Below are 56098 nucleotides of genomic sequence, written 5' to 3'. Positions count from 1 at the left end.
CCGCACCGTGTCCCGGTATTTTCCGTTCCACTCCGTCCACAGGGGCGGGAAGTTGCCCACCTGGTAGCCGCCGGGGCCGACGTCCCACGGTTCGGCGATCAACTTGACCTGGCTGACCACCGGGTCCTGCTGCACCACCTCGAAGAAGGTGGAGAGCCTGTCCACCTCGTAGAACTCGCGGGCCAGCGTGGCGGCCAGGTCGAACCGGAAACCGTCGACGTGCATCTCGGTCACCCAGTACCGCAACGAATCCATGATCAGTTGCAGCGAGTGCGGGCTGCGCACGTTGAGGCTGTTGCCGGTGCCCGTGTAGTCGACGAAGTAGCGGCGGTCCTCCTCGCTGAGCCGGTAGTAGCTCGGCGCGTCCACACCCTTGAAGCTCAGCGTCGGCCCCAGGTGGTTGCCCTCGGCGGTGTGGTTGTAGACCACGTCGAGGATGACCTCGATGCCGGCCGCGTGCAACGCCTTCACCATGCCCCGGAACTCCTGCACCTGCTGGCCGAGCCGGCCCAACGCCGAGTAGCCGTGGTGCGGGGCGAAGAAACCGATGGTGTTGTAACCCCAGTAGTTCTTCAGCCCCAGGTCGTCGAGCCGGTTGTCGTGGATGAACTGGTGCACCGGCATCAGCTCGATCGCCGTCACCCCGAGCCGGGTCAGGTAGTCGATCATCGGCGGGGAGGCGATGCCCGCGTACGTGCCCCGCAGCTCCTCCGGGATGTCCGGGTGGCGCATGGTCAACCCGCGCACGTGCGCCTCGTAGATCACCGAGTGGTGGTAAGGGGTGCGCGGCGGCTTGTCGTTGCCCCAGTCGAAGTACGGGTTGACCACCACCGACTTCGGCATGAACGGCGCCGAGTCGGTCTCGTTCATCCGCTCCGGCTCGTCCATGTCGTAGTCGTAGACCGCCGGGTCCCACTGGACGTCACCGTCGACGGCCTTCGCGTACGGGTCGATCAACAGCTTGTGCGGGTTGCAGCGCAGCCCGTTCGCCGGGTCGTACGGCCCGTACACCCGGTAGCCGTAGCGCTGACCCGGCTCGATGCCCGGCAGGTACGCGTGCCACACGTACGCGTCCACCTCGCGCAGCTCGACGCGGCGCTCCGCGCCGGTGTCCCACTCGTCGAAGAGGCACAGCTCGATCCGCTCGGCCACCTCGGAGAAGATGGCGAAGTTGGTGCCCATCCCGTCGTAGGTGGCCCCCAGGGGGTACCGCTCGCCCGGCCAGACCTGCATGTCGCTCCTTAGACCATGGTTATGTGCGCACCGGCCGAGATCGCCCGCGCGCACGCAGGTAGTGCCCCCGGCTCGGGCGCGCCAATCCATCCTTCCAGCCCCTGACCGGAAACCACCTGTCTGATGCGTGCAACACCACTCAGGTGTCCTCCGTCACGATGGCCCCTTCAGAGATGCGTTCTTGGGCCAGATGGACTTTCCTTGATCGGGGACAAGCGTTCGCGTGTGCCCGCCAGGCCCTCGGCCACCCCTTACACCTCTCGCTCCGCCGCCACTGATGCCGGCGCGCACCACCATGCATGGACGGAGATTGATGTGACGACCCTGCGGGTCGACGAGCAGCTCGCTGCCACCAAGGACCGGGCCCACCGGCCCTCCGTGACCTCCCGGCCCCAGCCCGGCCTTCACTCGCAGTCCGGCCCGTCGGCGCAGCCCGGCGCGGTCGTGCCCGCGCAGTCCGGCCCCGGGGTGCCCCCGCAGACCCGTCGCATCCTCATGCTGTCCTGGGAGTACCCGCCGGTGCTCGTCGGTGGCCTCGGCCGACACGTGCACGCGCTGTCCGTGGCGTTGGCCGCCGCCGGCCACGAGGTCACCGTCGTCACCCGCCACACCGACGGCGCACCCCTCGAGGAGTACGCCGACGGCGTCCGGATCCTGCGCGCCCCCGAAGACCCGGTCACGTTCCCCCTCGCCACCGACTCGCTGCTCGCCTGGACGATGGCGTTCAACCACACCCTCACCCGCACCGCCCTGCGCGCCACCCAGGCCGGCTCCTACGACGTCATCCACGCCCACGACTGGCTCGTCGCGCACACCGCTATGACGTTGCGCGACCACCTGGACATCCCCCTCGTCAGCACCATCCACGCCACCGAGGCGGGTCGGCACCAGGGCTGGCTGCCCGAGGAGATGAACCGGACCATCCACGGCGTCGAGCAGTGGCTCAGCAGCGAGTCCAACCGGGTGATCGTCTGCTCCGGGTACATGCGCGACGAGGTGAACGCCCTGTTCGGCGTACCGGCCGCCCGGGTCGACGTGGTCGCCAACGGCGTCGAGCCGCACCGCTGGCGGGTCCCCGCCCGTGCCGTGGCCGCCGCCCGCGCCCGCTTCGCCGGAAACGGCCCCCTGGTCACCTTCGCCGGCCGCCTCGTCTACGAGAAGGGCGTCCAACACCTCATCGCCGCCCTCCCCCGGCTGCGCGAACGCCACCCCGGGCTGCGCGCCGTGATCGCCGGCGACGGCCCGTACCGCGCCGAACTCGAAGCCGACGTGCACCGCCGCGGCCTCGGCGGCATGGTCACCATGCCGGGCTTCCTCGGCGGCACCGACCTGCCGGCGCTGATGGCCGCATCCGACTGCTTCGCCGTGCCCAGCATCTACGAACCGTTCGGCATGGTCGCCCTGGAAGGCGCAGCGGCCGGCGCTCCCCTCGCCGTCGCCGCCACCGGCGGCCTCGCCGAAATCGTCGAACCCGGCGTCGCCGGAACGACCTTCCGCCCGAACGACCCGGACAGCCTGACCGACGCCGTCGACGCGCTGCTGTCCGACCCCGACCGCGCCCGCGTCATGGCCCGCCGCGCCCGCCGGATGGTCCACGACCAGTACGGCTGGGCCGCCATCGCCCAGCGCACCGCCGCCAGCTACGCCGCCGCCATCCACCACGACGCCGCGTTCACCGCCGAACGCGCCGAGCAGCGGATGTCGCAGGGACGCACCCTCCCGGCGCTCCCCGAAGGCAACCTCCTCGCCGCTGCCGGCCTCCGCTGACGTTCTCGGTCCGGCCCGGCGCCGCTTGATCAACTCGCGTTCCTTGAAGTCGGGGTGTCCTAGCGCCTAGGACACCCCGACTTCCTGCGAACCGAGTCGATCAAGCCGGCCAGGATCTGGCGGGGCGGAGAAAAGGCGACACGCGACAGGCCGCCGACCCGGAGGGGTCGACGGCCTGCTGGTGAAGCGAGGAGCGGGGGTCAGCGGTCGCCGAAGGGGACGTAGTCCCGCTCGGGGGAGCCGACGTAGACCTGCCGCGGACGGCCGATCTTGGTCTCCGGGTCGCTGATCATCTCGCGCCACTGGGCGATCCAGCCGGGGAGCCGGCCGAGCGCGAAGAGCACCGTGAACATCTTCGTCGGGAAACCCATGGCCTTGTAGATCAGGCCGGTGTAGAAGTCCACGTTCGGGTAGAGCCGACGGGAGACGAAGAAGTCGTCGGCGAGGGCGATCTCCTCCAGCTCCATGGCGATGTCCAGCAGCGGGTCGGGCTTGGCCATCCGGCCCAGCACGTCCTGCGCGGCCTTCTTGACGATCGCCGCCCGCGGGTCGTAGTTCTTGTAGACCCGGTGGCCGAAGCCCATCAGCTTGACGCCGTCCTGCTTGTCCTTGACCTTGCGGACGAAGGACCGGACGTCGTCGTCGCCGGCGTGGATCTGCTGGAGCATCTCCAGCACCGCCTGGTTCGCGCCACCGTGCAGGGGGCCGAACAGCGCGTTCACGCCTGCCGAGACCGAGGCGAACAGGTTGGCGTTGCTGGAGCCGACCAGGCGGACCGTCGAGGTGGAGCAGTTCTGCTCGTGGTCGGCGTGCAGGACGAACAGCATGTCCAGCACCTTCGACATCACCGGGTCGACCTCGTACGGCTCCGCCGGCACGCCGAACGTCATCCGCAGCAGGTTGTCCACGTACCCGAGGGAGTTGTCCGGGTACAGCAGCGGCTGACCGATGGACTTCTTGTACGCGTACGAGGCGATGGTGGGGACCTTCGCCATCAGCCGGACCGTGGAGATCTCCACGTGCTCGGAGTCGAACGGGTCCAGGCTGTCCTGGTAGAAGGTGGACAGGGCGCTCACCGCGGACGAGAGCACCGCCATCGGGTGGGCGTCCCGGGGGAAGCCGTCGAAGAAGCGGCGCATCTCCTCGTGCAGCAGCGAGTGTCGCCGAATCCACTCGGTGAACTCGGTCAGCTGCTGCTCGGTCGGCAGCTCACCGTAGATGAGCAGGTAGGAGACCTCCAGGAAGGAGGACTTCTCGGCCAGCTGCTCGATCGGGTATCCCCGGTAACGCAGGATCCCCGCGTCGCCGTCGATGTAGGTGATCGCGGATGAGGCAGCGGCGGTGTTGACGAAACCGGGGTCGTACGTGGTCATCCCGGTTTCCTTCAGCAGCTTGCTCACCCCGATACCGGCGGGGCCCTCGACCGCGGGATGTACCGGCATCGACAGCTGCCCACCGGGGTGATCGAGCTTGACTTCCGTCATGTGGTTCCTCGCTTCGCCGGCAGATCTACGTTGAATTGCCTTCGCTTCTACCGTAATTGCGGCTCGGGGGACACCGCCCGCCGTGGTTCGGCGGTGAGGTATGCGTCACCCGATTCCCGACCGGGCGGCCGGGAAACCCGCCGTCCCGCCAGCCGGGACCAGAGGACCAACCCCGAAACCGGACCGGACCCGACGTGGAACCGCTTCACGACAGAGCAAGGCGTCGCAGCGTACCGTCCGTCGCGATCTGGAAGACGTCGAGCGTGTTGGTCCCGGCGTGGAACAGCTTGTCGTCGGCGAGGAGCGCGGCGAACCGGCGTCCGCCGGGGTCGGCGGGCACCACCGGGACGACGGCTCCGATGCGGCCGTTGACGGCGACGGCGAGGAGGGTGCCGTCCGGGATCCGGTCCGGGACGTCGCCCCAGACGAGCGCGGGGAGGGTGCCGGTGTCCGGGTCCGTGGCGGTGAACGCGGCCAGGTCGGCGACCCGGGCGCTGCCGGCGGCCGGGCCGGCGCGTACCTCGGTGCCGACCAGGGGGTGGGGTGTCGGCGGGGGTGGCGGGGTGGGCACGCCGCCGGGGAAGGTGACGGGTTCGCCGGGGCGGTCGTAGAAGTGCTTCGTGCCGTCGGTGCGGGGGGCCTGTCGGGCGGAGCGCCCGTCGACCCGCCACGGCAACCGGACGCCGGCCTCGTCGGCGACTGTCGGCAGCAGGTCGACGTGTTCCCAGTTGCGGTCGTCCACCCGTCCGGCCTGCTGGCGGGGTTCCTTGACGAACGTCGGCACCCAGGCGACCTCGCCGGCGGCGGCCTTGATCGCGTCCATGCCCCGGCCCTGGGCGCCGGGGCGGAAGCTGACCCCGTGGTCGGCGGTCACCACGACGAGGGCCTGGTCGTAGAGGCCGTTGGCGCGCAGCGTCCGCACCGTCTCGCCGATCAGCCGGTCGGTGTAGCCGAGCTGGGCGAGGTGCCGCTGCCGGGCGAGGTCGACCCACCCGGCGCCGTCGTTGGGCAGGTCCTCGGGGGCGTCGTAGCGTGCGCCGGACGGCAGGTACGCCCACGGTGAGTGCGGCATCAGCAGGTGCAGGAAGTGCAGGGTGGGCCGCGTGGTGGGCTTCAGCCCGGCGAGGAAGCTGGTGAAGCGGGCCGGTTGGTTGTCGTCCAGGCTGTCCCAGCGGAACTTCGGGTCGGCCGGCACCGGTTCGGCGGCGTCCAGGCCGGCCTCGGCGCGGGTCTGCTCGCGGTAGGAGTCTTCCGGGTCGACGGCGCTCTCCGTCGGCCCGGCGATCCGGCCGAGCAGTTTGCCGGTCTCCCGGACGAGCACGCCGAGCCCCTGCTCGGGGGTGATCGGCTGCTCGCAGCGGCTGGGTGGGCAGAGCCGGGTGATGCTCTCCTCGGCGCGGATGTCGTACAGGCCGCCGAAGGCGGTGAAGATGTTGTCCGGGTACTGCGAGTAGTGCGGTGCCACCGACCGTGCCGGGTAGCGGCCGGTGAGCATCGCCGGCAGCGCGTTGGGCGTCCAGCCGCTGACCCCGGTGGAGTTGCGGTACCAGGTGGAACCGCCGGCCAGTTCGGCGAAGTGCGGGTACCGCCCGGCGTCGATCTTTCCGTCCGCCCCGAGCAGGCTGACCAGCGGCAGCTCGTCGAGGATCAGCATGACCACCGGCGGGTGCACGGCCGAGCCCTGCGCGGTGCCGGCCGCACCGCCGTCACCGCGCGGTAGGACCACCGCCGAGGTGGGTGAGGCGAGCAGGAAGAGCCCCACGAAGGCCACCGGGCCGGCGGCGGCCAGTCGCAGCACCAGACGCGACGCCCGCCACCGCCGGTGCGCGACCGCGCCTCCGACCCCGGCCAGCAGGGCCACCAGCAGCAGGGGTACGCCCCGAAGTGCCGTCACGTGTCGGCCCACCTGCACGGCGAGGGCGCCGACCAGCAGCCCGACCAGACAGGTGTGGGTGACGGCGCGGGCGGTCCGACCGGCCAGTCGGCTGAGCGCGGCCAGCAGTGCCACCGCGACTGTGGGTGTCACGGTCACCAGAGCGACGAGCAGCAGGATCTGGGCCGGGTCGGCGCGGTGGAAGAGGAAGAAGTCGGGGCTGCGGCCGAGCACGTCCAGCAGTGGCTGGGTGACCACGAGGCCGACCAGCGCGGCCATCTCGAGCAGCCGACCCAGCTCCCCTCGCCAGCTCCGGTCCCACAGCGGTTCAGCCACCCATCACCGTCCGGTAGAGCGTGCGGGTGCCGGAGGGCAGTTCCAGCCGGTCGGTGATCCGCCCGCGGGCGGCGAGCAACGTCTCGAAGGTGTCGCGTCGGTAGTCCGGGAAGAGACCGGCGGGCTTGTTGGCCAGCAACCGGGTCGCCATCGGGTCCTCGGGGTGGACGAACTCCACCACCACCGCGCCGCCCGGCGCGGTCAGCCCGGCCAGCCAGTCGAGGACCTCCGGCAGCGGCACGTTGCGGCCGATCGCCAGGTGGTGCACCACGGCCAGGGCGAGCACCACGTCGGCGGACGCCCGCTCGGCGAAACCGGCCCGTTCGACGCCCCGCCAGCCGCCACCCGGCGAGGGGTCGGCGAGGTCCAGCACCAGCGGCAGGATGCGGCGTTGCCCCTCGGCGCGCAACTGTCGGTACAGCTCGTCGACGACAGTGGGGTCCTGTTCGACGGCTACCACGTAGTCGGCGTGCCCGGCTGCCAGCCGCGAGTACCGGCCGTCGTTGGCGCCGAGGTCGAGCACCAGGCGGGGGCGGCTGCCGGCGGCCACCGCGACGGCCACGAACTGCTCCTTGGCCACCCGGTCGCGGGCCGAGTAGCCGCAGGTGCGGTGGTAGTCCGACCAGTGGCTCTCGGGCGGGCGGCGGTCGAGTTTGCGGACCAGTTTCTCGATGCCGCGTACGGTGGCGAGCAGCAACTCCCGGGAGAAGCCGGCGGCCCGCAGTTGGTCGCGGACCTCGGTGGTGCTGGCGGCGGCGTTGCGGTGCTGCATCGCTCCGTGCAGGTGCAGGTGGGTCAGCACGCCGGGGCGCAGCCGGCGGGCCCCGTTGAACAGCGGCCGTAGCTCGTCGGCCTCGATGCCGTCGACCCGGGCACGCAGCCACGGTTGGAAGTCGACGCCCAGGTGGGCGGTGAGCATCAGCGGGTAGAGCACCGTCTGGCAGAACTGCCGGTAACCGGCCCACGGTTCGCCGTCGCGGACCGGCTCGAAGGAGCCGATGTCGATGAAGACCGGTTCGGCGCCACGCCACTGGAGGTTGTAGGCCGAGCCGTCCTTGGTGGTGAAACCCTCGCCGAGCGCGGCCTTCAGGATCTCCAGGTGCAGCAGGGCGGCGTCGCGCAGCATGCTGAACGACCACTCGTACGGGTGGGAGACGAACGGGATGCGCTCGTGGCGCAGTACGGCGGTCCACGGCGTCCCGGTCGCTGCGGGCACCAGGGTCGGCGGGGCGTCCTCGGTGGCGCAGACCTTTCGCGCGGCCACCAGCGCCGGGAAGAACGTGCTGTTCGTCAGTGCCCGCCAGTGCTCGGCGGCCTGCGGGTCGAGCCCGCGCAGCACCTCGTCGCCGACGTGGAACACCCGGTTGGCCGGGTCGCGGAAGGAAGCCGGCTCGGGCCGTACCTCGGTGGGTGAGATCGCCATCGTCGGGGCTGGCCCGTTCAGCGCTGGTCGGTGGGTTGCCGGCGGAACCGGTCGACGAGCCGTCGCCAGTAGAGCTTCGCGGCGACCGCGGCGCCAGCCACCCCGCCGACGACCGCCTGCACGATCAGGCTGCCGGACCCCGCGTCCAGGTAGGCCAGATGTTCCACCGATCGCTCCTTGCCTCGCCGCCTCGACACCGGCGTCCCAGGCGTACACCGATGAGGCTTTTAACCCAGAAAGCCGGACTTGTCCATCACCGTACGCCGGTCCGTGTCGCCGTCGCGGGCACATCGGCGTACTCCCAGCCTCGCCACAGAATGTGGCCGGGACCGGCCGATCGCGCCGGTACGCTGCGGACGTGCGCTGGATGATCGTGGACGCGCCGCTGGACTCCTCCGGCACCGGACGCGGCGAGGAGCGGGCCCCGACCGCGCTGCGCCGGGCCGGCCTGCGCGAGGCCCTGGGTGCCGACGACGACGGGCGGATCGACGAGGCGCTGCTGCGCGACCCGGACCGCGACCCGGCGAGCGGGGTGATCGGCGTGGCCGGCCTGATCCGGGCCGGCGGCGCCATCGCGGCGCGGATCGGCGCCCTCATCGCGGACGGCCACCGACCGCTGGTGCTCGGCGGCGACTGCGCGATCCTGCCCGGCATCTGCCGGGCCCTGCCCCCGGCGACCGACCTGTGGTTCGTCGACGCCCATCCGGACTTCCTCGACGGCACGACCTCCCCGACCGGTGAGGCCGCCGACATGGACCTCGCGGTCGTCACCGGGTACGGCCCGGCCGCCGTCGGCCCGGGCGGCGCGATGATCGAGCCCGGCCGCGTCCACCTGCTCGGGCACCGCCCGGCCACCGACGAGAGCAGCCGGGTCGAGGCGGCCCGCATCGCCCCGGCGATCCGGCAGATCAACGCCGCCGAGGTGCTACGGCGGGGCGCGGCGACGATCGGCGCGGGTCTCGCCACCGACGGCGACGGGCCGGCCTGGCTGCACCTCGACCTGGACGTGGTGGACCCACGCGACCTGCCCGCCGTGACCTACCCCGAGCCGGACGGGCCGCGTTGGGCGGACCTGATCGCGCTCGTCACGCCGCTGGCCCGCGCCGACCGGCTCCTCGGCATGAGCGTGACCGACCTGAACACCGACGAGGACCCCGACGGGCGGCACACCCGCCGCGTCGTCGAGGTCCTCACCGAGGTACTCGTCGGCTGACCGGCCGGGTCCCCCGCTCGCGTCGATGCCGGCCTCACCCCAACCTCCGTCGATCTTGCACTTGTGGTGGTCAGAACGTCCCTTTCGCGGGTCATTGTCGATGCGGTAAGTGCACGATCGCCGGGGCGGAGGGCTAGCGGTGGTGCATGCCGAGGCGCAGCAGCACGAACCGCAGCACGGTGGCGGCCAGGTTCGCGGCCACCAGCACGGCCAGCTCCACCGGCCGCGCGGGCACAGCGTGGACCGCGTGCAGCACGGCCAGCGACCCGCTGGTCAGAGCCAGACCGAGGGCGAAGGCCAGCAACCCCTGCGCGTGATGCCGGCCAGCGTGCCGGCGTCCGCTGATGCCGAACGTCAACCGCCGGTTCGCGGCCGTGTTGGCCACCGCGGTCGCCAGCAGCGCCAACAGGTTCGCCGATTGCGCACCCAGGGCGCCCCGGGTGGCCACGAACAGCAGCAGGTACGCGAGCGTGCTCGCCACCCCCACCGCCGCGAACCGGACCAGTTGCCGGGGCAACCCGACCGGCACCTGCCCCGGCAGCGACGTTCCTGGCCGGGCACGCGGCCCGGTCAGCGGCGTCTCACCCGGCCCGGTCAGTGGCTCGGCGCGCGGCGCGGTCAGCGGTGCCCCACCCGGCCCGGTCAGTGGCTCGGCGCTCGGCCCGGTCAGCGGTGCCCGGCCGAGCTGCGCGCGGAGGTCGGCCAGGGGCAGCGTCCCGGTCAGCAGCGCCCGGCCCAGCCGACCCACACCGCGCAGGTCGGCCAGGGCGGTGGCGACGATGTCGACGCGGCTGTCCGGGTCGTCGACCCAGTCCACCGGCACCTCGTGGATGCGCAGCCCCGCCCGCTGGGCCAGCACCAGCAGTTCGGTGTCGAAGAACCAGCCGGTGTCGCGCACCAACGGCAGCAGTTCGGCGGCCACGTCGGCCCGGATCGCCTTGAACCCGCACTGCGCGTCGGAGAACCGCGCCGCCAACGCACCACGCAGCAGCAGGTTGTAGGCCCGGGAGATCACCTCCCGTTTGGTGCCACGGACCACCCGTGAGGTACGCGCCAGCCGGGTGCCGATCGCCAGGTCGGAGTGGCCGGAGATGAGCGGCGCGACAAGTGGCAACAGCGCCGCCAGGTCGGTGGAGAGGTCCACGTCCATGTACGCCAGCACGGGTGCCGACGACGCCGACCAGGCGGCCGACAGTGCCCTCCCCCGCCCCTTGGCGTCCAGGTGCAGCACCTCGACGCCGGGCAGCTCACCGGCCAGGCAGTCGGCCACCTTCAGGGTGTCGTCGACGCTGGCGTTGTCGGCGACGGTGATCTGGAACGGGTACGGGAAGTGCGCGCTCAGGTGGGCGTGCAGTCGCCGTACGCACGGCCCGAGGTCGACCTCCTCGTTGTGGACCGGGATGACCACGTCCAGCACGGCGGCGGTGGGTCGGGCCTGGATGGCGGCCCGTGGCCCGCCCAGCATGGTCACGACGCCCCCGCGCTGAGGTCGTAGAGGGTGACCCCGTCGACGGTCTGCGCCGTGAACGTCTCCGCGACCCAGGCGGCGATCTCCTGGGAGGCCGCGCTGCCGCCGTTGGCCCGGAAGCCACCGCCACCGACGAAGTAGTGGACCTTCCCGTCGGCCACGTAGCGCTGGAACTGCTCCAGCGTCGGTGACGGGTCACTGCCGTTGAACCCGCCGATCGCCATCACCGGGTCGCCGGTGGCGAGCTGGTAGCCGGACGCGTTGTTCGAGCCGATGGTCGCGGCCACCCACGTGTAGTCCGCGCTGTCGCGCTCCAGCAGCTCGCGCACCGCGGCGCTGGGCTCACGGGCGTCGAGCAGCCCGCCCATGCCCCCACCGGCCGAGCGCCCCTGCCCGCCGGTGGCGCCGGGGCCCTGGCCGCCCGGGAAGCCGGGTACGCCGCCACGACCACCGCCCGGGAAGCCGGGCACCTGACCGCCATTGCGGCCACCGTTCTGGCCGCCGCCGTTCTGCCCGCCGCCGGGGAACTGGCCGCCGCCCGGGAAGCCGCCCGGGAACTGGCCGCCGCCGGGGAGTTGGCCGCCGGCCGGCAGTTCCACGCCGCCGGGGAGTCGCCCGCCGGGGAAGCCGCCCCGGCCGAACCCGCCCGCCACGAACGGGCCGGCGCTCGGGATCGACCCGGTGTGGGGGGTCGCGGCGGTCTGTACCGCGTACGCCACCGGGCCGGCGAGGGCCGCCGCCGCGCCCAGGCCCAGCACCACCGGCACCAACCGGCGGGGCAGTCGGGTGACGAGCAGGAGAAGGAGCGCACCGACCAGACCGGCGACGAGCACAGTGGTCCGCAGCCACGGGTACCAGTCCGGGCTGTGCCCGAGCAGCACCCACGCCCACCAGACGGTGACCGCGAGCGTGCCGGCGAGCGTCGCCGTGGCACCCACCGGACGCCACCGTTGCCAGCGCGTGCCGGCAGCGGTGGCGTCAGCGGACGCGGGCACCGGGTCACCCGTCCCGGCGACGGCAGCGACAGCCGGAGCTACGGCCGGTCGCCGCTCCCGCCAGAGCAGCGTCACACCGATGCCGACGAGCGCGCCGATCGCCGGTGCGAGCGCCACCGTGTAGTAGGCGTGGAAGATCCCGGACATGAAGCTGAAGATCAGGGCGGTGACCAGCAGCCAGCCGCCCCAGAGCAGCAGCCCGGCCCGGGTGCGGTCGGTGCGCGCCGCGCGCCCGGCCAGCAGCAGGCCGGCGACCAGCAGGACCAGCGCGGCCGGCAGCAGCCAGGAGACCTGACCGCCGATGTCGCCACCGAACATCCGCAGCACGCCGCTCTGCCCCGAGAACGGGCCAGCGCCGCCGCCCGGCCGGGCGCCACCACCGCCGACGCTGCCGACCTCCTCGCCGGTGATCCGGCCGAGGCCGTTGTAGCCGAGGGTCAGCTCCAGGATGCTGTTGCCCTGCGAGCCGCCGATGTACGGGCGGGCACTCGCCGGCACCAACTCGACGAGCGCCACCCACCAGCCGGCGGACACCACCACCGCCAGCCCCGCCAGCAGCACCTGCCGGACGCGCCGCCAGAGCCCGGTCGGCGCGGCCAGCAGGTAGACGCCGGCGAAGACCGGCACCACGAGGAACGCCTGCAACATCTTGGTGAGGAAGCCGACGCCGACGAGCACACCGACGAGCACGATCCACCGGGTGCTCGCCGTCTCCAGCGCGCGAACCGTGGCGTACGCCCCGGCGACCAGCAGCAGGACCAGCAGCGCGTCCGGGTTGTTGAACCGGAACATCAGCGTCGCCACCGGGGTGACCGCGAGGACCGCGCCGGCGATCAGAGCGGCGGCCGGCCCGTACCAGCGCTTCACCGTCGCGTGGAGCACGGCTACCGAGGCGACCCCGCAGAGCGCCTGCGGCACGAGCATCGCCCAACTGTTCAGCCCGAAGACCCGTACGGACAGGGCCATCAGCCACAGCGACGCGGGTGTCTTGTCGACGGTGATGGAGTTGGCGGCGTCCGACGAGCCGTAGAGGAACGCCTTCCAGCTCACCGAGCCGGCCTGCACTGCCGCCGCGTAGAACGAGTTCGCCCAGCCCGACGCGCCCAGCCCCCACAGGTAGAGCAGGCCGGTGGCGAGCAGCAGGATTGCCAGCGCGGGCCGGGCCCAGGCCGGCGAGCGGCGCGTCGGCGGCGAGTGCTCATCCGGGCGGGCGGCCGTCGGCGGTTCGGGTGCGGGGGACGCCGTCGGCAGGGTCTCTGTTCTGTCCATGCGGCCAGCCTCGGCGGCCGGGCTGGCGTGACCCCGTGCGTCGCCTATGCGTCAGCTGTGGGATTCGGCAGCCGGACGGTGAACATTGTCCGACCTGGACGACTCTGCACCTCGACAGTGCCGTGGTGGGCCTCCACCACCGCCGCGACGATGGCCAGGCCGAGGCCGGTGCTGCCGTGCGCGCGGGACCGGGAGCTGTCGCCCCGGGCGAACCGTTCGAACATCTCCGGTTGCAGCTCCGCCGGCACCCCGGGCCCGTCGTCGGCGACGGTGACCAGGGCTCCGGCGGCGTCGACGGCAAGCGTGGTGGTCACAGTGCTGCCGGGTGGGGTGTGCACCCGGGCGTTGGTGAGCAGGTTCGCCACCACCTGGTGCAGCCGGGCGGCGTCGCCGGGCACCCGGATCGCCACCTCGGGCAGTTCGAGCTGCCAACGGTGCTCGGGGCCGGCGACGTGCGCGTCGCTGACCGCGTCCACCAGCAGGGCGGTCAGGTCCACCGGTTCGACGGCGAGCGGTCGGCCGGTGTCGAGGCGGGCCAGCAGCAGCAGGTCGTCGACGAGGCTCGTCATCCGGGTGCTCTCCGACTCCACCCGGCGCAGCGCGTGCGCCACGTCGGCGGGAACCTCGTCCCGGCCGCGCCGGGCCACCTCGGCGTAGCCCCGAATCGCCGCGAGAGGCGTCCGCAGCTCGTGGCTGGCGTCGGCGACGAACTGGCGTACCCGCGTCTCGCTGGCCTGCCGGGCGGAGAGCGCGGCGGCGACGTGGCCCAGCATGCGGTTCAGCGCCGCCCCGACCTGACCGACCTCGGTGCGGCTGTCGGTGTCGGCGGCCGGGACCCGGACGGCGAGCGCCACCTCCCCACGGTCCAGGGGAAGTTCGGTGACCCGGGTGGCGGTGGCCGCCACCCGGTGGAGCGGCCGCAGGGTCGCCCGCACGATGAGCGCGCCCGCCACACCGGCGAGCAGCAGCCCGACCGCGGCCACCCCGGCCTGCGCGGCGACAAGTGCCCAGATGGTCTCCTGGACGCCCGCGAGGGGGATCGCGACGACGCGTACCCGGCCGTCCCAGTACTGCCGGGCCACGGCCCGGAAGTCACCGCGATCACCGAGGCCGACGGTGCGCGGTCTGGCGTCGACCGGCAGGTCCGCCAGCGCGGCGACCTCCCCCACCGGCACCGACTGCTCGTCGGGGAACGGGTCGGCGCTGGAGACGCTCCTGGTCAGGGTCCGGGCGCTCGTCACGCGACCGTCGGTGATCTCGGCGACCACCACGCCGGACGGCAACCCCGGCGGGATCGCCGGTCCATCGCCGGGAAAGGCCGGACGTCCCGGACGGTCGCCCCGCATGGCCGTCGCGGGGGCCAGCTGGGCGTCCAGTCGGTCGATCAGAAAGTGCCGCAGCGCCACAGTGGTCAGGCCCCCGATCGCGACGCTAACCAACGCGAGCAGCGCGAGCAGCGCGAACACCAGTCGGGTACGCAGGGAGCGCCCCGCCAGCCACCTGCGGGCGGCGCGCAGCGGGCGGCGGCTACTCGGCGGGCTTGAGGACATAGCCCGCGCCGCGCAACGTGTGGATCATCGGCACCCGCCCGGCGTCGATCTTCTTGCGCAGGTACGAGATGTACAGCTCCACCACGTTGGCCTGGCCGCCGAAGTCGTAGTTCCACACCCGGTCGAGGATCTGCGCCTTGCTGAGCACCCGGCGCGGGTTGCGCATCAGGTACCGCAACAACTCGAACTCGGTAGCGGTGAGGGTGACCAACTGACCGGCCCGGCGGACCTCGTGGCTGTCCTCGTCGAGGCTGAGGTCACCGACTGTCAGAACCGCCTCCTCCTGCGCGGCGATCGCCAGCCCGGAACGGCGCAGCAGCGCCCGCAACCGGGCGATCACCTCCTCCAGGCTGAACGGTTTGGTCACGTAGTCGTCGCCGCCGACCGTCAACCCGGCGATGCGTTCCTCGACGGCGTCGCGGGCGGTCAGGAAGAGCACCGGCACGGTCGGGGCGTGCTCGCGCAGCCGACGCAGCACCTGGAAACCGTCCAGGTCGGGCAGCATCACGTCGAGCACCACGGCGTCCGGCTGGAACTGTCGGGCGGTGCTCAACGCCGCCATGCCGTTACCGGCGGTGCGGACCTGCCAACCCTCGTAGCGCAACGCCATCGACAGCAGGTCGGTGAGCGTGGGTTCGTCGTCCACCACGAGCACCCGGACGGGTTCCCCGTCGGGGCGCCGCAGCTCGATCCGGCTCGGCGCGGCCTGCCCGTTCATGACCATGCGCCCCATCGTGGTCGTCACGCCTGTGCCGCGCCCCTGCGGGAGCTGTGCGCCAGCTGTGCGGCCGGGCCGACGCGATGCCGGCGACCCCACCGGTCAGCCCCGCCTCATGGTCACTCGGACACCCCGTACGCGTCGGTGCGCACGAAACGCATGCTCCAACCGCCGGCCTCGTCGGGCCTGTCGCGTTCGTACAGGTGGTCGGGGCCGGGCTGCACCGGGCCCGTGCCGTCCGGGTGCCGCATGATCCAACGCTGGGGTGGGGCGCCGTCCGACCCGGCCGGCAGCAACCGGACCAGGCCGTCCGCGGGCCCGCCGACGAAGCGTACGGTGACCTCGCTCATCGCGTCCCCTCGGTGACCGCGCCGGCACAATCGGTGACACCGGCTCTGGCTCGCAAGCTACCGCACCCGCCGCCCTGTCGCAGCGAGGTACGCGGGGCCGTCCGACCCCGAAACAGGCTCCGGTTTGCCCAGTTCGGCGCCCGGGTACCGGCAACCGAACAACCGCCGTCGGGCGGGGCGAGGGCGAGGAGCGGTCGATGCGGATGCTGGACGGGCGGTACCGGCTCGAACAGCGCATCGGTGTGGGCGGGATGTCCGAGGTGTGGCGGGCCTACGACCAGGTGCTGGACCGGCCGGTCGCGGTGAAGCTCATCTCCCCCGGTCCCGACGATCGGAACGGCACCGTGGACCGGATCCGGGCGGAGGCCCGGTCGGCGGCCCGCCTGGAGCACCCCAACGTGGCCAGCGTGCACGACTTCGGCATCTCCTCGACGTGGCCGGGCCGAACGGTTCCCTACATCGTGATGGAGTTGGCCGAGGGCGAGACGCTCGCCGCGCACCTGCGCGCCGGGCCACTGGACTGGCAGATCGCAGTGCGGGTCTGCGCCGAGGTCGCCGCCGCGCTGGCCGCCGCTCACGCCGAAGGCATCGTGCACCGCGACGTCAAGCCCGCGAACGTCATCCTCACCCCGGCCGGGGTGAAGGTCCTCGACTTCGGCATCGCCATCGCCGCCGGCGAATCCGACCCGATGCCGACCGGGATGGTGCTCGGCACCCCGGCGTACCTGGCACCCGAACAGCTGAACGAGGCACCCGCCACCCCCGCCGCCGACATGTACGCCCTCGGCGTGCTGCTCTACTACAGCCTCACGGCCCGCCTGCCCTACCGCGCGACGACGTCCAGCGAACTTCTCCTGGCCCGCCGCCGTCAGCCACCGGAGCCGCTTCCCGACCTCCCCGGGCTCCCGCCCGAGGTCGCCGAGCTGTGCCACTCCTGCCTCGCCGACGACCCCGACGAGCGCCCCACCAGCCTGGTCGCCGCATTGCTGCTGGCCGAGGCAGTGGACGCCCGGGTGTACGTGCCGATGACGATCCCGGCAACCCGCCGAACGGCCCCGACGTCACCCTGGACCGAACGGGCCGCCGCCGAAGCCACCGAGGCGGTGGCGGTCGCCCCCCAACCGAACCTGCCCACCGCGCGCTGACCGCACGGGCCCACGGCCGGGTTTGCCCTCGGCGGTTTCGTCGCGCGGTCCGGCGTTTGGTCCTCGGCGGTGCGGGTTCGCCGAGCCGTCCGGCGTTTCGGCGGGCGGCGGCGGGGTAGCCGGCCTGGTGAGCGACGGGAGAAACGCGATGCCGGATCAGAGTTCCTGGCTGCGTGAGGCCACAGCGACAGCCGAGGGCGGTCACGTACGCACCGACGACGGCGGGCTCTCCACCGCGCTGGCCTCACCGCTGGCGCCGCACTGCACCGGGCTGACCCCGGAACAGTTGCTGGCCGCGGCCTTCGCCTCCTGCCTGCACCATGCGGCGGTGGAGGTGGCCGGAGAGATCACCGACGAGGCCCACACCGTGCAGGTGCGGGCGGAGGCGAAGCTGGGGCGCGACAACGACGGCCGATACCGGGCCGACGTGCACGCGGAGATTTCCTCAGCCGGCCTGAGCCGAGAGCAGCTGGCCGATCTGGTCGAGTACGCCGACCGGCTCTGGCCATTCTCCAGCAGCGACGCCAGCCGTCACCGCCTGACCGTAACCCCAGCCGAAAACGGCCGCCACTAAAGGCATCCACGCGCGCGACAGAAAGTGCAAGATCGCGGGGGTAGGGAGGGGTCTCGCGGGGCCGGGGGGCCGTTTGGGGGATGACGGCATGGGCTGTTCGGACGAGGGTCTTGAAGAGGGCTGACTTTGGGGCCGGCCGACTGGTGGCCGACCTGAATAACCCGGCAAGTCGGGAATAACCGTCTGGCGTGGTCTGCGAGGTTGAGGAACTTCGCTCGGTCTTTGCCCACTGAAGTCGGCCTGATCAGGGCAAATTGTGGCGCATGCCACCGTACGGGCTCCTGACATCGGGCATTTGGCTCTTTAGCCTCGGCAGGTGCATCCCGACGACCCCTCCGCCCAGAAGCTGACCGACGCGCGCCCGACCACCCCCTCGGACGACGCCGCATCAACCGAACGGACGATCGGCCGTCACCGCGCTCTCCAACCGCCGCGGCGTGGCCTGCTGGGCTCGACCCCGGTGCGGGTGGCGCTGGCCACCGGCGTCACCTGTTGCCTCAGCCTGGTGGCGGTCGCCGCCGCGCGAGGTAACGACGACGCCCCGCGTCCTGTCGAGCCGCTCGCGGAGGCGGTGGCCGACCGCGCCGCCATCGCCGACGAGCGGGCCTCCCGGTCGCTGGACCGCGACGCAGCCCCCGCCCGGATCCTGCCCAGCCCGACGCTGGAGCCCACCCCCACCCCCACTCCCACTGTCGTCCGCAAGGCGCCCAAGAAGCCGGTCAAGCCCCGCCGCCCCCGGCCGGTGGCCGGCCTCGACCAGGCCCAGATGGACAACGCGAAGATCATCGTGGACGTCGGCCTGGAGATGAAGATGCCGCGCCGCGCCCTGGTGGTGGCGCTGGCCACCGCCATGCAGGAGAGCAACCTCTACAACCTGGCCAGTGACGTCCTGCCGGAGTCGGCGGAGTACCCGAACCAGGGCAGCGGCTCCGACCACGACTCGGTCGGGCTGTTCCAGCAGCGGCCGAGCAGCGGTTGGGGCACTGTCGCCCAGTTGATGCGCCCGTCGTACGCCGCGCAGGCCTTCTACACGGCGCTCAACGAGATCCCCGGCTGGCAGGACATGAGCGTCACCGCCGCGGCCCAGTCCGTTCAGATCTCCGCGTACCCCGACGCGTACGCCCAGCACGAGGACCGGGCGACCACCGTGGCGGGTGCGCTCACCGCCTGAGTCGGACGACCGGTCCGGCCCGCGCTGGTCAGTGGCCGCGGGGCGAAGGCTCCGTGACCGGGGCCAGGCCGCCTGCTCCGAGTCGGCTGCCCGCCACGCCCGCAGCGGCGGTCGGGGTGTCGACGGGCACCTGACCGACGGGCACCTGGTCGACAGTCACCTGGCCGAGGATGTCGTCCAGCCGCGTTTCCCGCCGCCGACGGGCGTCCAACGCCGCCTCAACGTCACGCCGGGCCTGCACGGCCTCCGCGTACGCCCGTTCCCGCACCCGCCGGGCCTCCTCGCGGGCCTCGTCCAGCTCGAGGCGGGCCTGAGCCAGGATCTCGGCGGCCTCGTGCCGCTCCGGGTCACCGGTGGGACGGGTGGTGGTGGCGTCGCCCAGGTCCAGTCGTCGCAGGAGGCCGCTGAGCGAGGCCGCCTCCTGGCGGATCTCGTCCCACTCCCCGGCCGCGCCCTCGGCCCGCGCCGCGAGCCGGGACAACCGGATCCCCAACTCGTCCAGGCAGTGATCCACCTGCCGCTTGTCGTAACCGGTCTCCACGACGGAGAACCTCATCCTGTCGCCCCCCAGGCAGCTGCTGTCACGTCCCCACCTGGATCCTCGGCCGCGACCGCCCGCGCCGAGGGGGTTCGGGGAAAATGGTCAGCAGGCGCGCGGGCGGGGCCGGCGTCAGCCCCGCTTGGGCAGCACGACGACCCGGCCGAAGAACTCGTCGATCCGGCGGACCACGTCGTTGAAGTCGTCCAGGTCGATCGGCTTGGTGACGTACGCGTTGGCCTGCAACGTGTAGCTGCCGACGATGTCGGTGTCGGCGTTGGAGGTGGTCAGCACGACGATCGGGATGGTGCGCAGATCCTCGTCCTGCTTGACCGCTCCGAGCACCTGCCGGCCGTCCATCCGCGGCATGTTCAGATCCAGCAGGATCACGTCCGGGCGGCGGGCCTGCTGGTGTCGGCCCTCGGCGCGGAGAAACTCCATCGCCTCCTCGCCGTCACTGACCACGTCGATGATCTTCTCGACGTCGGAGTCCGCCAGCGCCTCCTCGATCATGAGCACGTCACCCGGGTCGTCGTCGACCACCAGGATGCGTACCGGCTGTGCGCTGTCTGCGCCCATCACTACCTGCCTCGGAGTCGGCGGGGACGGGACCCTGACGGTCACCGCGTTGGCGGGGAAATGCTGGCGGGGAAATCTAGCCCATCAGGTGGCAATGCGGGACGCGGGGTCGACCGGCTCCGGTTCGTAGCGCAACACCTCGGCGAGGCCGGTCACCCGGAGCACCCGCTCGACCCGCCCGTTGGCGCCGGTGAGCCGGAGCCAACCCCCGCCGGCCGCCGCCTGGTTGTCGCCCCGAACGAACACGGCCATCCCGGTGGAGTCGCAGAAGGTGAGGTCGGTCAGATCGAGCAGCACCCGGTTCTCGCCCGTCGCGGTGAGGCGGCCGATGGCGGCGGTCAACTCGGGGGCGGTGCTCAGGTCCAGCTCGCCCGCGAGCCGCAGGCAGGCGCCACCGCCGTCGCGCTCGGCGTAGCTGACGCTGAACGTCACCGTTCTCCCCCTCGCTCCACCCGGGGGGTGGGACGTTTGCAGTCCGGCAAGTATACGCAGGCATGGGTCGGGTGCCGCCACGCGCGGTGATCACCCCGTGAGGGCCACCCGCGGGTCGGTCAGCGGGCCGCGTCGGACGCGACAGCACATCCCCCAGCCTTTGAAGGATGCTGGACCGCACGGGTCTGGGTGAGTTGCTGGCCGTGGCGTACGCCGACGACGACGTACGCGCCACCGGCTGACCGGTAGGCCGCCCCGAGAGCGAACGGGGTGGCCCCCGACCCTGGGACCTGGGGTCGGGGGCCGGAGGAATGTCTAGGGTGCCGTCATCGGCTGGAGCCGGGGTCCGTCCGCACGCAGCTCGCCGGTCGGGGCCGGTTCGATGTCGTCGGGCTCTCCTGAATCGGGCGTCTGGTACAGATAGCGGACGAACTGCCCACCCGCCTCGTTGTCGTCCGCGCCGGGCCACTGGCCGATGCAGTCCATCCCGATCACCTCACGGCCGGTCCCGTCGGCCTCCTCCAGCAGCGCCCACAGACTCACCGGGTAACACCTGGTGAGTTCCGGGGTGAGCTGCCAGCGCGCGTACCAACCAGGTCGGGCGGGGACGATCTCGACAACTTCCTTCATGACGACCTTCCTCCCGCGTACCTCGGAAGAACTCCGGTCCTGACCCGATCGTGCGGGCCGTGCGGGTGAGCACCCCTCACCCCCGCCGGATGAAGCGTGGCGCAGAGCCGTCCGACCCGGCCGGCGGCCCCCGTTTCCTTCTCCGGGGCGGCGGGAAGGCGACTGGCGCAGCACGATCCCCAGCGGAAGGGATGCCACCATGCGCAAGCAGATGGAGGGCGACAACCAGAGGCGCCGGGCGTTGGCCCGGCAGGCCCGCGAACAGAGTCGCCAGCCCAGCGAGATCGGCGCCAGCCTGAGCGCCTCCAAGCAGCTCAGGAGCTTGGATGCGGGCAAGCGAGCTGGCCCACCGGCGGCCGGGCCGCACAAACCGGACACCACGCGCGGCGGGCCGGCACCGCCGCCGGTCGGTAGCGCCGACAATCCGCGACCCCAGCCGTCACCGCCGAGCGGCACGGCCGGCGTGAGCAGGATGGGCTACCACGACCTGGTCGACGACGTCCGGCGTCGTGCCGGGGTCGACTTCAGGACGGCCAAGGTGGGCACCGAGGCGACCGTACTGGTCCTCGCGTTCGCCCTGGAGGCCGCCGAGCGGCAGCGGCTGCTCGCGGCGGTGCCGGCGTCGCTGCACGACGTGCTGCCCGTCGACGGCATCGAGCGGCACCAGGACCTGCCCGGCTTCCTGGCCGAGGTGGGTCGGATCAGCGGCAACACCCCGGAGCAGGCCCGGTACCAGGCGGAGGCGACAATGGCCGCGCTCGCCGAGCAGGACGGCGACCTGGTCGAGTCGTTGCACGTACCCGACGGGTTGCGCGACCTGCTCGACCCGCCGGAGGCTGGCGGCGGCCTCGTGGGCGCCTCCACCACCACACCCACCCTGGACGCCGACGAGATCAGCGCGGTGTTGGACGACCTGCCCTACTGGGCCGGCGACAGCCAGGGCCTCTACCGGGTGATCGCGCTGCCGCCCGACAACCTGGACCGGGTGCTCGCCCGGCTCGACCGGCTGCGCCAGGACAACGGCCGCGGCCCGAGCATCGGGCGTCCGGGTGACACCGCAGCCGTGTTGACGGTGCGGACCAACCAGGCCAACGGAGTGACCGCGCTCGACGTGGACCTCGCCCGCCAGATCGACGACGCGATCGACGAGGTCGGGGCCGGGATGGCCGGCGGCTGACGGCCACCGGGACGTCGGCGGGCCGGCGGAGTGGGGACGACCCCGCTGCGCCGGCCCGTCCGCCGTGCCGAGCCCACGGCCCGGCCGGACCGTGGGCTCGGCTAGCGTGCCGGACATGAGCCGCGCCGCCGACCGGCTGGAACTGGTCGCCGACCCGGTCCGCCGGACCGGGCGGACACTGCTGTCCGCCGGGGTCGAGCAGTCGTACGTGGATGTCGAGGATCCCCGGCACCTGCACTTCGAGTACGTCCGACGGATCGCCTCGGCGGTGACGGTGGCGGCCCCGGCCGGCGCGCCGCTGAGCGTCCTGCACCTGGGCGGCGGCGCGTTGACGGTGCCCCGCTGGCTCGCCGCCACCCGGCCCGGCTCACCGCAGCGGGTCGTCGAGCGGGACCCGGCGGTGGTGGAGTTGGTGACCCGCGAGCTGCCGCCGCTGCCGGCGGAGGTGCGGGTGGAGGTCGCCGACGCCCGGGACGCCCTGACCGCCACCCCGGACGGCAGGTACGACCTCGTCATCGCCGACATCTACCGGGCGGCCCGGATGCCCCGACACGTTCGTACCGTCGAGTTCGTCGCCGAGGTGGCCCGCGTCCTGCGTCCCGACGGGTTGTACGTCCTCAACGTCACCGACCTGCCGCCACTGGTCGGCACCCGGGCGCAGGTGGCCACCCTGCGGGCGGTCTTCGCCGACGTGTGCGTGGTCGGCGACCGGCGGATGTTGCGCGGCCGCAGGTACGGCAACCTGGTGCTGGCGGCGACCTCCCGCCCCGGCGGGTTGCCGGTGGCCCGGCTGGCGGTGGCCGCCCTGCGTGACCCGGTACCCGGCGGGTTGCTGCACGCCGCCGCGCTCGACACCTTCGTCGCCGGCGCCCACCCGATCACGGACGCCGACGGCACCTCGCCCCACTGATCGCCGTTGTGCCCGCAATGCCGGGTTTCCGGGGGTGCGCGCGGGGAAGGCCCGCCGGATGAGCAACGTCGACGATCGGCAGACCGCCCGCCGAACCCTGATCGTGATCGGTCTGGTGCTGGCGACCGCGCTCGCGCTGGGATTCGTGTACGCGACCCGGCGGGTGCTGGTGTGGGCGGTGGTGGCCGCGTTCTTCGCCGTCGCGCTCAAACCCCTCGTCGACCGGCTGCAACGCCGCTTCGTCAGGCGTCGGGCGCTGGCCACACTGCTGGTGTTCCTCGCCGCGTTCGTCCTGCTGACGATCCTGGCCGCGCTCATCCTGGTGCCGTTGTCCGGCGAGGTGGGTCGCTTCGCCGACCGGGCGCCCGAGCTGCTGCGGGAGGCCCGCGCCGGACGGGGCCCGGTGGGGCAGGTTCTGGAGCGCACCGGGGCGCGCCGCTACGTCAGCGAGCACTCCGAGCAGCTCAGCGCCCTCGGCAGCCGACTGCGCCAACCCGCTGTCGGTGTGCTGCGCGGTGTCGTCGAGTCGGTCGCCGGGCTCATCACCGTCGTCGTGCTGGCGTACCTCATGGTGTTGGAGGCCCCGCGGATCACCAGCGGCCTGCTCGCGGCGGCCGGGAACGGTCAGGGCGAGCGACTGCGCCGGGTGGGCCGGGAGGTGTCGCGCACCGTGACCGGGTACCTGACCGGGAACCTGCTGATCAGCGCCATCTGCGGGGCGTTGACCTACCTGGTGCTGACAGTGACCGGGGTGCCCTTCGCGGCGGTGATCGCCCTGCTGGTGGCAGTGGCCGACCTGATACCGCTGGTCGGGGCGACACTCGGCGCGGTGATCGCAGCCGGCGCCGGCTTCCTGCACTCCCCCACCGCCGGGGTGGTGGTCCTGGTCTTCTTCGTGGTCTACCAACAGGTGGAGAACCACCTGCTCCAACCGCTCATCCTGTCCCGCGCGGTCCGGTTGAACCCGTTGACGGTGCTGATCAGCGTGCTGCTCGCGGCGGAGCTGGCCGGTCTGCTCGGCGCGCTGCTGGCCATCCCCGCCGCCGGCATCATCCAGACCCTGCTGCGCGAGTACGGCCCGCGCCGGCTCCGACCCGCCCCGCCCGCCGGCCCGGCCACGCGACAGGCGTGACCGGCCGGCTCCACCGACGAGACCGCCGCGGGTACGACCCCGGCGGCCCCCTCAACGGGACCGGCTCGCCACCTCCGGAGAGGTGCTCTCCAACGGCACCGCGTTGGCCGGCACCAACCCCAACTGGACAGCGGAACGGGTCAACGCGGCGTCCAACGCCCAGTCGGCGCTCACCCGCGTACGGTTCCCCGGCATCGCCATCAGGTGGTACGCCCGGGTGACCGCCTTGGCCGGCAGCCCGGCCAGGTTGACCTGCAACGGGTTCGCCGCCGCGTCCTTGCCGCCCAGGTCGACGACCCAACCCAGGTCGTGGTGCTTGTACGGCTTGGGCTTACCGAAACCGTACGACGCGGCGATGTTGTACGCCGCCCGCTTGCCCTGCCGCTGCGCGTGCTGGGCGGTCATCCCGCACACCTTGCCCGGGTTGACCAGGTCGGGCACCGCGGCGGCGTCCCCGATCGCGAAGACCTCCGGGTAGCCGGGAACGTTGAGGAACTCGTCGGTGACCAGCCGACCCCTGTCGGTCCGCAGGCCCAACTCGTTGACGAACGGGTCGGGGCGTACGCCCACACACCACACCAGGGTGCAGGTCGGCACGTACTCGCCGTCGGTGAGCTTCACCCCGTCGCAGGTCGCCTCGGCCACCGAGGTGCCCATCCGCACGTCCACCCCACGGCGGTTGAGCACCTTGTGCGAGGTGTCCGACATCCGCTTGTCCAACTCCGGCAGCACCCGCGACGCCACGTCGAGCAGCATCCAACGGGGCCGGACGGTGAGCCGGGGCCGCTGGGCGTGCAGCGCGTCGGTGAACAACTGCCCGTGCGCCGCGACCTCGGTGCCGGTGTAACCCGCCCCGACCACCACGAACGTCGAGCGGGCCTGCTGCTCGGCCGGGTCCTCGGCCTGCTCGGCCAACTCGACCTGCCGGATGATGTGATCGTGCAGGTAGACGGCCTCGGGCAGGCCGCGGAAGCCGTGCGCGTACTCGGTCACCCCCGGGATGGGCAGCAGCTTGTTCACGCTGCCCACGGCCAGCACCAGCCGGTCGTACGCCAGCCGGTTCTTCTCCCCCTCGGCCTGGGTGAAGCCGACCCAGCGGTTCTGCAGGTCGACGTGGTCCGCCTCGCCGACCACCACCCGTACGCCCTTGAGCGTCCCGGTGAGCGGCACGGCGATCCGCCGGGGCTCGACCACCCCGGCCGCCACCTCGGGCAGCAACGGCAGGTACAGGAAGTAGTCGGTGGAGTTCAGCACCACGATCTCGGCCCGGTCCCGGGCGATCCGGCTCAACGTCTTCGCCGCGTGGTAACCGGCGAACCCGGCCCCCACGATCACCACACGAGGTTTCGTCATTGCGGGCCGTTTCCCGTAGCGGGCCGCGACAAACGTCCGAGGCCCCGGCCACGCTCAGCTCGGCTGGAACGGATCAAAGGGCTGGCGGCGTGATCGCCCAGCGCTCGTGGTCACGCCAGGCGCCGTCGATGAACAGGTAGTCCGGGGAGAAGCCCTCCAACCGGAAACCGAGCTTGCGGGCCACCCGCCGCGACGGCTCGTTGCCCGGCTGGATGTTCGCCTCCAACCGGTGCAGCCCCACCGACGTGAACGCGTGGTCGATCACCAGGCCGACGCCCGCCGACGCGTGACCCGTTCCGCTGTACGGCAGGAATGCCGCGTACCCGAGGTATCCACCGCGAAGCGCACCGAGCACGATCCCGCTGATGTTCACGTAGCCGGCGATCTCGCCGCTGGCCTGATCGCAGATCAGGTAGCCGGCGCTGTCGCGGCGACGGATCCGACGCAGGTAGAGCGCGTACTCCTCCGGGCTGGCCGGCGCGGCCAGCCACGGGTGGTGCAGGTCCCGACTGCGCCGCACCGCGGCGACGAACTCGTCGGCGTCGGTGGGCCGAGGGCGCCGGATCGCGGCAGGACCACCGGTACGCAGGTATCTCACGTCGGACCACTCTGACCGACCGGGCCCGTCGTTGTCCAACCGGCCGCCACGTGCGCGGAGCGTCTACCGGGCTAGTGGGACGTCCGCAGGCTGAACTCCTGACCATCGGGGTCAGCCAGCACCAACCGGCCTGTCCCATCCGGCGCGGCGTCGACCCGGGTCGCCCCGAGCGAGAGCAGACGGTCGACCTCGACCTGCACATCCACGTCGGCAGCGGGAGCGAGGTCGAGACGCACCCGGTCCCTGCCGCCGTTCGGCATGAACGGTGGGCCACCCCAGCTGATCTTCGTACCGCCGCTCGGCGACTGGATCGCGGTTTCCTCGTCCTGGTCCCAGACCAGCGGCCAGCCCAGCGCCTTGCTCCAGAAGTAGCCGACCGCCTGCGACCCGTCACTGGCCAGCGCACCGACGACGCCGCAGCCGGCGAGGAAGTTGTTGCCCGGCGCAATGACGTCGAACTCGTTGCCCTCGGGGTCGGCGAGCACCACATGATCGATCTCCGGGCCCTGCCCGATGTCGGCGTGCCGCGCGCCCAACTCCACCGCGCGGGCCACCGTCTGCCGCTGGTCCTCCAGCGAACTGCTGGTCAGATCGAAGTGCATCCGGTTCTGGACCACCTTCGGCTGGTCGGACGGCACGAAGCGCAGCCGGAATTCGGTGTCGGCCCCCGGCAGGACCAGGACGCCGTCGCGCGGATCCTCCACCATCTCCCGAGCCAGAAACCCGGACCAGAACCGACCCAGGCGTACGGGCTGGGCAGCGTCGTAGGTGATCGCGAACAAGTGAGCCGTCATCGCGCTGGCCATCTCCGATCCGACCGGATGAGTGTCCGGTCCTTCGGGCGGAAGCCTAGGGACGAGCGCTGCCGTTCGCACCCGAGTATCCGGCGGGCCACCGCCGGGACGTGATCCACTGGCCCGATGAACCGAACCCCCACGCCCCCTTCGGCCGACGTCGACAAGCGACTGTCACGGGAGCTGAACATCTGGCTGTGCACGCTGCGACGCGACGGGTCCCCGCACCTCACGCCGGTCTGGTTCGTCTACCTCTCCGCGACGTTCTGGGTCGGTTGCGGAAGCCTCAGCGTGAAGGCCCGCAACGTCGCGGCCGACCCACGGGTGTCCCTGGCTCTGGAGAGCGGCAACGCTCCGGTGGTGGCCGAGGGCGCCGCCCAGGTGCACCACAGTGGATTTCCAGGCACCGTCGTCGAGGCGTTCGCGCGCAAGTACGACGGCTGGGACGCCGGCAGGCAGGTCGGCCCGGACGGCGAACGGGTGCTGCTGGAGATCCCCGTCCGGCGGTGGCTCCTCGCGGGCACCGCCCAGTGAGCCCGGTCAGAGCGGGCCGGGAAGGGTCTGTTCCATCGGCATCGGCACCTGGAGGAAGGTGGTGCCGCGCATGTCCAGCCAGGCCCGGTCCGGCCCGCGCACCAGGCGCATCATCACCTCCTCGCAGGAGGGGCAGCGGGCGACGAGACCCGGGGCGTTCGAGTAGACGTGCAGGCTGGCCATCGGGCCGGTCATCCCGCAGTTCTCACAGCGGCCCATCGCGGTGCTCAGGTCGACGGTGAACAGCTCACGCATCGGGCCGTCGAGCATGTTGCCGTCCAGGTACGACATCTCGGTCATCGAATCTCCTCGACACTGCGTGGGCGAGCGGGTGGTCAGCCGGTGGGGCCGAAGCGTTCGGTCTTGACCCGACGGGACGGGTGACCCAGGCCCACCAGGAGGTCGGCGACGGTCTCAACGAACGCGGTCGGGCCACAGACGTAGGTGAGTGGTTCCAGGTCCGGCGGCCACCCGTGCGTGTTGACGTCCGCCAGGCCGATCCGGTGCGGCTCACCGCGCCAACCGTCGGGCGCCTCGCGGGTGTAGACGTACGCGACGTCCAACCCGAAGTCGTCGCGGCCCCGGCGGCGCAACTCGTCGGCGTAGATCACGTCACCGGGGGTGCGCACCGAGTAGATCAGCCGGAACGGCGCCTTGCTGCCCACCGCCCGCCGGGCCCGGATCATCGCCATCAGCGGCACGACGCCGGAGCCACCGGCGACGAGCTGCACCGGAGCGGTCTCCTCGGGCCGCCAGATGAACCAGCCACCGAGCGGTCCGCGGACCTCCACCGGGTCGCCGGCACCCAGGACGTCGATGAGGTACGGGGACACCTCGCCGTCGTGCACCCGCTGCACCGTCACCTCGATGCGCGGGCCTCCGGGACCGTCCACGGCCGGCCCGGCGAGGGAGTACGACCGGGCCGCCTGGTAGCCGTCCGGGGCGGTGAGCCGCAGGTCGACGTGCTGCCCGGGCAGGTGCCCCGGCCAGTCCGGCACCTCCAGCACCAGGGTCTGCGCGCTGGGTGTCTCCACCCGGCGCTCCACCAGCCGGGCCACCTGCCAACGGTTGGGGGTTCGACGGGTGGTGCTCGTCGCCACGGCGCGCTCAGTCACCCTGGTACCGCTGTTCGCGCCACGGGTCGCCGTAGTCGTGGTACCCGGCGGTCTCCCAGAACCCCGGCTCGTCCATCGTCTTCAGTCGGAGGCCGCGCACCCACTTGGCGGACTTCCAGAAGTACAGGTGCGGCACCAGCAGTCGCGCCGGCCCACCGTGCTCGGCGGGCAGCGGGGCACCGTCGAAGGTGTGCGCCACCCACGCCTTACCGCCGCGCAGGTCGTCCAGGGGCAGGTTCGTGGTGTACCCGCCGTAGGAGTGCGCCAGCGCGAAGTGCGCCCCGGTGTCCACGTCGGCGAGCAGCGTGTCGAGGGAGACGCCCTGCCAGTTGGTGCCGAGCTTGGACCAGCGGGTGACGCAGTGGATGTCCACCATCGGTGTCTCCTGCGGCAGGGCCATCAACTCCTGCCACGACCACCGGTGTTCGTTGCCGTTCTCGGCGGAGATGACGAACTCCCAGGTGTCGAGTGACACCCGGGGCGTCGGGCCGGCCGAGAGCACCGGAAAGTCCTCGGTCAGATACTGACCGGGTGGCAGGGCCGGCTCCTGCGTTCGGGGCCGACCCTGAAAGCCCGGTGACACGATTCCCATTGCACAGTCGTACCACCCGCACTGGCCGGGGAGGGAGCTTTCCCGCGTACCCCCTCGTCGGCCGGCGCGGCGCGATCAGTGCCGGTCCGCGACGACCTCGCGGTCCTCGGGCAGGTCACCGCCCCGGGTGGCGCGCAGGCTGGTCAGCGTGACGACCACGAGCACACCGATGATCACGCCGAGCGAGGCCAGGGTGGGGATCTGCGGCACGCTGTCCCAGATGCCGTGCGCCCAGTGCAGACCCAGCTTGAGGCCGATGAACGCCAGGATGATGGCCAGGCCGTAGCTGAGGTGCACCAGCCGGCTCAACGCCGCGTGCAGGACGAAGTAGAGCGCCCGCAGGCCGAGCAGGGCGAACGCGTTGGTGGCGAACACCAGGTACGGGTCCTCGGTGATGCCGTAGACCGCCGGCACCGAGTCGACAGCGAAGACGATGTCGGTGGCCAGCACCGCGACCACCACCAGGGCGAACGGCGTGAGTGCCCGCTTCGCGCCCTGCCGGATGGTCATCTTGGTGCCGTGGTAGTCGTCGACGACCGGCATGACCTTGCGCAGCAGCTTCACCGACCGCATCTTGTTGATGTCGACTTCCTGCTGATGCCCGGACACGGCATCGCGCAGCAGCTTCACCGCGGTGGCGATGAGGATGATCGCGAAGAGCAGGAACGCGAAGTCGAGGGTCTGCAACGCCGCCGCGCCGAGGGCGATGAAGACGGCCCGCAGCACCAGCGCGCCGGCGATGCCGTAGAGCAGCACCCGTTGGGCGAGCACCGCGGGCACTGCGAACGCCGCCAACAGCAGCATGAAGACGAAGAGGTTGTCGACCGAGAGCGACTTTTCCACCAGGTAACCGGTCAGGTACTCGACGCCCTGCTGGGAGCCGAAGCGCGACCAGATCCAGGCGCCGAACGCCAGCGGCAGCGCGATGTAGAACGCCGACCAGCCGATGGCCTCCCGCATGGACACCTCGTGCGGGCGACGCGTGACCAGGAAGTCCAGCACCAGCAGCGCGATGACGCCGATGATGGTGACCGCCCACAGCGTGGGCGTGCCCACCGAGGACAGGTCACTGGCGGCGGACAGATACGACACTTGACTCATCTGGGGTCTCCTCGAACACCGTCATGTTCGAGGTCTCCTTCACCCACCACCTGATGGGCAACCACCCGAGGCACGCCGGGCGCGCCGTACTGACCGGAATGGTTCGTGGGAAGTACTCCCCTCGCACGACAAGGTTAGGCCAGGTGGAATCGCCACGCCAAGCGGGACATCGATGGTTGCCCTGGTAAACCGCTGTGCGCACCCGGCACGAGCGCGGTCAGCCACGGCGCAGCGTCGCGCCCGGCGCCATCGCCTGCTCGACCAGACCCCGGTAGTCGCGTGGCAGTTGCGTCGCCACGTCGTCGAACTCACCGCTGGTGATCGCCTCGCGCAGAGTGGTGAAGACCGCCCGGCTGGCGTCGCGTGCGGCGTCCTCCCGCACACCGGCGCGCAACGCGACCCGGGCGACGAACTCCGCCGAGCCGAACCGGTCCGCCTGCTCGGTGCTCGGGCTCGGCTTGAGGACCAGTTGCAGCGGCTGGGGCAACTGGGCGGCCAGGTCCAGGACCTCGCCACCGGTCAACCGCTCGGCGAACGTCTCCAACACCGCCCGGGTCAGCTCGACCGCCCGCTCGGACGACGTGGCGGTGCGCCGGGAAACCTGGTCGATGAAGGTGTCGTAGTTCATCGCGTACCCCCTTGGCTCGCGTCGGCGCCTGCGGGTACCCGCGGCGGCCGGGGAGAAACGGCACCGGGAATCCTTCGCCCGGCGGGCGTGACCGGCGGGCGGGCGGGTAACCGCCGCCGGTCGTCACCACATCGATGCCCGAGGGAGCCCACGCCATGGCGAGCTACGCCGACGTCCTGCAGTACCTGTCGAGCCTGGACTACCCGGCCGAGAAGAACGACGTGGTCCGCGAGGCCGAACGGGAGGGTGCCCCGCCGGACGTCCTGAAGGCTCTGCGCGCCCTGCCGCCGGTCGACTACGCCAACGGGACCGAGGTGGCCCGGTCGGCCGGGATCGAGGCGGCGCCCGAGGTGAGCCCCGCCCAGCGGGCCGAGCAGGCCCGGGACAAGAAGCACAACAGGGTCTCGCAGCACCTGCGCGGCATCTGATCCAGCGGTGACGCCCACCGCCCCGGCCCCGGAGTGCCACGGATGACCCAGACCGGCCCCGACCGGCCAGCGGACGTGCGCTTCCCGGCCGCGGTGCAGCTCACCGTGGTGGCGGTGGCAGGCGTGATAGCCGGCCTCCTCTTCGCACTGTTGCTGCCACTGCCGCTCGCCGCGCTGGCCGGCTGGGACGTCGGCGCGCTGAGCTGGCTCGTGCTGGTCTGGCACAAACTCTGGCCGATGGATGCCGAACGGACCGCCCAACTGGCCGTCCACGAGGACCCGAACCGGGCGATTCGCGACGCCCTGCTGCTCGTCGCCTGCCTGGCCAGCCTGCTGGCCGTCGGGTTGGTAGTGGCCAGCGCGCAGAGCGCGCCCCCCGGTGCGACCCGGGAACTGCACAGCAGCCTCGGCGTGCTCAGCGTGGTGCTCTCCTGGTTCGTGGTCCACACGTTGTTCGCCGCCCGGTACGCCCGGATCTACTACACCGGCCCGGACGGCGGGGTGCACTTCAACCAGCCTGAACCGCCGCGCTACTCGGACTTCGCGTACGTCGCGTTCACCATCGGGACGACGTTCCAGATCTCCGACACCAACCTGACCAGCAACGAGATGCGTCGTACGGTGTTGCGGCACTCGATGGTGTCGTACCTGTTCGGCGCGTTCATCATCGCGGTGACGGTGAACCTGCTGGCGGGTCTGGCGAAGTGAGGCGGCTGGCGGCCACGCCGCCCCCGGAAGCGCTGCACGGGGTGGGGCCGATCGGAGGGCCGGGACAGGCGGGCGCCCCTGGTCACGAACCGCGACCCAGGGCGCCGCGCAAGCCTGCCCAGGCGGTGAACCGCATCCGAACCGGTCACGGATCACCAGGCGGTGGAGGCCTGCCCGAACCGAGCGGCCAGCACTGCCGGGCCCAATCATACGACAGAACATCCCCCGTTTGGTCAGAATTTGCGGAAGTGTGGGCCAGGGCACGTCACGCCCTGCCCCCACGCGCGGGTCAGCCGTGCAGGCCGCCGCTACGGTCACGGGCCTTGAGGCGGGTCGTGGGCAGAGCGGGGGCCGGCAGCGGCGGGGCCTGATCGTCGGCGACCACACCGAAGCGCCCGTCGCCGGCCATCCAGTCCTCCCGGGCGGCGGCGATCTCCTCGTGCGAGCGGCCCACGAAGTTCCACCACATCACCAGCGGCTCCTCGAACGGCGTGCCACCCAGCAGCAGCAACCGGGCCCCGGCACCGCCACGCACTGTCAGGTCCTGCCGGCCCGAGCCCAGATACAGCAGCGCCCCCGGCTCGAACCCCACCCCGGCCGCCTCCGCGGAACCGGACATCGCCAGCACGGCGTACTCGAAATCGGGCCGCAACGACATCGTCGCCGGCGCCTCGCCACGCAGCTCCAGCTGCACGCCGACCAGCGGGGTGTACACCACGGCCGGTGACCGCTCCCCGGCGAACTCACCGACCAGCACTGTGACGTCCAGATCGCCGTCCCGCCAGCGTGGCAGGTCGGCGTGGTGCGCGAAGGCGGCAGCTCCGGCCCGTGCCGGGTCCGGCAGCGCCACCCAGAGCTGCACGCCGTGCATCACCGGCGGGTGGGTGGCCGGCGACCGCTCCGAGTGGGCGATACCGTTCCCGGAGGTCATCACGTTCAGCTGGCCGGGCACGATGGGCTGCACGTTGCCGAGGCTGTCCCGGTGCAGAATCTCCCCGTCGAGCAGCCAGGTCACCGTCTGCAACCCGGTGTGCGGGTGCGGTGGCACCTCCATGCCGGGCCGCTGCGCCACATCGTCCGGGCCGAAATGATCCACGAAACACCACGCGCCGACCATCCGGCGGGCGCGCTGCGGAAGCAGCCGCCGCACCGTGGTGTACCGACCCAACGGCACGTCGTGGCCGGGCAACAACACACTGCCGGGATCGACGTCGGCCACGCCAGGCGGTCGGGTCTGCGCCAGCATCGATTCAGTACGCTCCACCGCCCGACTGTACGTGCCCGCCGACCCCGCGTGACCCGGCGACGCCGCACTTCACTGGAGCCATGCGCCGAACTGGCCGGCACCCGTGTTGCGGGTGCCGGCCAGTGGTCGGTGCGGTTGCCTGGACGGTTCGGGGTCAGCTGTTCCAGTACTGGCCGACCAGGTCGGCGGCCTGCTGCTCCCACTGGGCGTAGGCGTCCGGGTACGCCGAGACCTGCACGGTCTGCGCGGCATCGGTCAGCGGCATGTCCTGCCACCCGTCGACCTGCTGCAAACCCTTCAGGAACGCCGTCGTGGAGTACTCGGGGTCGGTGATCTGCTCCGGCGTACCCCAACCACTCGACGGGCGCTGCTGGAACAGACCCAGCGAATCGTGGTCATTCATGTCGCCGAGGTGACCCAGGTTCTCCAGCTTGGACTCCTGCAGGCTCGTCGCGATCGAGATGACCGCGGCCCGCTCGGGCAGGCCGGCCTTCTTCGTCGCGGCGATGATCGCCTTGACGTTGCCGATCTGCTCGTCGTTCAGGGTGATCCGGGACTGCTCGCCCTGGGTGCCGTGCGGGATCAGCTTGCTGACGTCGGGCTTGTCGGCCTGCACAGTCACCGCGACGGGCCTGGTGTCGACCGAATGGGACAGGTGCGCGACCGGGCCGGCGAGGACACCACCGGCGAACGCGACACCGGCAACGGACAGCATGCTCTTACGGAAGATCGTGTTCATGGGGGTAGCTCCCTCGGGGGTAGGACACCCCGACCACCAAGGGGGACGGCGGCAGGGTGTGAGCACCTCGTCCGGCGCTGCACGTACAAGGGGGAAAGTCTGGGAGGTCGGCGACCTGGCAAGCGGGGGCTCGCGGCGCCGGGACCATGTGTAACGACCGGGGGGCCGGGGTCATTCCGGGGTCGGCCCGCCGGTCAGGTAGATCGGGCGGCGGGCCGCTGGTACTGCGATCGTCAGGGTGTGTAACGACCCCGGCCCGGCGATGATTCCGGCCCACGGGTGCGCCAGACCACTGTCACAAACGCCCACAAGGGGACACTCGGGACGTCAGTGACTTCCCAGGCGGGAGCGCACCTTCGCGGCGCAGGCGTCCAGGACCGTTCGCGCGTCCAGCCCCAGGCTTTCGATCGCCACCAACGCGGTGAAGGCGACGTCGGCCAACTCCGCCGCGACGTCCTCCCGGGTGTGGGTGACACCCTTGCGCGGATTCTGCCCGAGCAGACCGATCCAGGCGGCCGAAGCCTCCCCCGCCTCCTCGGTCAGCTTGAGGATGCGGCAGGTCAGTTCGGTCTGCCCGGTGCCGTTCGCCGCGTCCAGCCAGCCCCGCGACGCTCGGGCCGCCTCCCAGATCGACTCGTCCACGACGACCAGTCAACCCGATCGGCCCACCGAACCGAACGACCGGGTACCGCTCACCAACCGTGTTGACCGGCCGGTCAGCGTACCCATTGACACCCGTCGACGGCGGTCCTAGGTTCAGGGCGCTACCCGCCGGTAGGCAACCGTCCCGCTGGTCGCCCCCGGGCGACATCCGTCCGATGGGGAGCATCGATGCTGTCCACACCCGTTCGTATTCTCCGCCGGCTGCTCGCCACCGCCGCGACGCTCACCCTCGCGGTCGGGCTGGCCGGTGCCGCGCCGGCACACGCCGCCGGTCGCGACGCGAGGGGCGGCGAGCCGCTGCCCGGCTACACCATCGAGAATCCGCCGCTGGCACCGCTGGTCGTGGAGGGCAAGCCGACGACCGTACGCCAGGGCGTGCACCGCCACGCCGGGTACATCATCGAGGTCCCGGCCCGGTGGAACGGCGACCTGGTGCTGTGGACGCACGGCTACCGGGGTCAGGGCACCGTGCTCTCACCGGAACCGCCGGCCTTCGAGCTGCGCCAGCGTCTCCTGGAGCAGGGGTACGCCTGGGCGTCGTCCTCGTACGACCGGAACGGCTTCGACATCCGCTCCGGGGTGCTGGGCACGAAGGATCTCGCCGACCACTTCGGGCGGACGATCCGTCGGCCACAGCACACCTACCTCGCCGGGGTGTCGATGGGCGGGTACGTCATCGGTCGTTCGCTGGAGCAGTATCCCGGCTTCTACGACGGCGCGTTGCCGATGTGCGGGGTGCTCGGTGATCAGACGCTGCTCGATTTCTACCTGGACTACAACCTGGTCGCGCAGTCGCTCGCCGAGGTGCCGGCGTATCCCACGCCGGCTGACTACCTGATGAACGCGGTGCCCCGAATCCAGGTGGCGCTCGGTCTGGCCGGGCTGACTCCCACCGGGCCGGACACCACCACGGAGCGGGGCAAGCAACTACGGGCGATCACTGTGAACCGCTCCGGGGGGCCGCGTCCGGGAACCGAGGCGGCGTTCGCGGTCTGGAAGGACTTCCTCTTCTCGATCAGCGTGCCCACCGGGACCGGCAACTCGCCCGCCCAGCGGCCCGATCAGCTGTCCACCAACCTGCTCACCCGGTACGCCCCGAACAGCCCGGTGAACGTCAACGCCGCAGTGCGGCGCGTGGCACCGGAGAACGTGTGGCAGCGGCTCCTGCCGACCCTGACCGAGGTGCCGCGGATCGCCGGCCGCCCGACCGCGCCGGTGCTCAGCCTGCACGGTCTCGGCGACCTGTTCGTGCCGTTCAGCATGGAACAGGCCTACGCCACCGATGTGGCGCGTAACGGTCGCGGCAGGCTGGTGGTCCAGCGGGCGATCCGGACCACGCAGCACTGCGAGTTCAGCCCGGCCGAGGCCGGCGCCGCCTGGGACGACCTGATGTCCTGGGTACGCACCGGCAAGCGCCCGGCCGGCGACGCAGTGACCGACCCGGCGGTGGTGGCCCGTCCCGACTACGGCTGCCGGTTCAGCGACCAGGACGCGTACGCGGCCGGGGTCGGCACCCGCCGCCTCTACCCGGCTTGCTGAGGTAGGCGAACACGAAGAACCGGCCGGCTCCCTGTGACGGGAGCCGGCCGGTCTCGTGTGGGGATGTCACCAGAGCTGCTGGACGATGTCCGCTGCCTGCTCCTCCCACTGCGCGTACGCGTACGGGAAGGCGGAGACCTGCACTGTCTGCGCGGCGGCGGTCAGCGGCAGGTCCTGCCAGCCGCCGACGTTCTTGAGTGCGGTGAAGAACGCCGTGGCGGCGTACTCCGGGTCGGTGATCTGGTCGGGCGAACCCCAGCCGGACGACGGACGCTGCTGGAACAGGCCCTGCGAGTCGTGGTCGTTGTACGCCCCCAGGTGGCCGAGGTTGTACAGCTTCGACTCCTGCAGCGAGGTGGCGACGCCGATCACCGCGCCCCGGTCACCGACGCCTGTCTTCTTGGCGGCGTCGACGATCGCCCGGGCGTTGGCCAGTTGCGCGTCGTCGAGCGGTACGCGCGACTGGGCGCCCTCGATGCCGTGCGGGATCAGCTGGGCCCGACTCGGCTTGCCGGCCGGCGGCTTTCCGGTGGCGGAGCCTGTGGTCAGACCCGACTCGACGGGCTGCTCGTCGGGGTTCGGCGGGGTGGTGGCCTTGCCGGTGGCGAGGTCGATGGCGGCGACGGCGCCCTGGTGCGGTCCGGAGGTGACCGGGGCTGCGGCTGCGGTCGGCGCGAGCGCCAGGCCGCCGAGGGCGGCCACGCCCGCCACGCTCAGCGCGGTCTTGCGGTACGAGTCCTTGGCGATGGCGGGGAGCCATCGAGTGAAGTCGGCCTTCACGATGGTTGCCCTTTCGATCGTGCGAAGCGCTCCGGGGTGAACACTCCTCGGGAGATGACCGCGGATCAGGGTTTGGTCTCCGGCGGTACGGGGGACACAACCAGGTTCACCTGTCGGACATTCCGGAATTGCCCGAGAGTCGACCCGCGCTGCGGCACTGGTCACCGGCACCGAATCGGACATGCGGCTCTGCCGACCACACCCCGGACACTGGTGACGGAGGGTGTTGTTGGCACCGGAAGGCAACACAGTCTTGGGAGGCTGGCAGCTTGGTGGTTTGTCGCTACCGCCGGTAGGGCCTTGAGACAGTTGCGATGGGTGACGGGTGGGTGACGGGGTGCCGGCGAGGTCGCCGGCGACTCAGTTGTCGCCGTCCCGGCCGGACTTCGTATCCCGCGTTTCGACACCCAGGTCCGGCGTGACGAGTTCCTGGAAGACGGTGATGTGCAGGCCGGCGGGCGCGTCGAGGCGGGAGTTGAGTGACTGCCAGGGCGTACGCGTCGGCGGTGCGATCTCGCTCGCCCCGGCGGCGACCAGTCGGGCGGTCGTCGCCGCCGCGTCGTCCACCTCGAAGGCCACCCGGATGCGCGGCGCGACCTGCCGTCCCACCTCCACCTCGTCGATCATGCGTTTCTGCGCGGGGTTGGCGATCTCCAGGGTGGCTCGGCCGGCGTCCAGGATCACCACCCGGGCATCCCCCTCGCCGCTGAACGCGGCCTCCTCCGGCAGGCCCAGCGCGTCGCGGAAGAACGCGACGGCGGCATCGTGGTCCGCCGCTTCCACCACGAGCCGCAACTGACGGACGACGGGCGCGGGCGAGTCGGCGGGCGCGGGCGAGTCGGCGACCATGAGCGGAATCCTAGCGATGTGGCGGATCCTGGACGTCAGACCGGTGCTGGGCGCGGCCGACGAACGCTGAGTTCGTCGACCACGCACCACCAATGCGGCAGGCCGCAGGCGTCAGTGGCCGCGGGCCAGCCACTCCTGCAGGTGCGGCGCCTCGGCGCCGATCGTCGTGTCGTCGCCGTGCCCGGTGTGCACGACCGTCTCCGCCGGAAGGGTCAGCAGGCGGGTGCGGATCGACCCGACGATGGTGTCGAAGTCGCTGTACGAGCGGCCCGTCGCGCCCGGACCACCGGCGAAGAGCGTGTCACCGGTGAAGACCGCGCCCAACTCAGGTGCGTGGAAGCTGCACGCGCCGGGGCTGTGCCCGGGGGTGTGCAGCACCCGCAGCGTCGTGCCGCCCACCTCGATGTTCTGCCCGTCGTGCAGCTCGCCGTTGGGCGGCAGGTGCGGGTGGACCATGTCCCAGAGGACCCGGTCGGCGGCGTGCAACAGCACCGGCGCGCCGAGGGCCTCGGCCAACTCTGGCGCCAACCTGACGTGATCGTCGTGGGCATGGGTGGCCAGGATCGCCCGGACCTGACGGTCGCCCACCAGGGCCAGGATCGTCGACACGTCGTGCGGCGCGTCCACTACCACGCACTCGGTGTCGTCACCGATCACCCAGACGTTGTTGTCCACGTCGAACGTCTGCCCGTCCAGCGAGAACGTGCCCGAGGTGACCGCGTGCTCGACCCGGGCGGTCACGGGAACACCACCACCGAGCGGAGCACGTCGCCGTGGTGCATCCGGTCGAAGGCGTTCTCGACCTGGTCGAGCGCGATCTCCTCGGTGACGAACGCGTCGAGGTCGAGTCGGCCCTGCAGGTACAGCTCGGTGAGCATCGGGAAGTCCCGGCTGGGCAGGCAGTCGCCGTACCAACTGGACTTGAGGGCACCACCGCGACCGAAGACGTCGAGCAGGGGAAGCTCGACCTGCATCTGCGGGGTCGGTACGCCGACGAGCACCACGGTTCCGGCCAGGTCGCGGGCGTAGAACGCCTGCTTCCACGTCTCCGGTCGGCCCACCGCGTCGATCACCACGTCGGCGCCGAAGCCACCGGTGGCGGCCCGGATCGCTTCGACCGGGTCGGTCTCGGAGGCGTTCACGGTGTGCGTCGCACCGAACTGGCGGGCCCAGTCGAGCTTGCGGCTGTCGGTGTCCACCGCGACGATCGTGGTGGCGCCCGCGAGGACCGCACCGGCCACCGCCGCGTCCCCGACGCCGCCGCAGCCGATCACCGCGACCGAGTCTCCCCTGGTGACGTTTCCGGTGTTCATCGCCGCGCCCAGCCCCGCCATGACGCCGCAGCCGAGCAGACCCACGGCGGCCGGTCGGGCCGCCGGGTCCACCTTCGTGCACTGCCCGGCGTGCACCAGGGTCTTCTCGGCGAACGCACCGATGCCCAGCGCCGGGGCGAGTTCGGTGCCGTCGGTCAGGGTCATCCGCTGCTTGGCGTTGTGGGTGTTGAAGCAGTACCAGGGCCGACCCCGGCGGCAGGCACGGCAGACCCCGCAGACCGCCCGCCAGTTCAACACCACGAAGTCGCCCGGGGCGACGTCGGTGACGCCCGCACCGACCTGCTCGACGATGCCCGCCGCCTCGTGCCCGAGCAGGAACGGGTAGTCGTCGTTGATGCCACCCTCGCGGTAGTGCAGGTCGGTGTGGCAGACACCGCACGACTGAATCCGGACGATCGCCTCACCGGGCCCGGGATCGGGCACCACGATCGTGGTGACCTCGACCGGCGCGCCCTTGCTGCGGGAGATGACTCCCCGGACTTCCTGGCTCACTTCGCCTCCTGCTGGTGGTCTGCGGCAGGCCCGGGCGCCGGGGTGGGCGGGTGCGCCACAGGCTCGGCGGTGGGCCCTCGGCGAACCTACCGCGACCACCACGGCCAGCCCACCCGGCCCGGCGGGTTATCGCGGGCGGTCCGGGGTACGCCTGCCGCATTCGACCACGGCCGACGGGAGTGACAATGAAATTCGCGCACCTGCCACTGCGGGTCAGTATCGGCGCGTACTTCCTCAACTCGGGTCTGGGCAAGCGCACTCTGGAGGGCACCGCCGCGGAGGGCCTGCACGGGATGGCGGTCGCCGCCATGCCCCAGCTCGGTCAGCTGGAGCCGACGCGGTTCGCCAAGCTGCTGTCGTACTCGGAGATCGCCCTGGGGGCCGCGCTCATCGCGCCGTTCGTCCCGGCGCCCCTCGTCGGGCTCGGCCTGACCGCGTTCGGCGCGGGTCTGGTGCAGCTGTACCTGAAGACGCCGGGGATGCGCGAACCCGGCAGCATCCGACCGACCCAGCAGGGTGCCGGGCTCGCCAAGGACGTCTGGTTGGTGGGCGCGGGGCTGACCCTGGTGTTGGAGGGGCTGACCCACGGCCGTAGGCGCGGCTGAGCGGCGAGCGGGCTGCGGAGCCGCGGTGAGCCAGCCTCGGGCGGTACGGCCGTTCTACCGGCCGATGCGGCCACGTCGTCGCGACGAGCCGCACCGCGCGGCCACGCCGCTGGAGCTGTTCTTCGACCTGTGCTTCGTGGTGGCAGTGGCGCAGGCCGCCGCCAACCTGCACCACGCCGTCTCCGAGGATGAACTCGGGCACGCGCTGGCCAGGTACCTGGTGGTGTTCTTCGCGATCTGGTGGTCGTGGATGAACTTCACGTGGTTCGCCTCGGCCTACGACACCGACGACGACCTCTACCGGATCGCCACGCTGGTGCAGATCGCCGGCGCGTTGATCATCGCGGCCGGAGTGCCCAGGGCGTTCAACGACGGCGATTTCAGCGTCATCACGTACGGCTATGTGGTGATGCGGATCGCGCTCGTCGTGCAGTGGTGCCGGGCCGCCGCCGGCGACCCGGCGCATCGCCCGGCGGCCCGGCGGTACGCGGTGGGAGTCACCATCGTCCAGCTCGGCTGGCTGCTCCGGCTGGCCCTGCCGCAGGGTTGGAGCACCGCGGCGTTGCTGCTGCTGATCGTGGCCGACCTGCTGGTGCCGGTGGTGGCCGAGCGGTCGGGCATGACCCCGTGGCACCCGCGACACATCACCGAACGGTACGGGCTGTTCACGCTGATCGTGCTCGGTGACGTGGTGCTGGCCACGTCGGTGGCCATCCAGAGCGGGGTGGACGCCGGCGACCACCACCTCTGGTCGCTCGCGGCGGCGGCCACCGCGATCGTGTTCGCTCTCTGGTGGCTCTACTTCGACAGGCCCATCGAGGCGCCCGACCGGATGCCGCAATCACTGTTCTGGGGCTACGGCCACTACCTGATCTTCGCGGCGGTGGCCGCTGTCGGCGCGGGTCTGAGCGTCTCGGTGGACCACGAGCGGCACCTCGCGCACGTCTCGGAACGGACCGCCGGGTACGCGGTGGCCGTCCCGACAGCCGTCTTTCTGCTCACGGTCTGGGTGCTGCACGTACGCCGGCACCAGCACGGCGCGGTGGTTGTCGCCTTCCCGGTCGTCGCGCTGCTGGCACTGCTCGCGCCGTTCGGTCCGTCCCCGGTGTACGCCGTGGCGGCGCTGCTCGTCGCCCTGGTGGCGTTGACGGTGGTGTTGCGTCGCCGAGACGTGGGCCCGGGTGCGACGGTGGGCTGACCGCCGTCACGCCACCTCGCGGGCCGTCGGACGCGCCACCCCCCGGTTCAGGCCGGTGACCAGGAGCCGGTTGTACGAGGCCGGCAGGACCCGGGCCAGCAGGTCGGGCACCTTCGCCGACCAGCCGATCAGCACCCGGCCACGACGCCTCTCGACACCGCGCAGGATCACCTCGGCGGCCCGCTCCGGCGCGATGGTCAACAGCTTCTCGAACTGCGCCCGGCCGGCCGCGTACTCGTCGTGGGAGACGCCGCTGCCGATGCGGGCGTTCTCGGTGATCCGGGTACGGATGCCGCCGGGGTGCACCGAGGTCACGCCGATGCCGTCGTCGACAAGCTCGTGGCGCAGCGCCTCGGTGAAGCCCCGCACGGCGAACTTGCTCGCCGCGTACGCGGTCTGCCCGGCCGGCGCGATGAGCCCGAACAGGCTGGAGATGTTGACCAGGTGCGCGCCCGGCTCGGCCCGGAGGGTCGGCAGCAGCGCGTGGGTCAGCTGCGCCAAGGCCCGGAAGTTGACGTCGATCACCCAGCTGAACTCGTCGAACGTCACCTGGTCGAACCGACCGCCGAGGCCCACGCCGGCATTGTTGATCAGCAGGCGTACGCGCGGGTGCCGCTGGCTGATCTCCGCTGCCACCTGGGCGGTGGCCGTCTGGTCGGCGAGGTCCACCAGATACGTGGCGAGTTGACGATCAGGGTGGTCGGCGCGGATCGCGGCGGTGACCGCTTCCAGCCGCCCGGCGTCCCGGTCCAACAGGACCAGGTCGCTGCCTCGGCGGGCCAGCGCGTGGGCCAACGCTGCGCCGATGCCACTGGCCGCCCCGGTGACCACCGCTGTCGCGCCGGCGAAGTCGAACCTCTGCACGATCCTGCTCCTCTGCTGGCTGTCACCGACGCTCGGACGCGACGGGAGGCGCGGTCCGGTCGGGCGCCGTCACCGCGCCGGCTCGCGAGAACCGCACACCCTCGTCGGTGAGCTGACCGTGCCGCATCAGCAACACGTCGCGGGCGTAGTTCTGGTGCAACCGCCACGGCGCTGTCGCACCCTGCTTGGGTAGCGTGTCGACGGCGCGGAGCACGTAACCGGAGCGCAGGTCGATCAGCGGGACCCGTTCGGCGTCGGGCGGCGGGAGCGGAGTGACGACCTGCTGACCGGTCCGGTCCAGGTGCCGCAGCAGCCGGCAGACGTAGCCGGCGACCAGGTCGGCCTTGAGCGTCCACGACGCGTTGGTGTAGCCGAGGGTCAACGCGAAGTTCGGCACGCCGGAGAGCATCATCCCCTTGTAGGCGACGGTGCTCGGCAGGTCGACGTCGACGCCGTCCACCCGCAGTGTCAGACCACCGAGGGCGAGCAGGTTGAGCCCGGTCGCGGTGACCACGATGTCGGCGGGCACCTCCGCGCCGGAGGTCAACCGGACGCCGGTAGCGGTGAAGGTGTCGATGGTGTCGGTGACCACCGACGCGGTGCCGTCCCGCACGGCAGTGAACAGGTCGCCGTCGGGTGCCACGCAGAGCCGCTGGTCCCAGGGGTCGTAACGGGGCGAGAAGTGCCTGTCGACGTCGTACCCCACCGGGAGCCGGCCCCGCGCGGCCCGGCGCAGCACCCGCCTCACCAGGCCCGGCGCACGCCGGCTGAGCTGGAAGTTGACTGTGGACAGCAGCACGTTCTTCCAGCGCACCACCGGATACGCGGCCTTCGCCGGCAGCCGGCGCCGCAACGCGTCGGCCAGCCGGTCGCGGGCCGGCAACGCCAGGATGTACGTCGGTGAGCGCTGGAGCATCGTCACGTGCGCGGCCCGCCGCGCCATCGCCGGCACCAACGTGACAGCGGTGGCGCCGCTGCCGATCACCACTACCCGCTTGCCGGTGTGGTCCAGGTCGTCGGGCCAGTGCTGCGGATGGACCAGACGACCGGCGTACGCGTCGACACCCGGCAGGGGCGGGGTGTAACCCTCGTCGTAGCGGTAGTAGCCGGCGCAGGCGAAGAGGAACGAGCAGGTCAGCACCACGGTTTCGCCGGTGTCGGTGCGCTGGGCGTGCACCGTCCAGCGGGCGGTGTCGCTGTCCCACTCGGCGCGCAGCACCCGGTGGTGGAAGCGGATGTGCCGCGGCACGTCGTACTCCCGGGCGGTCTCCCGCACGTACTCCCTGATGGTCGCGCCGTCGGCGATGGCCTTCGGCGCGGTCCACGGCTTGAACGAGTAGCCGAGGGTGAACATGTCCGAGTCGGAGCGGATGCCCGGGTAGCGGAACAGGTCCCAGGTGCCGCCGATGGCGTCGCGCGACTCCAGCACCGCGTACGACGTGTCGGGGCACTCCCGGCGGAGGTGGCAGGCGGCGCCGATGCCGGACAGGCCGGCGCCGATGATCAGCACGTCGACGTGGTCGGAGGCCATCGCGTTCCTCCATCCGGGGCGGTGGTCGGACCCTAGCACCGCACCCGGATGGCCGGTGACACCGAGACGACCCCTAGTCGGACGCCCGGGTGAAGGTCATGATCCAGTTGGTTTCCCAGGTCCGCTCACCGTCGACGGAGAACGCCTGCTCCCAGCGGGCGGTGGTCGCGCTGATGTCGGACCAGATGAACCGGCACCGGACCGGGCGCCCCTCGTGCTGGTCGTCGGCGTAGAACCGGCCGACCCCGTCGACGAAGCGGCCCACCATCGGTGGCTGGCCCAACACGCCGTCGACACTGCTCATCCAGTAGATCGACCACTGCTCACGCGCTGGGTCGAAGATCCGGACCGTGGCGCCGGCGGAACCCCTGGTCGGGAAGGTGATCTCGTCGAAGTGACCGCCACCGGCGAAGAAGCCGTGCGCCACCGACACCCCCGGGAACTCCTCCCAGTCGTCGGAGCCCACCAGCCGCTCCCGCAGGCGTCGGTTCACCACGTCCCAGGTCCCGGTGAAGAAGTCGAAGTCGCCCATCAGTGGCCCACCGGCCCTTCCGCCCGCGCGTCGCCCAGGTATCCGGCCAGGTGGGGGGTCTGCGGGGCGAGCAGATGCCGAACCCAGGCCGCCCGCTCGTGCTCCAGCACCGCCAACTCCCAGACGCAGCCGACGGCGGGTCGCCGTACCTCGACGAAGTTCGTCGGGTCGTCGTCCGGGCAGTCCAGCGCCGGCTGACCGGCCGCGGCGACGCGGACCTCCAGCGCGTTGTCCCACACCCAGGTGTACGCCAGCAGGTACGCGCCGGTGTCCGCGCCCCGGTGCAGCACCACCCACCCGGCGGCGGGGGTGCCGTCGTCGACGATGTCGACGAGCAGCAGGGGCAGGTGCTCGTACGCGGCCTTCTCCACCTCCGGTTCGAGCGGTCGCTCCGGTTGGTCCACGTGGTAGCGCTTGAGGTGTCGACCGTTCACCAGCACGGGTCCGGGCGTTCGTAGTTCCTTGTCGCGAAATGCCATGCCGGGACGGTAGAACGGGTCCCCTGACAACTAGTGTCAGTGAAGTGCGGGCTTCTCGACTTCTCTCCGTCCTGCTGCTGCTCCAGTCGCACGGGCGGTTGACCGCCGCGCAGCTCGCCGAGCGGTTGGCCGTCTCCCCCCGCACCATCTACCGGGACGTCGAGTCGTTGCACGCCGCCGGCATCCCGCTCTACGGCGAGGCCGGGCACGCCGGCGGCTACCACCTCGTCGACGGCTGGCGGACCAGGCTGACGGGGCTGACCGCCGAGGAGGCCGACCGGCTGTTCCTGGCCGGGCTGCCCGGCCCCGCCGACGAGTTGGGCTACGGCGACGTGGTCGCCGCGCTGCAACTCAAGCTGCACGCCGCACTCCCCGCCCCGCTGCGCGACCGGGCGACCCGACTGCGACAACGCTTCCACCTGGACACACCCGGGTGGTACGCGGACGGCGACGCCTCCCCCGAGCTGGCCCGCACGGCCGAGGCGGTCTGGCGACAGCACCGCGTCGAGGTGCGCTACCGCGGCTGGAACGGCGAAGTGACCCGGGTCCTGGAGCCGTACGGCCTGGTGCTCAAGGGCGGCCGTTGGTACGTGGTGGCCGACCAGCCCGGCCGGGGCGCGCCGGCGACCTACCGGGTCAACCAGATCCTCTCGCTGACCCCACTGGCGCAGGAGTTCGACCGACCCACCGACTTCGACCTGCCGGCCTGGTGGCGGGCCCACGTGGTGCAGTTCCGGGCCCGGCTGCACCGCGACGAGGCCCACGTCCGGCTCTCCCCCGCCGGGCGGGAGCGGTTGCGTGAGATCGGCAGCGACCCGGTGGTGACCGCGATGGACACCACCGCCGGGCCACCTGACGCGCGGGGTTGGGTGACAGCGGTGCTGCCGATCGAGTCGCTCACCCATGCCCACGGTGACCTGCTGCGACTCGGCGCCGACGTCGAGGTGCTGACGCCGGTGTCGCTACGCGAACGGCTGGCCGCCACGGCGGCCGGGCTCGCCGCGCTCTACTCCCCCGCCTGAACAGCCCCGACCGCCTCCACACTGGAGAGGCCGGGGGCGTCGACTGTCGGCACGGTGTGCCACCCTGGGACGGTCATCGATGGTCACCGGAGGTGAGGGTCACGTTACGGCTACGCGCACTGGTCGCCGTCCCCGGCACCGGGCCGGTGACCCTCGACGTACCCGCCGGCACGCTCGCCGCCCTGGTGGCGCCGCCCCGGTTCGGCACCGCTGTCGCCCGGGTGCTGGCCGGGCTGGCCCCGCCGGTGACCGGCCACATCCTCGTCGGCGACCGGGACGTCACCGGCCTGCCGCCGCCCCGCCGGCAGATCGGCTACGTGCCGGCCGGTGGCGCGCTGCTGCCGCAGCTCACCGTGCGACGCAACATCGAGTACGGCCAGCGCAAACGCGAACGGGTGCACGAGGTGGCAGACGACTGGACGGCCACCGTGGTCGACCGGCTCGAGCTGGCGTTCTCGCTCGCCCTGCTGCCGCACCAGATCTCCGCCGCCCAGCGGTTCCGGGTGGCGCTCGCCCGGGCGGCGGCCTGCCTACCCGAGGTGCTGGTGGTCGACCTGCCGGCCGCTTCGGCCGGCGGCAGTCGCCTCGGTGACCTGATGCCCCGCCTCTCACCACCGGACGCACCCGGGATGGCGGTGCTGGTCTGCACCGCCGACCCGGCCACCCTGGCCGAGATTCCGGTCCGGCACGAGCTGGTCACCGAGCCGAGCGGGGCGCCCCGGTGAGGCCGCCCGCCGGAGTGAGCCGTCGTACGCTGCTGCGCGCCGCCGCCGCGGGCACCACCGCGCTCGCCGCCGGCTGCTCCGCAGCGACCCGGTCGGTGCAGGTGGCGGTGGTCTGGAGCACCAGCGAACTGGACCGGTTCCGCGAGGTCGTCGCCGGCTACCCCGCACCGGTGCAGGTGGTCAGCGCCGGCAACGACATCGACGCTTTTCTGCGCGCCCGACACCTCGCCGGCACCAGCCCGGACGTGGCGATCCTGCCGCGCCCCGGCCTGGTTACCGAGTACGCCGAGCGCGGCTGGCTGAGCCCGGTGCGCGCGTCGACCGGGTACGCCGTACCCGCCGGGTTGGGTGAGCTGTTGACCGCCGACGGCCAGCGCTACGGCGTCTGGGTCAAGGCGGCACACAAGTCGCTGGTCTGGCACCTTCCCTCGATGCTGCCCGTGCCGCCGGCCAACTGGGACGCGCTGGTCCGGCGTACCCAGGAGCTCGGGGCGCTCGCCCGGCGCGACGCCGGGCCGGCACCCCTGGCCATCGGCGCCGCGGACGGCTGGGTGCTCACCGACTGGTTCGAGAACGTGCTCGCCGACATCGCACCCGAGAGTTACAACAGCCTGGCCCGGTCGGACGCCGACTGGCAGAGCGGCCCGGTGCGGGCGGCACTGGACCGGCTCGCCGGGCTCTGGAGCATCAACGGGGCGTTCGTCGGCGGCGGCCGTCGCGCCCTGCTCACCCAGTACGAGGAGTCGGTGATCCAGGTGGTGCACACGAGGCGGGCGGTGATGCTCGTCGGCGCGGACTTCACCGCGGACGTCGCCGACCCGTTCCAGCGCGGCCCGGAGGTGCCTGTCACGTTCCGTTTTCCGGGCGCCGAGCCGGGCGGCGGCCCCCTGATCGTCGGTGGGGACGCGGCAGTGGCGTTCGCCGACGCCCGGGGCGGGGTCGAGCTGGTCGAGTGGCTCACCAGGGCCGAGTCGTTCCAGCCGTGGCTGCGGGCCGGCGGCTACCTGTCGCCCAACACGAACGTCGCTATCGACAGCTACCGGGACCGCGTCGGCCAGGGGCTGGCCGCGGAGATGCGGACGCCCGGCACCCTGCGTTTCGACCTGTCCGACCAGTTGCCGGGCGCGTTCACCGGCTCGGACGGGGTGGGCATCTGGCGGATCATGCAGGGCTTCTTCGCCGACGTCACCGACGGGGTCCGGGCCGGCGAGGCGATCCGGCGGGCCACCGGTCTGTTCGCCGCGGCGGCCCGCAGCGCGGGGGGCCGCCGATGAGCCGGGTGCGGGTCCTCGGCGAGTTGACGGTCCTCGACGACGTCGGTCCCGCCCGACGGGGTCGGGCCTATCCGGCGGCGGGGGCGACGTCGGCCCTGCTGCTGCCGGCGGCGGTGCTGCTCGGCGGGCTGGTGCTCTGGCCGGTGCTGCGGACCATGCACGCGAGTGTCACCACCGACGGTCGCTGGGTCGGCGCGGCGCACTTCCGGACCGCGCTCGCCGCCCCGGGCACCGGCGCGGTGGTTGGACGGACCGTTCTCTGGGCCCTGCTGGTGCCGGCGGTGGTGACGGCACTGGGCTATCTGCTCGCCGCCGCGTCCCGCCGCTCCGAGGAGGGCGGCCTGGTCCGGTTGATCCTCCTGGTGCCGGTGGCGTTGCCGCTCGTCGTCACCGGGGTCACTTTCCGGCTCATGTACGACCCGGACCCGAGCCGGGGGCTGGCCACCCTCGTCGCGACCCGACTGACCGGCCGGTCCGTGGAGGACGCGCCGCAGTTGCTCGGGCCGGGGATGGTCACCGTCGCGTTGATGTCGGCGTTCGTCTGGGCCTGGGTCGGGTTGGCGGTGCTCGTCTTCCGGTCCGCGTTGGACGCCGTCCCGCCGAGTCTCGCCGACGCGGTCCGCGCCTACGGCGGTAAGCGCCGCCACGTGCTGTGGGACGCGCAGTGGCGGCCCCTGCTGCTGCGGACGACAGCTGTGGTCTTCGCGTTGGTCGCGGTCGGCACCAGCCGCACGTTCGACCTGATCCTGGTGATGACCCCCGGCTCGGTCCGGGACGAGGCCTCGGTGCTCGCGCTGCGGATCTGGCAGACCTCCGGGGGCACCACCACCGGCGACGGCGCGGCGCTCGGCGTGGTGTGGCTGGTGGCGGTGATCGGCGGCATCATGGTGGCCGCGCTCTTCGTCCGGCAGGCGTGGCCCCCGCCGCGCGTCGAGGCGGCACCGGAGCCCACCCCGGTCGCCCCGCCCCGGCGCGTGTTCCGGCTGCTCGCGGCGGGCGCCGCGATCGCCTGGCTGGTGCCGCTCGTGGTGCTGGTCGCCACTTCGGCGCACGGCCGCGTGGACGCCGCTGCCCGCGGCTGGTGGTCGGCACCGCCGGACGGCGAGTCCTACCGCGACCTGCTCACCGGCACCGAGCTGTGGCGCACGTTGGGCTTCACCCTGCTGTTGGCCACCGCGGTGACCGCCACGGTGCTCGTGGTCGCGCTGCTGGCCGCCTACCCGCTGGCCTGGTTGACCGGGCCGGCCGCGCAGGCCACCGGGCTGCTGTTGCTGGCGGGCAGCGTCGTGCCGATCCAGGTCATCGCCGGGCCGGTCAACGAGGTGCTGGGCCTGGTGCTGTCCTCCGGCACGGCGCAGGGCCTGGCCCTGGTGCACATCGCGCTCGGCGTGCCGTTCGCGGTGCTGGTGCTGCGCAACGCGTTCGCCGACCTGCCCGTGGAGCAGGTCCGCGACGCCCGGCTGGGCGGCCGCCGGTGGTGGCACACTCTGCGCCGGTTGGCCCGGCACAACCGGTCGGCGGTGGTGGCGGTCTCCGTGCTGGAGTTCGTCCAGGTCTGGAACGACCTGGTGGTGGGCCGGTTGTTCAGTGCGTCGGGGTCGTCGCCGCTCGGGCCGTTCCTGGCCGAGCAGACCCGCAGTTTCGTGAGCAACAGTGGCGCGCTGGCCGCCAGCTCGGTGCTCGCCTCGGTGCTGCCGGTGGTGCTCGTGGTTCTCTCGCGGCGGCACCTGGTCGCCGGGCTCGTCTCCGGGGGCGTCCGGTGACCGGGCCCGGTGGCGGGCGCCGCAACCCGCGCTGGCCGGCACTGGTCGGGATCGGCGGGCTGCTCAGCGCCGTCGTCGTCAACGTGGGCGGCAACCTGGCCGGCAACCTCCTCTCCGAACTGGCGACCGAGCTGCTCGGGCCGGCGACCGTCGTCCTGGCCGTCGTCGGCGGCCTCGTCGGCGTCGTCGGCTTCGTGATGGGCCGCCGCCGGGCGAACCAGGAGGTCGGCCCCGAGCCGACGGAGGTGCTCAGCATCCCGGCCACCGGGGCGCCCACCCTGCCGTACACGGCCGAGTTCACCGGGCGCGACGAGCACGTCGACGCGGTGGTCGGGTTGCTGGCACGCGAGCACGCGGTGGCGGTCCTGGGCCGACGCGCGGTGGGCACCTCGGCGATCGCTGTGCAGGCCGCGAACCAGTGCCGGGACGACTTCCCGGACGGGCAGTACTACCTGGACCTGCGGCGACACGGCCGACCCCGCTCGGCCCGGCAGGTGCTCACGGCGCTGGCCCGGATCCTGGGCACCGCCCCACCGACGTCCGGGCGGCCGGACGCGCTCGTCGCCGCCGCCGACGCGCTGCGCGGCCAGCTCGACGGTCGCCGGATCCTGCTGGTCCTCGACAACGTGGACCGTCCCGACCAGGTACGGCCACTGTTGCCGCCGACAGCGCGCACCTGCCGCCTGTTGCTGGCCGGCGGGCCGGCGCTCGTCGGCCTGGAGGGTGTGGTCGCGCACTGGGTCGCCGAACCGGGCACGGCCGAGGCGGTGGAACTGTTCGCCACGGCGGGCGGGGCCGCGCCCGCCGCCCGGGCCCGTCGCGCCGACCCGCGTACCGACCCGGCGGTACGCGACATCGTCGACCTGTGCGGGCGACAACCGCGCATCGTCCGCGCGCTCGGTTACCGCACCGCTCAGCACAGTTGGCGGCACTCCGACGTGCTGGACGTGCTGCGCCGCGCGGCACAGACGCCACCGCACCAGCGGCTCGCCTTCTCACCGGCGGCCCGCCTGGTCACCGAACGGGACATCGCGTACCGGGTGCTGCCCCGCCAGGCCCGCCGGTTGTACCGGCTGATGTCGCTGGTCCCCGCCCCGGTGGACCGGCCCACCATCGCCGCGCTGGCCGGGCGGCACCCGGAGCTGGTGACCGCACTGCTCGACCGGTTGGCCGCCGCGGCGTTCGTGGTCGGCGCGCCCGGCGACCGGTACGAGGTCCGCCCCCTGTTGGCCGGCAGCGCCCGACTGCACCTGCGCGACGCGGATCCGGCCCGGGCCCGGGTCGCCGCGCAGGCCCGGCTGACCCGGCACCTGGCCCGGCGGGCCGAACGGCACGTGGCCAACCTGGCGGTGCTCGGCTCCCCGCCGGACCGGGAGTGGTCGTTGCCGCTTGACGACGACCCGTACGGCTGGTTCGACCTGCACCAGGAGCTGCTGCTCGCGGTGGTGCGGGTGCCGGCCGGCGCGAAGGAGACGCTGCCCCGTCGGGTGCGCCGGTGGTGGTTCCGGTTGGCAGTGGCGCTGTGCGGCTGGCTGGCGTACGCCGAGCGGCTCGACGAGTGGGAGCAGGTCTGCCGTACCGTGCTGGCCACCCCGACCGCCGACGACCGCCCGGAGATCGCCGGGTGGGCGCACAACGAGCTGGGCGTGCTGCGTCGACGCCGGCACGACCCGCAGGGGGCGGTGATGGCGCTCGCCCTCGCGGTCAACGAGCGGGGTCGGCGGGGCAACGCCCAGGCGCGGATGAACCTCGGCCTGGCCCTGCTCGACCTGGGGCAGCTCGACGACGCGGTGGAGCACCTGGAGATGTCCCGCCGGCACCGCTCGGGTGCCGACCGCGCCGGGCACGCCCTCACCGATCTCGGGCTGGGGGCGGCGCAGCTGGCCCGGGGTGAACCGGACACCGCGCACCACCACCTGGTGCGGGCCGCCAACACGTTCCGGTCGGTCGGCGACGCACGCGGGTACGCGGCGGCGCTCACCAACCTGGTGCTCGTGCACGCGGCGCTCGGCGAGCACCTGGACGCCGCCCAGGCGTGGCGGGCCGCACTACGCGAGTACGAGTCGGTGAACGACCCGACGAGTCGGGCGACGGCGCTGCTCAACGCCGGGGCGACGCTGCTGAGCAGCACCTCGGGGCAGGCGCGGACGGCGTACGAGCTGCTTGCCGAGAGCCGCCGGCTGCGCGAGGAGACCCGGCCGACGGCCGGGCTGGCGCGTACCCTGCTCTACCTGGGTGACGCCAGCGCCGCGCTCGGCGACCAGGCCGAGGCGCGGCGGCACTGGGCGGACGCGGCGGCGGTGGCCGAGGAGGTCGCTGACGCCCAGGGTTTGTCCGCCGCCGACGCCCGGCTCGAAAGGGACGCCGAGCGTCACGTGACGTAGGTCGCTCGGGTTGGTCGCTGGCACGGCTCTGGGAGACTCTGTGATCGTGGACGCGCTCTCGGTACGGGGACTCAGTCGCAACTTCGGCAACCTGGTAGTGCTCGACGAGGTGAGCTTCACGCTCCCGGCGGGCCGGATCGCCGTGGTCCTGGGCCCCAATGGCAGCGGCAAGACCACCCTGCTGCGTTGTGTCGTCGGCGCCGACCGGCCGGACGCGGGTGAGGTGCTGGTGCAGGGCCGACAGGCCGACGAGACCGATCCTCAGGTACGCGCGCTGGTGGCGGCCGCCCTGGACGACATCGACTTCTTCCCCGACCTGTCGGTGGTCGAGCACCTGGAGTTGGTGGCGTACGCCCACGGGGGTGACGCCGAAGCGGTCGAGGAGGTCCTCGCCGAGCTGGGCCTGGAGGCGGCCCGCGACCAGTTGCCGGTGACGTTGTCCAGCGGGCAGCGTCGCCGACTGGCGCTGGCGTCCTGTTTCGTCAGGCCCCGTCGGGTGCTGATCCTGGACGAGCCCGAGCAGCGGCTGGACGTGCGGGGGCGACAGTGGCTCGCCGACCGGCTGCTGCGGGAACGGGCGGCGGGCACGGCGGTGCTGTTGGCCTCGCACGACCCGGAGCTGATCGACGCGGTGGTCGACGAGCGCATCGAGATCGGCAAGTGACCGCCGGGCCGGCCACGATCGCCGACGCGCCGGCCGGGGTGCCCTCGGCCCGGCAGGTGCGGACCCACCTGCGCCGAGCCCGCAGCCGGCACCACGATCATTCCCTGGGTGACGTGCTCGGTGACGCGTACGTCATGGTCCTGTTCGTGGGCATGTACGGCTGGTTCGCGATCAGCGCCAGCCGCGACCTGCTGGACTCCCCCACCGTGGGGCAGGCCGAGCCGGGCGTGCGGTGGTGGCTGGCGGTCGCCGCGCTGCTGGCCGGGGCAGGGCTCGCCTGGCGTGGTCTGCGCGCGCTCGGCCCACTGCTCGTCACCCCGGCGACGCAGAGTTGGGCGACGAGCGCGCCGATCGACCGGCGGGCCTGGCTGTTACCGCGCTTCGTACTGCTGTTGGTGGGTGCGGCGGCCGGCACCGCGGCGCTCGGGGTGGCAGTGGCGGCGCTCGGCGGGGTCAGCGACCCGTCCGCCCTGGGCTGGGCGGCGGCGGCCGGCGCGGGGTGGGGCGCGGCAGCGCTGGCGCTCAGCGTCGTCGCCCAGAGCAGCCGGTCGGGTCGGCGGTGGCCGACGGTGGCCGGGGCGGTGCCGATGGTGACGGCGGCCGTGATCACCGCCCTGGTGGTGTTCGTCGGTCGCTTCGGCGACGGGCTGCCCCGGCCGGCGGCGACGCCGACAGTCGCGGTGTTCGCCCTCGCCGTGCCGCTCGCGGGCCTGGGCATGATCCTCGCGGTACGCGCGCTGCCCCGGGTCGACCGGGCCACCCTGACCACCGGCGCGCAGTTCGCGAACGCCGCCGCCACGGCCACGATCCTGCTGGATCCGAGCCTGCTCACCGGCCTGGTGGAGAGCCGCCGCTGGCGCCGGATCGGCCGGGTCCGCAGCCGCCGGTTCCGGCCCGGCCCCGGCTGGTGGGCGCTGCTCCAGGCCGACGTACGCCGGTTGCGCCGCCACCCGAGCGCCGTGCTGATCTGGGCGGCGCTGGTCGGGGTGCAGTACGCTGCCGCGCTCGCCCTGCCGGGGTTGGCCGGGGCGGCGCAGGTGGTGTTCGCGTACCTCGCCGCCAACCGGCTGACCGGCGGCCTGCGCGCGGTCAGCCGCTCACCCGGTCTGCGCCGGGCGCTGGGCGGCAGCGACAACCTGTTGCGCGGGATCCACGTGGTGGTGCCGGCGGTAGGCGCGGGCCTGTGGTGGTTGCTGACCCTTCCGACCGTCGAACCGGGGCCGGCGTGGTTGGCGCCGACGCTGGCGGTCGGGGTGGTGGCCGCCGCGTTCCGGGCCGGCACCCGCCCGCCGATCGACTACGGCGGCGCGACGGTGAACACGCCGTTCGGGATGATCCCTGTCGACCTGCTGCGTCAGGGGTCACGGGGGCCGGCGCTGCTCGCCGTGCTGGTCCTCGTCCAACTGTTCCTGGGCTGAGCCGGCTGATCCCCCGGCGGAGTTTTCGGCCCCGTTGTCGTTTTCGTCCGCGACAACGCCGCGACCGGGATCTAGCCTGGATCGGACAGTCCCATCCGAACATGAGGAGACACCACATGCGCGACCTGGTCTACACCGGTTTCATGTCGCTCGACGGCGTCGTGGACTCGCCCGGCGGCGGGCCGGGTGAGGAGCACCGCAGCGCCGGATGGGTGTTCAAGGACCTCGACCCCGTCGCGGAGGCCTGGTCGCTGAAGGGCGAGGAGCTCGGCGACACGACGGCGTTGATGTTCGGCCGTCACAGCTACGAGCAGTTCGCGCAGGTCTGGCCCGGTTCGGAGGACCACGCCAGCTACCAGGAGCTGCCCAAGTACGTGGTGTCGAGCACGCTGTCCGACGACGCGCTCGTCGACGGGTGGGGGCCGACGACGATCCTGCGCTCGGCCGGGGACATCGCCGCACTCAAGCAGGGTGACGGCGGCGCGATCTTCATCCACGGAAGCGCGGAGCTGGCCCGGCGGCTGTCCGACGAAGGGCTGATCGACAGGTACAACCTGCTCGTCTTCCCCGTGCTGCTCGGTGCCGGGAAAACCCTGTTCGGCCGGGCCGACCGGGACAAGTACATGCTGAGGATGCGGGAGTCCGAGAGCTACTCGAACGGGATCCTCAAGGTGATCTACGACGTCGAGCGCTGACCCTGGTCGAGGGCGACGGCGTCGCCGGCGGGCACTGTGGACGGACGGTCCCCGCCGGATCGGAGCGCTGCGGCGACGGCGGCGACGCCGTCCTCGATCTCGGTGGGAGTGCGGGCCGCGTAGCCGAGCACGAGACCCGGCCGGTACGGCCGCTGGCAGTGCCAGGACAGCGGTTGCACCTTCACCCCGCGCGCCAGCGTCGCCGCCGCCAGCTCGGTGTCGACGACGGTGTCGTCCAGCGTGATCATCAGGTGCAGACCGGCGGCGGCACCGTGCACTGTCGCCGAGGGCAACGCGCGGGCCAGCGCGGCGACCATGGCGTCCCGGCGGCGGATGTGTCGACGACGCAGCAGCCGCAGGTGCCGCTCGAAGGCGCCGGAGGTCATCAGCTCCGCGAGCACCAGTTGCGGCAGCACGGCGTTGCCCAGGTCGGCGTTGCGCTTGGCGGCCAGCACCGCCTCGCGCAGCCGCGCCGGCACGAGCAGCCAGCCGACCCGCAGGGCGGGGGCGAGCAGTTTGGAGACGCTGCCGGCGTAGCAGACCTGCTCGGGCAGCAGACCACGCAGCGCCGGCACCGGCGGACGGTCGTAGCGGTGCTCGGCGTCGTAGTCGTCCTCGATGATCAGGCCGCCGGCCCGCGCCCACGCGACGAGGTGGCGGCGGCGGTCACCGTCGAGCACCACCCCGGTCGGGAACTGGTGGGCGGGGGTGAGCATCACGGCCGGCGCGCCACTGGCGACCAGCTCGTCGACCCGCAGGCCGGCGTCGTCGACGGTGATCGGCGGGGTGTCCATCAGCCAGTTGTTCAGGTGCTGTCGGACCCCGAGCGAGCCCGGGTCCTCGACCGCGATCCGGTCGACGCCGGCACCGGTGAGTGCCTGGGCGAGCAGCCCGAGCGCCTGGGAGACGCCGGCCACGATGATCACTTCGCCGGGGTCCGCGCTGATGCCGCGGCTGCGGGCCAACCAGGCGGCGACTGCCTGGCGCAGCGCGGGCGCGCCACCCGGGTCGCCGTAGCCGAGGTCGGCCGCGGCGAGGCGACGCAGCACGGTCCGTTCGGCGCGCAGCCAGTCCGCGCGGGGAAAGGCGGCCAGATCGGGTACGCCCGGCGTCAGGTCGATCGACGCGTGCGCGGCGCGTACCGCGTCGAAGATGTCGGTGCCCGGTGCCGGCGGGAAGGTCACTACCGCTGCCGGCGCGGCGGCCGGGGTGGGTGGGGGCGCGGCCGGCGCGGCGACGACCACAGTGCCGGCCCGGCCCCGGCCGGCGACGTGTCCCTCCTCGGTCAGGCGTTGGTACGCCTCGGTGACCACGCCCCGGGAGACACCGAGGTCGGCGGCGAGTACCCGGGTCGCTGGCAGCCGGTCGCCGACGGGCACCCGCCCCTCGGCGATGGCCTGCCGGAGTCGGTCGGTGAGCCAGGTGGCGCGCCCGCCCGGCGCCGCGTCGGTGACGGTCAGGTGCAGGAAGTCGGAGCCGGCCGA

56 protein-coding genes (2 of these 56 cut by a window edge) are annotated in these 56098 nt (G+C 72.3%); 22 read left to right on the top strand and 34 right to left on the bottom strand.

Annotated features, from left to right (window positions below; genetic code table 11):
• Window positions 1-1233 carry the 5' portion of a glycogen debranching protein GlgX gene (gene glgX / locus ABZ406_RS13365; RefSeq protein WP_357760037.1) on the bottom strand. 885 nt of this gene lie to the left of the window's left edge, so the window shows 1233 of its 2118 coding nt (coding positions 1-1233); it begins with the start codon at window positions 1231-1233; the stop codon falls past the left edge of the window.
• A 315-nt stretch (window positions 1234-1548) separates the two neighbouring features.
• Between glgX and ABZ406_RS13360 the strand changes: the two genes are divergently transcribed.
• Window positions 1549-3000, top strand: a complete 1452-nt coding sequence (locus ABZ406_RS13360) for a glycosyltransferase family 4 protein (protein WP_357760035.1) — start codon at window positions 1549-1551, stop codon at window positions 2998-3000.
• A 200-nt stretch (window positions 3001-3200) separates the two neighbouring features.
• Here the strand turns inward: ABZ406_RS13360 and ABZ406_RS13355 are convergent, their stop codons facing one another.
• The 4 genes from ABZ406_RS13355 to ABZ406_RS13340 all read right to left on the bottom strand — a co-directional run bounded on the left by ABZ406_RS13355 (window position 3201) and on the right by ABZ406_RS13340 (window position 8283).
• Entirely contained in the window at window positions 3201-4484 is a 1284-nt protein-coding gene (locus tag ABZ406_RS13355; protein WP_357760032.1) for a citrate synthase, read from the bottom strand.
• A 205-nt stretch (window positions 4485-4689) separates the two neighbouring features.
• Window positions 4690-6693: a sulfatase-like hydrolase/transferase gene (locus ABZ406_RS13350; protein ID WP_357760029.1), complete on the bottom strand. Its 2004-nt coding sequence runs from the start codon at window positions 6691-6693 to the stop codon at window positions 4690-4692.
• Window positions 6686-8116, bottom strand: coding sequence for a class I SAM-dependent methyltransferase (locus ABZ406_RS13345; protein WP_357760027.1), 1431 nt, complete (start codon window positions 8114-8116; stop codon window positions 6686-6688). Before ABZ406_RS13345 ends, ABZ406_RS13350 begins: the two co-directional genes overlap by 8 nt.
• Before the next feature lie 17 nt (window positions 8117-8133).
• On the bottom strand, window positions 8134-8283 hold the full coding sequence (locus tag ABZ406_RS13340) for a hypothetical protein (RefSeq protein WP_165947858.1): 150 nt from the start codon (window positions 8281-8283) through the stop codon (window positions 8134-8136).
• Between the two features lie 200 nt (window positions 8284-8483).
• On the opposite strand from ABZ406_RS13340, the gene ABZ406_RS13335 reads away from it, so the two are divergent.
• Complete coding sequence (locus ABZ406_RS13335; RefSeq protein ID WP_357760474.1) at window positions 8484-9329, top strand: arginase family protein; 846 nt, start codon at window positions 8484-8486, stop codon at window positions 9327-9329.
• A 133-nt stretch (window positions 9330-9462) separates the two neighbouring features.
• Here the strand turns inward: ABZ406_RS13335 and ABZ406_RS13330 are convergent, their stop codons facing one another.
• From ABZ406_RS13330 to ABZ406_RS13310, 5 genes are all read right to left on the bottom strand, one after another.
• The gene (locus ABZ406_RS13330; protein ID WP_357760471.1) at window positions 9463-10794 is read right to left on the bottom strand and encodes a dolichyl-phosphate beta-glucosyltransferase; all 1332 of its coding nucleotides are present in this window, start codon (window positions 10792-10794) and stop codon (window positions 9463-9465) included.
• 2 nt (window positions 10795-10796) lie between these two features.
• Window positions 10797-13061, bottom strand: a complete 2265-nt coding sequence (locus ABZ406_RS13325) for a glycosyltransferase family 39 protein (RefSeq protein WP_357760024.1) — start codon at window positions 13059-13061, stop codon at window positions 10797-10799.
• A gap of 44 nt (window positions 13062-13105) precedes the next feature.
• A complete protein-coding gene (locus ABZ406_RS13320) occupies window positions 13106-14611 on the bottom strand; it encodes an ATP-binding protein (protein WP_357760022.1) in 1506 nt (501 codons plus the stop codon).
• A complete protein-coding gene (locus ABZ406_RS13315) occupies window positions 14589-15335 on the bottom strand; it encodes a response regulator transcription factor (protein WP_357760019.1) in 747 nt (248 codons plus the stop codon). Before ABZ406_RS13315 ends, ABZ406_RS13320 begins: the two co-directional genes overlap by 23 nt.
• A 113-nt stretch (window positions 15336-15448) precedes the next feature.
• On the bottom strand, window positions 15449-15679 hold the full coding sequence (locus ABZ406_RS13310) for a hypothetical protein (RefSeq protein WP_091408172.1): 231 nt from the start codon (window positions 15677-15679) through the stop codon (window positions 15449-15451).
• Window positions 15680-15876: 197 nt separating this feature from the next.
• On the opposite strand from ABZ406_RS13310, the gene ABZ406_RS13305 reads away from it, so the two are divergent.
• From ABZ406_RS13305 to ABZ406_RS13295, 3 genes are all read left to right on the top strand, one after another.
• Window positions 15877-16824 carry a serine/threonine-protein kinase gene (locus ABZ406_RS13305; RefSeq protein ID WP_357760017.1) on the top strand — a complete coding sequence of 316 codons (948 nt, stop codon included), beginning with the start codon at window positions 15877-15879 and terminating at the stop codon, window positions 16822-16824.
• Between the two features lie 148 nt (window positions 16825-16972).
• A complete protein-coding gene (locus ABZ406_RS13300; protein ID WP_357760014.1) occupies window positions 16973-17398 on the top strand; it encodes an OsmC family protein in 426 nt (141 codons plus the stop codon).
• A gap of 316 nt (window positions 17399-17714) precedes the next feature.
• Window positions 17715-18569 (top strand): hypothetical protein, encoded by an 855-nt coding sequence (locus tag ABZ406_RS13295; protein WP_357760011.1) that lies wholly within the window; start codon window positions 17715-17717, stop codon window positions 18567-18569.
• Between the two features lie 28 nt (window positions 18570-18597).
• Here the strand turns inward: ABZ406_RS13295 and ABZ406_RS13290 are convergent, their stop codons facing one another.
• The 4 genes from ABZ406_RS13290 to ABZ406_RS13275 all read right to left on the bottom strand — a co-directional run bounded on the left by ABZ406_RS13290 (window position 18598) and on the right by ABZ406_RS13275 (window position 20748).
• Window positions 18598-19125, bottom strand: a complete 528-nt coding sequence (locus tag ABZ406_RS13290) for an ATPase (protein WP_357760008.1) — start codon at window positions 19123-19125, stop codon at window positions 18598-18600.
• Between the two features lie 114 nt (window positions 19126-19239).
• Window positions 19240-19686 (bottom strand): response regulator, encoded by a 447-nt coding sequence (locus ABZ406_RS13285; RefSeq protein ID WP_357760005.1) that lies wholly within the window; start codon window positions 19684-19686, stop codon window positions 19240-19242.
• Window positions 19687-19770: 84 nt separating this feature from the next.
• Complete coding sequence (locus tag ABZ406_RS13280; protein WP_357760003.1) at window positions 19771-20118, bottom strand: STAS domain-containing protein; 348 nt, start codon at window positions 20116-20118, stop codon at window positions 19771-19773.
• A 315-nt stretch (window positions 20119-20433) separates the two neighbouring features.
• Window positions 20434-20748, bottom strand: coding sequence for a hypothetical protein (locus ABZ406_RS13275; protein ID WP_357760000.1), 315 nt, complete (start codon window positions 20746-20748; stop codon window positions 20434-20436).
• A gap of 199 nt (window positions 20749-20947) precedes the next feature.
• Here ABZ406_RS13275 and ABZ406_RS13270 point away from each other — a divergent pair, with 199 nt between their 5' ends.
• The 3 genes from ABZ406_RS13270 to ABZ406_RS13260 all read left to right on the top strand — a co-directional run bounded on the left by ABZ406_RS13270 (window position 20948) and on the right by ABZ406_RS13260 (window position 23967).
• On the top strand, window positions 20948-21925 hold the full coding sequence (locus tag ABZ406_RS13270) for a DUF2267 domain-containing protein (protein WP_357759997.1): 978 nt from the start codon (window positions 20948-20950) through the stop codon (window positions 21923-21925).
• A 115-nt stretch (window positions 21926-22040) separates the two neighbouring features.
• Window positions 22041-22835 (top strand): fused MFS/spermidine synthase, encoded by a 795-nt coding sequence (locus ABZ406_RS13265; RefSeq protein WP_357759994.1) that lies wholly within the window; start codon window positions 22041-22043, stop codon window positions 22833-22835.
• Between the two features lie 58 nt (window positions 22836-22893).
• On the top strand, window positions 22894-23967 hold the full coding sequence (locus ABZ406_RS13260; RefSeq protein WP_357759991.1) for an AI-2E family transporter: 1074 nt from the start codon (window positions 22894-22896) through the stop codon (window positions 23965-23967).
• Window positions 23968-24018: 51 nt separating this feature from the next.
• Here ABZ406_RS13260 and ABZ406_RS13255 read toward each other — a convergent pair whose 3' ends face one another.
• From ABZ406_RS13255 to ABZ406_RS13245, 3 genes are all read right to left on the bottom strand, one after another.
• Complete coding sequence (locus ABZ406_RS13255) at window positions 24019-25320, bottom strand: NAD(P)/FAD-dependent oxidoreductase (RefSeq protein ID WP_357759988.1); 1302 nt, start codon at window positions 25318-25320, stop codon at window positions 24019-24021.
• A 73-nt stretch (window positions 25321-25393) separates the two neighbouring features.
• Window positions 25394-25918: a GNAT family protein gene (locus ABZ406_RS13250; protein ID WP_357759986.1), complete on the bottom strand. Its 525-nt coding sequence runs from the start codon at window positions 25916-25918 to the stop codon at window positions 25394-25396.
• 71 nt (window positions 25919-25989) lie between these two features.
• Window positions 25990-26712, bottom strand: coding sequence for a VOC family protein (locus ABZ406_RS13245; protein WP_357759982.1), 723 nt, complete (start codon window positions 26710-26712; stop codon window positions 25990-25992).
• 126 nt (window positions 26713-26838) lie between these two features.
• Between ABZ406_RS13245 and ABZ406_RS13240 the strand changes: the two genes are divergently transcribed.
• The gene (locus ABZ406_RS13240) at window positions 26839-27246 is read left to right on the top strand and encodes a pyridoxamine 5'-phosphate oxidase family protein (protein ID WP_357759980.1); all 408 of its coding nucleotides are present in this window, start codon (window positions 26839-26841) and stop codon (window positions 27244-27246) included.
• A gap of 6 nt (window positions 27247-27252) precedes the next feature.
• On the opposite strand, the gene ABZ406_RS13235 is transcribed toward ABZ406_RS13240, so the two are convergent.
• From ABZ406_RS13235 to ABZ406_RS13215, 5 genes are all read right to left on the bottom strand, one after another.
• Window positions 27253-27546: a DUF6510 family protein gene (locus ABZ406_RS13235; protein WP_357759978.1), complete on the bottom strand. Its 294-nt coding sequence runs from the start codon at window positions 27544-27546 to the stop codon at window positions 27253-27255.
• Window positions 27547-27581: 35 nt separating this feature from the next.
• Window positions 27582-28346: a ferredoxin reductase gene (locus ABZ406_RS13230; protein ID WP_357760469.1), complete on the bottom strand. Its 765-nt coding sequence runs from the start codon at window positions 28344-28346 to the stop codon at window positions 27582-27584.
• A 7-nt stretch (window positions 28347-28353) separates the two neighbouring features.
• Complete coding sequence (locus tag ABZ406_RS13225; protein WP_357759975.1) at window positions 28354-28953, bottom strand: sulfite oxidase-like oxidoreductase; 600 nt, start codon at window positions 28951-28953, stop codon at window positions 28354-28356.
• A 75-nt stretch (window positions 28954-29028) separates the two neighbouring features.
• A complete protein-coding gene (locus ABZ406_RS13220; RefSeq protein ID WP_357759972.1) occupies window positions 29029-30054 on the bottom strand; it encodes a TerC/Alx family metal homeostasis membrane protein in 1026 nt (341 codons plus the stop codon).
• A 217-nt stretch (window positions 30055-30271) separates the two neighbouring features.
• Window positions 30272-30682 carry a DUF2267 domain-containing protein gene (locus ABZ406_RS13215; protein ID WP_357759969.1) on the bottom strand — a complete coding sequence of 137 codons (411 nt, stop codon included), beginning with the start codon at window positions 30680-30682 and terminating at the stop codon, window positions 30272-30274.
• A gap of 155 nt (window positions 30683-30837) precedes the next feature.
• Between ABZ406_RS13215 and ABZ406_RS13210 the strand changes: the two genes are divergently transcribed.
• Both ABZ406_RS13210 and ABZ406_RS13205 read left to right on the top strand, forming a co-directional pair.
• Window positions 30838-31110, top strand: a complete 273-nt coding sequence (locus ABZ406_RS13210; protein ID WP_088947940.1) for a DUF2795 domain-containing protein — start codon at window positions 30838-30840, stop codon at window positions 31108-31110.
• A 42-nt stretch (window positions 31111-31152) separates the two neighbouring features.
• A complete protein-coding gene (locus ABZ406_RS13205; RefSeq protein WP_357759965.1) occupies window positions 31153-31818 on the top strand; it encodes a DUF1345 domain-containing protein in 666 nt (221 codons plus the stop codon).
• Between the two features lie 289 nt (window positions 31819-32107).
• Here the strand turns inward: ABZ406_RS13205 and ABZ406_RS13200 are convergent, their stop codons facing one another.
• From ABZ406_RS13200 to ABZ406_RS13190, 3 genes are all read right to left on the bottom strand, one after another.
• Complete coding sequence (locus ABZ406_RS13200; RefSeq protein WP_357759964.1) at window positions 32108-33082, bottom strand: pirin family protein; 975 nt, start codon at window positions 33080-33082, stop codon at window positions 32108-32110.
• A gap of 136 nt (window positions 33083-33218) precedes the next feature.
• On the bottom strand, window positions 33219-33803 hold the full coding sequence (locus ABZ406_RS13195) for a hypothetical protein (protein WP_357759961.1): 585 nt from the start codon (window positions 33801-33803) through the stop codon (window positions 33219-33221).
• A gap of 327 nt (window positions 33804-34130) precedes the next feature.
• Window positions 34131-34445, bottom strand: coding sequence for a MazG-like family protein (locus ABZ406_RS13190; RefSeq protein ID WP_357759958.1), 315 nt, complete (start codon window positions 34443-34445; stop codon window positions 34131-34133).
• 189 nt (window positions 34446-34634) lie between these two features.
• On the opposite strand from ABZ406_RS13190, the gene ABZ406_RS13185 reads away from it, so the two are divergent.
• Entirely contained in the window at window positions 34635-36005 is a 1371-nt protein-coding gene (locus tag ABZ406_RS13185) for a hypothetical protein (RefSeq protein WP_357759956.1), read from the top strand.
• 66 nt (window positions 36006-36071) lie between these two features.
• On the opposite strand, the gene ABZ406_RS13180 is transcribed toward ABZ406_RS13185, so the two are convergent.
• From ABZ406_RS13180 to ABZ406_RS13165, 4 genes are all read right to left on the bottom strand, one after another.
• A complete protein-coding gene (locus ABZ406_RS13180) occupies window positions 36072-36785 on the bottom strand; it encodes a hypothetical protein (RefSeq protein WP_357759953.1) in 714 nt (237 codons plus the stop codon).
• 360 nt (window positions 36786-37145) lie between these two features.
• Window positions 37146-37634 (bottom strand): VOC family protein, encoded by a 489-nt coding sequence (locus ABZ406_RS13175; protein WP_357759950.1) that lies wholly within the window; start codon window positions 37632-37634, stop codon window positions 37146-37148.
• A 111-nt stretch (window positions 37635-37745) separates the two neighbouring features.
• A complete protein-coding gene (locus tag ABZ406_RS13170; RefSeq protein WP_357759948.1) occupies window positions 37746-38375 on the bottom strand; it encodes an MBL fold metallo-hydrolase in 630 nt (209 codons plus the stop codon).
• Window positions 38372-39460, bottom strand: a complete 1089-nt coding sequence (locus ABZ406_RS13165; RefSeq protein ID WP_357759946.1) for an S-(hydroxymethyl)mycothiol dehydrogenase — start codon at window positions 39458-39460, stop codon at window positions 38372-38374. Before ABZ406_RS13165 ends, ABZ406_RS13170 begins: the two co-directional genes overlap by 4 nt.
• 185 nt (window positions 39461-39645) lie before the next feature.
• Between ABZ406_RS13165 and ABZ406_RS13160 the strand changes: the two genes are divergently transcribed.
• Together ABZ406_RS13160 and ABZ406_RS13155 are read left to right on the top strand one after the other, a co-directional pair.
• The gene (locus ABZ406_RS13160) at window positions 39646-40065 is read left to right on the top strand and encodes a hypothetical protein (RefSeq protein WP_238678989.1); all 420 of its coding nucleotides are present in this window, start codon (window positions 39646-39648) and stop codon (window positions 40063-40065) included.
• A gap of 25 nt (window positions 40066-40090) precedes the next feature.
• Window positions 40091-41263 (top strand): low temperature requirement protein A, encoded by a 1173-nt coding sequence (locus ABZ406_RS13155; protein WP_357759943.1) that lies wholly within the window; start codon window positions 40091-40093, stop codon window positions 41261-41263.
• A gap of 6 nt (window positions 41264-41269) precedes the next feature.
• Here the strand turns inward: ABZ406_RS13155 and ABZ406_RS13150 are convergent, their stop codons facing one another.
• From ABZ406_RS13150 to ABZ406_RS13135, 4 genes are all read right to left on the bottom strand, one after another.
• Window positions 41270-42127, bottom strand: coding sequence for an SDR family NAD(P)-dependent oxidoreductase (locus ABZ406_RS13150; protein ID WP_357759940.1), 858 nt, complete (start codon window positions 42125-42127; stop codon window positions 41270-41272).
• A 22-nt stretch (window positions 42128-42149) separates the two neighbouring features.
• Window positions 42150-43658, bottom strand: coding sequence for an NAD(P)/FAD-dependent oxidoreductase (locus tag ABZ406_RS13145; protein ID WP_357759937.1), 1509 nt, complete (start codon window positions 43656-43658; stop codon window positions 42150-42152).
• Window positions 43659-43731: 73 nt separating this feature from the next.
• Entirely contained in the window at window positions 43732-44190 is a 459-nt protein-coding gene (locus ABZ406_RS13140) for a hypothetical protein (RefSeq protein ID WP_357759934.1), read from the bottom strand.
• Window positions 44190-44669: a hypothetical protein gene (locus ABZ406_RS13135; RefSeq protein ID WP_357759931.1), complete on the bottom strand. Its 480-nt coding sequence runs from the start codon at window positions 44667-44669 to the stop codon at window positions 44190-44192. Before ABZ406_RS13135 ends, ABZ406_RS13140 begins: the two co-directional genes overlap by 1 nt.
• A 44-nt stretch (window positions 44670-44713) precedes the next feature.
• Here ABZ406_RS13135 and ABZ406_RS13130 point away from each other — a divergent pair, with 44 nt between their 5' ends.
• From ABZ406_RS13130 to ABZ406_RS13095, 8 genes are all read left to right on the top strand, one after another.
• Complete coding sequence (locus ABZ406_RS13130) at window positions 44714-45691, top strand: WYL domain-containing protein (protein WP_357759929.1); 978 nt, start codon at window positions 44714-44716, stop codon at window positions 45689-45691.
• 92 nt (window positions 45692-45783) lie between these two features.
• The gene (locus ABZ406_RS13125) at window positions 45784-46416 is read left to right on the top strand and encodes an ATP-binding cassette domain-containing protein (RefSeq protein ID WP_357759927.1); all 633 of its coding nucleotides are present in this window, start codon (window positions 45784-45786) and stop codon (window positions 46414-46416) included.
• 14 nt (window positions 46417-46430) lie between these two features.
• Window positions 46431-47690 (top strand): extracellular solute-binding protein, encoded by a 1260-nt coding sequence (locus tag ABZ406_RS13120; RefSeq protein ID WP_357759925.1) that lies wholly within the window; start codon window positions 46431-46433, stop codon window positions 47688-47690.
• Window positions 47687-49453, top strand: coding sequence for a hypothetical protein (locus ABZ406_RS13115; protein WP_357759922.1), 1767 nt, complete (start codon window positions 47687-47689; stop codon window positions 49451-49453). The genes ABZ406_RS13120 and ABZ406_RS13115 overlap by 4 nt, the downstream gene beginning before the upstream one ends.
• Entirely contained in the window at window positions 49450-51837 is a 2388-nt protein-coding gene (locus ABZ406_RS13110; RefSeq protein WP_357759920.1) for a tetratricopeptide repeat protein, read from the top strand. Before ABZ406_RS13115 ends, ABZ406_RS13110 begins: the two co-directional genes overlap by 4 nt.
• Before the next feature lie 40 nt (window positions 51838-51877).
• The gene (locus tag ABZ406_RS13105) at window positions 51878-52501 is read left to right on the top strand and encodes an ABC transporter ATP-binding protein (protein ID WP_357759917.1); all 624 of its coding nucleotides are present in this window, start codon (window positions 51878-51880) and stop codon (window positions 52499-52501) included.
• Window positions 52498-53919, top strand: coding sequence for a DUF6297 family protein (locus ABZ406_RS13100; RefSeq protein WP_357759914.1), 1422 nt, complete (start codon window positions 52498-52500; stop codon window positions 53917-53919). Before ABZ406_RS13105 ends, ABZ406_RS13100 begins: the two co-directional genes overlap by 4 nt.
• Window positions 53920-54035: 116 nt before the next feature.
• The gene (locus tag ABZ406_RS13095; RefSeq protein WP_357760466.1) at window positions 54036-54614 is read left to right on the top strand and encodes a dihydrofolate reductase family protein; all 579 of its coding nucleotides are present in this window, start codon (window positions 54036-54038) and stop codon (window positions 54612-54614) included.
• Here ABZ406_RS13095 and ABZ406_RS13090 read toward each other — a convergent pair.
• Window positions 54596-56098: the 3' portion of a PLP-dependent aminotransferase family protein gene (locus ABZ406_RS13090; protein WP_357759911.1), read on the bottom strand. 39 nt of this gene lie beyond the right edge of the window; only the last 1503 of its 1542 coding nucleotides appear in the window; its start codon lies off the right edge, out of view; its stop codon occupies window positions 54596-54598. The genes ABZ406_RS13095 and ABZ406_RS13090 overlap by 19 nt on opposite strands.

Origin of the sequence: Micromonospora sp. NPDC005710 (assembly GCF_040630995.1) — a bacterium.
Classification (GTDB): domain Bacteria; phylum Actinomycetota; class Actinomycetes; order Mycobacteriales; family Micromonosporaceae; genus Micromonospora.
This window is presented reverse-complemented; position numbering and strand designations above follow the sequence as displayed.

Excerpts from the sequence above, each read along its gene's own strand:
- ABZ406_RS13330 (WP_357760471.1), bottom strand. The coding sequence starts at position 10,794 with ATGCTGGGCGGGCCACGGGCCGCCATCCAGGCCCGACCCACCGCCGCC.
- ABZ406_RS13210 (WP_088947940.1), top strand. The coding sequence starts at position 30,838 with ATGGCGAGCTACGCCGACGTCCTGCAGTACCTGTCGAGCCTGGACTAC.
- ABZ406_RS13275 (WP_357760000.1), bottom strand. The coding sequence starts at position 20,748 with ATGAAGGAAGTTGTCGAGATCGTCCCCGCCCGACCTGGTTGGTACGCG.
- ABZ406_RS13115 (WP_357759922.1), top strand. The coding sequence starts at position 47,687 with ATGAGCCGGGTGCGGGTCCTCGGCGAGTTGACGGTCCTCGACGACGTC.
- ABZ406_RS13135 (WP_357759931.1), bottom strand. The coding sequence starts at position 44,669 with ATGGCATTTCGCGACAAGGAACTACGAACGCCCGGACCCGTGCTGGTG.
- ABZ406_RS13160 (WP_238678989.1), top strand. The coding sequence starts at position 39,646 with ATGAAATTCGCGCACCTGCCACTGCGGGTCAGTATCGGCGCGTACTTC.
- ABZ406_RS13305 (WP_357760017.1), top strand. The coding sequence starts at position 15,877 with ATGCGGATGCTGGACGGGCGGTACCGGCTCGAACAGCGCATCGGTGTG.
- ABZ406_RS13235 (WP_357759978.1), bottom strand. The coding sequence starts at position 27,546 with ATGACCGAGATGTCGTACCTGGACGGCAACATGCTCGACGGCCCGATG.
- ABZ406_RS13315 (WP_357760019.1), bottom strand. The coding sequence starts at position 15,335 with ATGGTCATGAACGGGCAGGCCGCGCCGAGCCGGATCGAGCTGCGGCGC.
- ABZ406_RS13355 (WP_357760032.1), bottom strand. The coding sequence starts at position 4,484 with ATGACGGAAGTCAAGCTCGATCACCCCGGTGGGCAGCTGTCGATGCCG.
- ABZ406_RS13205 (WP_357759965.1), top strand. The coding sequence starts at position 31,153 with ATGACCCAGACCGGCCCCGACCGGCCAGCGGACGTGCGCTTCCCGGCC.
- ABZ406_RS13145 (WP_357759937.1), bottom strand. The coding sequence starts at position 43,658 with ATGGCCTCCGACCACGTCGACGTGCTGATCATCGGCGCCGGCCTGTCC.
- ABZ406_RS13240 (WP_357759980.1), top strand. The coding sequence starts at position 26,839 with ATGAACCGAACCCCCACGCCCCCTTCGGCCGACGTCGACAAGCGACTG.
- ABZ406_RS13195 (WP_357759961.1), bottom strand. The coding sequence starts at position 33,803 with ATGAACACGATCTTCCGTAAGAGCATGCTGTCCGTTGCCGGTGTCGCG.
- ABZ406_RS13290 (WP_357760008.1), bottom strand. The coding sequence starts at position 19,125 with ATGAGGTTCTCCGTCGTGGAGACCGGTTACGACAAGCGGCAGGTGGAT.
- ABZ406_RS13270 (WP_357759997.1), top strand. The coding sequence starts at position 20,948 with ATGCGCAAGCAGATGGAGGGCGACAACCAGAGGCGCCGGGCGTTGGCC.
- ABZ406_RS13245 (WP_357759982.1), bottom strand. The coding sequence starts at position 26,712 with ATGACGGCTCACTTGTTCGCGATCACCTACGACGCTGCCCAGCCCGTA.
- ABZ406_RS13335 (WP_357760474.1), top strand. The coding sequence starts at position 8,484 with ATGATCGTGGACGCGCCGCTGGACTCCTCCGGCACCGGACGCGGCGAG.
- ABZ406_RS13140 (WP_357759934.1), bottom strand. The coding sequence starts at position 44,190 with ATGGGCGACTTCGACTTCTTCACCGGGACCTGGGACGTGGTGAACCGA.
- ABZ406_RS13220 (WP_357759972.1), bottom strand. The coding sequence starts at position 30,054 with ATGAGTCAAGTGTCGTATCTGTCCGCCGCCAGTGACCTGTCCTCGGTG.
- ABZ406_RS13300 (WP_357760014.1), top strand. The coding sequence starts at position 16,973 with ATGCCGGATCAGAGTTCCTGGCTGCGTGAGGCCACAGCGACAGCCGAG.
- ABZ406_RS13185 (WP_357759956.1), top strand. The coding sequence starts at position 34,635 with ATGCTGTCCACACCCGTTCGTATTCTCCGCCGGCTGCTCGCCACCGCC.
- ABZ406_RS13225 (WP_357759975.1), bottom strand. The coding sequence starts at position 28,953 with ATGGGAATCGTGTCACCGGGCTTTCAGGGTCGGCCCCGAACGCAGGAG.
- ABZ406_RS13215 (WP_357759969.1), bottom strand. The coding sequence starts at position 30,682 with ATGAACTACGACACCTTCATCGACCAGGTTTCCCGGCGCACCGCCACG.
- ABZ406_RS13325 (WP_357760024.1), bottom strand. The coding sequence starts at position 13,061 with ATGGACAGAACAGAGACCCTGCCGACGGCGTCCCCCGCACCCGAACCG.
- ABZ406_RS13310 (WP_091408172.1), bottom strand. The coding sequence starts at position 15,679 with ATGAGCGAGGTCACCGTACGCTTCGTCGGCGGGCCCGCGGACGGCCTG.
- ABZ406_RS13345 (WP_357760027.1), bottom strand. The coding sequence starts at position 8,116 with ATGGCGATCTCACCCACCGAGGTACGGCCCGAGCCGGCTTCCTTCCGC.
- ABZ406_RS13285 (WP_357760005.1), bottom strand. The coding sequence starts at position 19,686 with ATGGGCGCAGACAGCGCACAGCCGGTACGCATCCTGGTGGTCGACGAC.
- ABZ406_RS13175 (WP_357759950.1), bottom strand. The coding sequence starts at position 37,634 with ATGGTCGCCGACTCGCCCGCGCCCGCCGACTCGCCCGCGCCCGTCGTC.
- ABZ406_RS13255 (WP_357759988.1), bottom strand. The coding sequence starts at position 25,320 with ATGACGAAACCTCGTGTGGTGATCGTGGGGGCCGGGTTCGCCGGTTAC.
- ABZ406_RS13095 (WP_357760466.1), top strand. The coding sequence starts at position 54,036 with ATGCGCGACCTGGTCTACACCGGTTTCATGTCGCTCGACGGCGTCGTG.
- ABZ406_RS13265 (WP_357759994.1), top strand. The coding sequence starts at position 22,041 with ATGAGCCGCGCCGCCGACCGGCTGGAACTGGTCGCCGACCCGGTCCGC.
- ABZ406_RS13260 (WP_357759991.1), top strand. The coding sequence starts at position 22,894 with ATGAGCAACGTCGACGATCGGCAGACCGCCCGCCGAACCCTGATCGTG.
- ABZ406_RS13320 (WP_357760022.1), bottom strand. The coding sequence starts at position 14,611 with ATGTCCTCAAGCCCGCCGAGTAGCCGCCGCCCGCTGCGCGCCGCCCGC.